45 protein-coding genes and 2 pseudogenes (2 of these 47 only partly in view) are annotated in these 57,671 nt (G+C 61.0%); 25 read left to right on the forward strand and 22 right to left on the reverse strand.

Annotated features, from left to right (window positions below; genetic code table 11):
- The 3 genes from trpE to ASD72_RS08295 all read left to right on the forward strand — a co-directional run.
- Window positions 1-506 carry the 3' end of an anthranilate synthase component I gene (gene trpE / locus ASD72_RS08285; protein WP_056879448.1) on the forward strand. It extends 982 nt beyond the left edge of the window, so the window shows 506 of its 1,488 coding nt (coding positions 983-1,488); its start codon lies off the left edge, out of view; it ends in the stop codon at window positions 504-506.
- The gene (locus tag ASD72_RS08290) at window positions 506-1,597 is read left to right on the forward strand and encodes a beta-eliminating lyase-related protein (RefSeq protein ID WP_056879449.1); all 1,092 of its coding nucleotides are present in this window, start codon (window positions 506-508) and stop codon (window positions 1,595-1,597) included. The genes trpE and ASD72_RS08290 overlap by 1 nt, the downstream gene beginning before the upstream one ends.
- Before the next feature lie 182 nt (window positions 1,598-1,779).
- Window positions 1,780-3,018 carry an integrase arm-type DNA-binding domain-containing protein gene (locus ASD72_RS08295; protein WP_056879450.1) on the forward strand — a complete coding sequence of 413 codons (1,239 nt, stop codon included), beginning with the start codon at window positions 1,780-1,782 and terminating at the stop codon, window positions 3,016-3,018.
- Between the two features lie 7 nt (window positions 3,019-3,025).
- On the opposite strand, the gene ASD72_RS21485 is transcribed toward ASD72_RS08295, so the two are convergent.
- Window positions 3,026-3,259 (reverse strand): hypothetical protein, encoded by a 234-nt coding sequence (locus tag ASD72_RS21485; protein ID WP_235577973.1) that lies wholly within the window; start codon window positions 3,257-3,259, stop codon window positions 3,026-3,028.
- 39 nt (window positions 3,260-3,298) lie between these two features.
- A complete protein-coding gene (locus tag ASD72_RS21310) occupies window positions 3,299-3,613 on the reverse strand; it encodes a hypothetical protein (protein WP_200948850.1) in 315 nt (104 codons plus the stop codon).
- A 431-nt stretch (window positions 3,614-4,044) separates the two neighbouring features.
- On the opposite strand from ASD72_RS21310, the gene ASD72_RS08305 reads away from it, so the two are divergent.
- The 4 genes from ASD72_RS08305 (at window position 4,045) to ASD72_RS08320 (ending at window position 9,303) form a co-directional block, all read left to right on the forward strand.
- Entirely contained in the window at window positions 4,045-4,443 is a 399-nt protein-coding gene (locus tag ASD72_RS08305; RefSeq protein ID WP_056879451.1) for a hypothetical protein, read from the forward strand.
- Window positions 4,444-4,821: 378 nt separating this feature from the next.
- Window positions 4,822-6,966, forward strand: coding sequence for a PcfJ domain-containing protein (locus ASD72_RS08310; protein ID WP_162250367.1), 2,145 nt, complete (start codon window positions 4,822-4,824; stop codon window positions 6,964-6,966).
- Window positions 6,967-7,607: 641 nt separating this feature from the next.
- Window positions 7,608-8,471, forward strand: coding sequence for a hypothetical protein (locus tag ASD72_RS08315; protein ID WP_155944544.1), 864 nt, complete (start codon window positions 7,608-7,610; stop codon window positions 8,469-8,471).
- Window position 8,472: 1 nt separating this feature from the next.
- Window positions 8,473-9,303 carry a hypothetical protein gene (locus ASD72_RS08320; RefSeq protein ID WP_056879454.1) on the forward strand — a complete coding sequence of 277 codons (831 nt, stop codon included), beginning with the start codon at window positions 8,473-8,475 and terminating at the stop codon, window positions 9,301-9,303.
- A 64-nt stretch (window positions 9,304-9,367) separates the two neighbouring features.
- Here the strand turns inward: ASD72_RS08320 and ASD72_RS08325 are convergent, their stop codons facing one another.
- Both ASD72_RS08325 and ASD72_RS08330 read right to left on the reverse strand, forming a co-directional pair.
- Window positions 9,368-10,012: a HEPN domain-containing protein gene (locus ASD72_RS08325; protein WP_056879455.1), complete on the reverse strand. Its 645-nt coding sequence runs from the start codon at window positions 10,010-10,012 to the stop codon at window positions 9,368-9,370.
- 71 nt (window positions 10,013-10,083) lie between these two features.
- Entirely contained in the window at window positions 10,084-10,776 is a 693-nt protein-coding gene (locus ASD72_RS08330) for a hypothetical protein (RefSeq protein WP_235577974.1), read from the reverse strand.
- 31 nt (window positions 10,777-10,807) lie between these two features.
- On the opposite strand from ASD72_RS08330, the gene ASD72_RS08335 reads away from it, so the two are divergent.
- The 6 genes from ASD72_RS08335 (at window position 10,808) to ASD72_RS08360 (ending at window position 21,741) form a co-directional block, all read left to right on the forward strand.
- Window positions 10,808-12,925 carry an ATP-binding protein gene (locus ASD72_RS08335; RefSeq protein WP_056879830.1) on the forward strand — a complete coding sequence of 706 codons (2,118 nt, stop codon included), beginning with the start codon at window positions 10,808-10,810 and terminating at the stop codon, window positions 12,923-12,925.
- Between the two features lie 35 nt (window positions 12,926-12,960).
- On the forward strand, window positions 12,961-14,466 hold the full coding sequence (locus ASD72_RS08340; protein ID WP_056879457.1) for a DUF2779 domain-containing protein: 1,506 nt from the start codon (window positions 12,961-12,963) through the stop codon (window positions 14,464-14,466).
- Window positions 14,467-14,469: 3 nt separating this feature from the next.
- Entirely contained in the window at window positions 14,470-15,438 is a 969-nt protein-coding gene (locus ASD72_RS08345; RefSeq protein WP_056879458.1) for a WYL domain-containing protein, read from the forward strand.
- Window positions 15,439-15,522: 84 nt separating this feature from the next.
- Window positions 15,523-16,830, forward strand: coding sequence for a hypothetical protein (locus tag ASD72_RS08350; protein WP_056879459.1), 1,308 nt, complete (start codon window positions 15,523-15,525; stop codon window positions 16,828-16,830).
- A complete protein-coding gene (locus tag ASD72_RS08355; protein WP_056879460.1) occupies window positions 16,830-18,929 on the forward strand; it encodes a phospholipase D family protein in 2,100 nt (699 codons plus the stop codon). The genes ASD72_RS08350 and ASD72_RS08355 overlap by 1 nt, the downstream gene beginning before the upstream one ends.
- Window positions 18,916-21,741 carry a DEAD/DEAH box helicase gene (locus ASD72_RS08360; RefSeq protein ID WP_056879461.1) on the forward strand — a complete coding sequence of 942 codons (2,826 nt, stop codon included), beginning with the start codon at window positions 18,916-18,918 and terminating at the stop codon, window positions 21,739-21,741. The genes ASD72_RS08355 and ASD72_RS08360 overlap by 14 nt, the downstream gene beginning before the upstream one ends.
- Before the next feature lie 113 nt (window positions 21,742-21,854).
- On the opposite strand, the pseudogene ASD72_RS08365 reads toward ASD72_RS08360, so the two are convergent.
- Together ASD72_RS08365 and ASD72_RS08370 are read right to left on the reverse strand one after the other, a co-directional pair.
- A pseudogene (locus tag ASD72_RS08365) lies at window positions 21,855-21,986 on the reverse strand (IS3 family transposase); the annotation flags it as partial.
- Between the two features lie 243 nt (window positions 21,987-22,229).
- Window positions 22,230-25,064: a UvrD-helicase domain-containing protein gene (locus tag ASD72_RS08370; protein ID WP_081420228.1), complete on the reverse strand. Its 2,835-nt coding sequence runs from the start codon at window positions 25,062-25,064 to the stop codon at window positions 22,230-22,232.
- Between the two features lie 707 nt (window positions 25,065-25,771).
- Between ASD72_RS08370 and ASD72_RS08375 the strand changes: the two genes are divergently transcribed.
- Both ASD72_RS08375 and ASD72_RS08380 read left to right on the forward strand, forming a co-directional pair.
- Window positions 25,772-26,728 carry a DUF932 domain-containing protein gene (locus ASD72_RS08375; RefSeq protein WP_056879462.1) on the forward strand — a complete coding sequence of 319 codons (957 nt, stop codon included), beginning with the start codon at window positions 25,772-25,774 and terminating at the stop codon, window positions 26,726-26,728.
- A complete protein-coding gene (locus tag ASD72_RS08380; protein WP_056879463.1) occupies window positions 26,728-27,237 on the forward strand; it encodes a JAB domain-containing protein in 510 nt (169 codons plus the stop codon). The genes ASD72_RS08375 and ASD72_RS08380 overlap by 1 nt, the downstream gene beginning before the upstream one ends.
- An 83-nt stretch (window positions 27,238-27,320) precedes the next feature.
- On the opposite strand, the gene ASD72_RS08385 is transcribed toward ASD72_RS08380, so the two are convergent.
- Window positions 27,321-27,707: a helix-turn-helix transcriptional regulator gene (locus ASD72_RS08385; RefSeq protein ID WP_081420229.1), complete on the reverse strand. Its 387-nt coding sequence runs from the start codon at window positions 27,705-27,707 to the stop codon at window positions 27,321-27,323.
- 147 nt (window positions 27,708-27,854) lie between these two features.
- Here ASD72_RS08385 and ASD72_RS20520 point away from each other — a divergent pair, with 147 nt between their 5' ends.
- The 5 genes from ASD72_RS20520 (at window position 27,855) to ASD72_RS08410 (ending at window position 32,689) form a co-directional block, all read left to right on the forward strand.
- Window positions 27,855-29,276 (forward strand): DnaJ domain-containing protein, encoded by a 1,422-nt coding sequence (locus ASD72_RS20520; RefSeq protein WP_081420230.1) that lies wholly within the window; start codon window positions 27,855-27,857, stop codon window positions 29,274-29,276.
- Window positions 29,277-29,415: 139 nt separating this feature from the next.
- Window positions 29,416-29,631 (forward strand): hypothetical protein, encoded by a 216-nt coding sequence (locus tag ASD72_RS08395; RefSeq protein WP_056879464.1) that lies wholly within the window; start codon window positions 29,416-29,418, stop codon window positions 29,629-29,631.
- Window positions 29,632-30,561: a hypothetical protein gene (locus ASD72_RS21315; protein WP_056879465.1), complete on the forward strand. Its 930-nt coding sequence runs from the start codon at window positions 29,632-29,634 to the stop codon at window positions 30,559-30,561.
- A gap of 243 nt (window positions 30,562-30,804) precedes the next feature.
- Window positions 30,805-31,767 (forward strand): lambda-exonuclease family protein, encoded by a 963-nt coding sequence (locus ASD72_RS08405; RefSeq protein ID WP_056879466.1) that lies wholly within the window; start codon window positions 30,805-30,807, stop codon window positions 31,765-31,767.
- A gap of 25 nt (window positions 31,768-31,792) precedes the next feature.
- The gene (locus ASD72_RS08410; protein WP_056879467.1) at window positions 31,793-32,689 is read left to right on the forward strand and encodes a hypothetical protein; all 897 of its coding nucleotides are present in this window, start codon (window positions 31,793-31,795) and stop codon (window positions 32,687-32,689) included.
- A 514-nt stretch (window positions 32,690-33,203) separates the two neighbouring features.
- On the opposite strand, the gene ASD72_RS08415 is transcribed toward ASD72_RS08410, so the two are convergent.
- Window positions 33,204-33,917 carry a MobA/MobL family protein gene (locus ASD72_RS08415; RefSeq protein WP_056879468.1) on the reverse strand — a complete coding sequence of 238 codons (714 nt, stop codon included), beginning with the start codon at window positions 33,915-33,917 and terminating at the stop codon, window positions 33,204-33,206.
- Window positions 33,918-34,221: 304 nt separating this feature from the next.
- On the opposite strand from ASD72_RS08415, the pseudogene ASD72_RS08420 reads away from it, so the two are divergent.
- Window positions 34,222-34,986, forward strand: a pseudogene (locus tag ASD72_RS08420) (IS3 family transposase); the annotation flags it as partial.
- Window positions 34,987-35,326: 340 nt separating this feature from the next.
- Here the strand turns inward: ASD72_RS08420 and ASD72_RS08425 are convergent.
- The 10 genes from ASD72_RS08425 to ASD72_RS08460 all read right to left on the reverse strand — a co-directional run bounded on the left by ASD72_RS08425 (window position 35,327) and on the right by ASD72_RS08460 (window position 51,869).
- Window positions 35,327-36,820 (reverse strand): DUF3987 domain-containing protein, encoded by a 1,494-nt coding sequence (locus ASD72_RS08425; protein WP_056879469.1) that lies wholly within the window; start codon window positions 36,818-36,820, stop codon window positions 35,327-35,329.
- A 69-nt stretch (window positions 36,821-36,889) separates the two neighbouring features.
- Window positions 36,890-37,294 (reverse strand): hypothetical protein, encoded by a 405-nt coding sequence (locus ASD72_RS08430; protein ID WP_056879470.1) that lies wholly within the window; start codon window positions 37,292-37,294, stop codon window positions 36,890-36,892.
- A 12-nt stretch (window positions 37,295-37,306) separates the two neighbouring features.
- Window positions 37,307-37,522 (reverse strand): hypothetical protein, encoded by a 216-nt coding sequence (locus ASD72_RS21490; protein WP_056879471.1) that lies wholly within the window; start codon window positions 37,520-37,522, stop codon window positions 37,307-37,309.
- 73 nt (window positions 37,523-37,595) lie between these two features.
- Entirely contained in the window at window positions 37,596-37,742 is a 147-nt protein-coding gene (locus ASD72_RS21495; RefSeq protein ID WP_235577975.1) for a hypothetical protein, read from the reverse strand.
- A gap of 3 nt (window positions 37,743-37,745) precedes the next feature.
- Entirely contained in the window at window positions 37,746-38,837 is a 1,092-nt protein-coding gene (locus ASD72_RS20900; RefSeq protein ID WP_155944547.1) for a hypothetical protein, read from the reverse strand.
- 52 nt (window positions 38,838-38,889) lie between these two features.
- On the reverse strand, window positions 38,890-41,952 hold the full coding sequence (locus ASD72_RS08445) for a DEAD/DEAH box helicase family protein (protein WP_056879473.1): 3,063 nt from the start codon (window positions 41,950-41,952) through the stop codon (window positions 38,890-38,892).
- Between the two features lie 133 nt (window positions 41,953-42,085).
- Window positions 42,086-43,672 (reverse strand): site-specific DNA-methyltransferase, encoded by a 1,587-nt coding sequence (locus ASD72_RS20525; protein ID WP_081420231.1) that lies wholly within the window; start codon window positions 43,670-43,672, stop codon window positions 42,086-42,088.
- A gap of 213 nt (window positions 43,673-43,885) precedes the next feature.
- Window positions 43,886-44,347, reverse strand: coding sequence for a hypothetical protein (locus tag ASD72_RS20905; protein ID WP_155944548.1), 462 nt, complete (start codon window positions 44,345-44,347; stop codon window positions 43,886-43,888).
- Between the two features lies 1 nt (window position 44,348).
- Window positions 44,349-47,300, reverse strand: a complete 2,952-nt coding sequence (locus tag ASD72_RS08455; protein ID WP_056879475.1) for an RHS repeat-associated core domain-containing protein — start codon at window positions 47,298-47,300, stop codon at window positions 44,349-44,351.
- An 18-nt stretch (window positions 47,301-47,318) separates the two neighbouring features.
- Window positions 47,319-51,869: a toxin TcdB middle/N-terminal domain-containing protein gene (locus tag ASD72_RS08460; protein ID WP_081420232.1), complete on the reverse strand. Its 4,551-nt coding sequence runs from the start codon at window positions 51,867-51,869 to the stop codon at window positions 47,319-47,321.
- Between the two features lie 311 nt (window positions 51,870-52,180).
- On the opposite strand from ASD72_RS08460, the gene ASD72_RS08465 reads away from it, so the two are divergent.
- Window positions 52,181-52,783, forward strand: coding sequence for a hypothetical protein (locus ASD72_RS08465; protein WP_056879477.1), 603 nt, complete (start codon window positions 52,181-52,183; stop codon window positions 52,781-52,783).
- 27 nt (window positions 52,784-52,810) lie between these two features.
- Here the strand turns inward: ASD72_RS08465 and ASD72_RS08470 are convergent, their stop codons facing one another.
- Together ASD72_RS08470 and ASD72_RS08475 are read right to left on the reverse strand one after the other, a co-directional pair.
- Window positions 52,811-53,395 carry a hypothetical protein gene (locus ASD72_RS08470; RefSeq protein ID WP_162250368.1) on the reverse strand — a complete coding sequence of 195 codons (585 nt, stop codon included), beginning with the start codon at window positions 53,393-53,395 and terminating at the stop codon, window positions 52,811-52,813.
- The gene (locus ASD72_RS08475; protein WP_056879479.1) at window positions 53,385-53,801 is read right to left on the reverse strand and encodes a helix-turn-helix transcriptional regulator; all 417 of its coding nucleotides are present in this window, start codon (window positions 53,799-53,801) and stop codon (window positions 53,385-53,387) included. Before ASD72_RS08475 ends, ASD72_RS08470 begins: the two co-directional genes overlap by 11 nt.
- A 75-nt stretch (window positions 53,802-53,876) precedes the next feature.
- On the opposite strand from ASD72_RS08475, the gene ASD72_RS08480 reads away from it, so the two are divergent.
- The 3 genes from ASD72_RS08480 to istB all read left to right on the forward strand — a co-directional run bounded on the left by ASD72_RS08480 (window position 53,877) and on the right by istB (window position 56,631).
- The gene (locus ASD72_RS08480) at window positions 53,877-54,116 is read left to right on the forward strand and encodes a helix-turn-helix domain-containing protein (RefSeq protein WP_056879480.1); all 240 of its coding nucleotides are present in this window, start codon (window positions 53,877-53,879) and stop codon (window positions 54,114-54,116) included.
- A 224-nt stretch (window positions 54,117-54,340) separates the two neighbouring features.
- Window positions 54,341-55,879, forward strand: a complete 1,539-nt coding sequence (gene istA / locus ASD72_RS08485) for an IS21 family transposase (RefSeq protein ID WP_056879481.1) — start codon at window positions 54,341-54,343, stop codon at window positions 55,877-55,879.
- A gap of 11 nt (window positions 55,880-55,890) precedes the next feature.
- Window positions 55,891-56,631 (forward strand): IS21-like element helper ATPase IstB, encoded by a 741-nt coding sequence (istB, locus tag ASD72_RS08490; RefSeq protein ID WP_056879482.1) that lies wholly within the window; start codon window positions 55,891-55,893, stop codon window positions 56,629-56,631.
- A 92-nt stretch (window positions 56,632-56,723) separates the two neighbouring features.
- Here istB and ASD72_RS08495 read toward each other — a convergent pair whose 3' ends face one another.
- Window positions 56,724-57,089 (reverse strand): hypothetical protein, encoded by a 366-nt coding sequence (locus ASD72_RS08495; RefSeq protein ID WP_200948852.1) that lies wholly within the window; start codon window positions 57,087-57,089, stop codon window positions 56,724-56,726.
- A gap of 43 nt (window positions 57,090-57,132) precedes the next feature.
- On the reverse strand, window positions 57,133-57,671 hold the 3' end of the coding sequence (locus ASD72_RS08500; RefSeq protein ID WP_155944549.1) for a hypothetical protein. Its footprint extends 2,311 nt past the window's final position; only the last 539 of its 2,850 coding nucleotides appear in the window; its start codon lies off the right edge, out of view — the gene reads right to left on this strand; the stop codon is at window positions 57,133-57,135.

Raw genomic sequence — 57,671 nt, forward strand, 5'->3', positions numbered from 1 at the left:
CCGAGCTGCTCGCCGACCCGAAGGAGCGCGCCGAGCACCTGATGCTGATCGACCTGGGCCGCAACGACACCGGCCGCGTGTCGGAAGCCGGTACGGTGCAGGTGGGTGAGCAGTTCGTCATCGAGCGCTACAGCCACGTGATGCACATCGTCAGCGAAGTCACCGGCAAGCTGCTGCCCGGCCTGAGCTACGCCGACGTCCTGCGCGCGACGTTCCCCGCCGGCACGGTCAGCGGTGCGCCGAAGATCCGCGCGCTGGAAGTGATCCGCGAACTGGAACCGATCAAGCGCAACGTCTACGCCGGCAGCATCGGCTACATCGGTTGGCATGGCGATGCCGATACCGCCATCGCCATCCGCACCGCCGTCATCAAGGACGGCCGCCTGCACGTGCAGGCGGGCGCGGGCATCGTCTACGACTCCGACCCCGAGAAGGAATGGGACGAGACGATGAACAAGGGCCGCGCGCTGTTCCGCGCCGTCGCGGAAGCGGCGAAAGGGTTGTGATGGAGATCGCGACCGACAACGCCAGGATCAGCCTGCGCAACGACTACAGCGAGGGCGCGCACCCGCGCCTGCTGCAGGCGCTGGCGGTGGCGAGCGCGGAGATCAATCGCGGTTACGGGCTGGATGTTCACAGTGCCCGTGCTGCCGCGCTGATCCGTGAGCGCCTCGGCCGCGACGCCGACATCCACTTCCTCGCCGGTGGCACCCAGACGAATCTCGTTGCGCTGGCGGCCTTCCTGCGCCCGCACGAAGCAGTGATCGCGCCGGCCAGCGGCCATATCGCCACGCACGAAACCGGTGCGATCGAGGCCGGTGGCCACAAGGTGCTGACGGTCGCCACACTGGACGGCAAACTGAGTCCCGGACTGATCCAGCCCTGCCTGGACGGTCACGGCAGCGAACACATGGTGAAGCCGCGGCTGGTCTACATCTCCAACACCACCGAGTGGGGCACGCTCTACAGTGCGGCCGAACTGCAGGCACTCGGCGTGTTCTGCCGCGATCGCGACCTCCTGCTCTACATCGACGGTGCGCGCCTCGCCTCCGCACTCACGACGCCCGGCAACGATGTCGACCTGGCGCTGCTGTCGACGGAGGCCGATGCCTTCTACATCGGCGGCACCAAGAACGGTGCCCTGCTCGGCGAGGCGCTGGTCATCGTGAATCCCGCGCTGCGCACCGACTTCCGTCACGTCATCAAGCAGCGCGGCGCGATGCTGGCCAAGGGCATGGTGGTCGGCGCGCAGTTCGAAGCCTTGTTCGAAGACGGCCTGTATTTCGTGCTGGCGACGCATGCGAATGCCATGGCGGCGCGCTTGCGGGACATCCTGCAGCAGGCCGGTGTGCCGCTGGCCGTCGACTCGCCCAGCAATCAGCTGTTCCCGGTGCTGCCGGGCGCGCTGGTCGAGCGCCTCCAACAGTACGTGGAGTTCGAAACCTGGGAACGTCGCGGCGACGGCACCACGGTGATCCGGCTGATGACGTCGTGGGCGACGCCGGAATCCGACATCGAGGCGTTCGCCGCGACCTTTTCCGCGCTTTATCCCGAGGGCCCGGCCGCGACGGCCGCCTCGCAGGCACAAGGAGCCTGAGCGATGCTGTTGATGATCGACAACTAGCATCGCCATCCAAGGGCGTCCAGAATAGTCCAGCGACAGGCTATAAATATTTCAAAAACAGCAATTTAGCGTACAAGTTTGTCCGTAGTTGTCCATGGCAAGCCAGAAGAAATGCGGGTATCGTTGCGGGTATCGAGAGCCCGATACCCGCACACATGCCCCTTACCGACGCGCGAATTCGAACAACCAAGCCAGGGGGCAAGCCCCTCAAGCTCGCAGACGGTGGGGGCCTCTTTCTGGAGGTCCGTCCCAGTGGCAAGAAGCTTTGGCGGTACCGGTACCGCATCGCCGACAAGGAGAATCTCTTCGCGATCGGCGAGTACCCAGAGGTGTCGTTGGCAGCGGCCCGGGTCGAGCACGACAAAGCCCGCAGCCTGGTCAAGCAAGGGATTCATCCGTCCCACAACAGGCAGGTTGAACGGTTGTCCACCCAGTTGGCCAACGCCAATACGTTCGAGGCGGTCGCAAACGAGTGGATCTCGAAGAAGGCTAGTCGTTGGACGCCCTACTACCAGCGTCAGGTGGAGAGCTTCCTGGGGGCGGATGTCTACCCCTACATCGGCAAGCTGCCGATTCGCAGCGTTACGGCAGCACACCTTCTGGAAATCATCCGACGAATCGAAGAGCGAGGAGCTGCAACCGTCGCGTTGTTAGTGCGTCAGTGGTCCTCGGCAATCTTTCGTTATGCAGTTGCTACCTTGCGTGCTGACAGTGACCCTGCGGCGGCGCTGCGGGGTGCCATCCACCGCCCGAAGGTTGAACACCGCAAGCCCCTGACCAAAGGTCAGATCAAGGACTTCATTGGGGCGCTGGACAAGTACGGTGGATACCGGACCACGGTGATCGCGCTGCATCTGCTCCTGCTGACATTCGTCCGTACGGTCGAACTCCGGAAAGCACTCTGGTCAGAGTTTGACTTGGACAACGCGGAATGGCGCATACCCGCCGAGCGCATGAAGATGCGTGAGCCGCACATCGTGCCGTTGTCAAAGCAGGCGGTTGAACTGTTGCGGGAGTTACACACGCATACGGGAGGGAGGGGGATGCTCTTCCCGAACTACCGTCGCCCGAAGGACTGCATGACCGCGACCACCTTGAACCGAGCGCTTGAGCGAATGGGCTTCAATGGCAAAGACAGCATTGGATTTTCAGCGCACGGGTTCAGAGCCACCGCATCTACCTTGTTAAATGAGATGGGCTATCGTTCCGATGTCATCGAGCGGCAATTGGCACATGCTGAGCGCGACAAGGTGCGCGCCAGCTACAACCATGCGGAGTATATGGCTGAACGTAAGGCAATGATGCAGGCTTGGGCGGACTACCTTGACGCGTTGGTGCGGGATGAACATTTGGGTTCACCCCCGTTTTCGCGAACAACCTCGGACCGGACCTAGCGGTGGGCTAGAAGTCCTCCAAATGCACGATGCCTTCTTCGTCTACCCACCAACCGCGCGAGGGCTTGCTTTGCCCATCGTGGGCACGAGGACTTTGGTCCTTCGCCGCCGCGCCTCCCACCCGGCGCCAGGCACGTTCGATGTAATCGCCGTCGCGCGCAGGTTCGGTGCATAAACGGCGCGGGTCCGGCTTGATCCCCACGCGCCCAAGATCCAGCCGGTCGGCATCCCAGCAGGTCATCACCGTGGGGTCGGCTTCCAGATGCCCGTCACTATGCCCTTAGCACGCCGCGACCAGCAGTGCCAGCGCAGATCGATCGAGCTCGAATCGATGCCTTGCGTGCAGCCAACAGGCGTAGTCTGCGGCGCGGTGGCCGTGCTCAGGGTCGGTGTATTCATTCTGCCGCTGCGAGTCGTGTAGAAATGCGAACAGTTCGACCACCCGCAGGTCCGCGCCAACAGCTCGGCCGACGTACAGGCCATGACGGTACACCCTCGCCCAATGCGGGAAGCCGTGGTGCCCAGCCCAGTCTAGGCGGAACTGACGACGAATTTCGGTCAACAAGTCGGGCTTCATGACACGGGGGTGCTTCATGTCGGGACTCAGCATCAATGGGGCCACCATTGGACAGTGCCACGCTTGCCGGCCGGTGACCAATAACCCTCTGTACCTGTTTGGCCCGTCGGCGTGGACTCAACGCCGACGAGCGCCACCATATCAACGCTGCTGGGTGCTCTCTGATTGCGGAAGGGTTCGTCTGATGACGCGTGCACCGCGCGGCTCCACGGGGAGCTGGCAGCGCCGAACCACACCCTGCTATCCGCCTTCGCTGTTGCGGGAATGGATTATGGTGTGCCGCCCGTGGTCGCCGTTGGCGGATAGTTGTCTGGGCGTGCGTAGCGCAAAGCGCGAGCGCGGGTAATTTGGAATAGTGGGAAGTTGCCATGAACGTTCCCAGTCGGAACCTGATTGAGGGTGGGACTGTCCGCAGTCCCGGCCTGCGGATTTCACTCGGGGAAGATCCCTTGGACGACATTCGCGCACTTAACGATACCCTCATAGGCTCGATTGAGGGTTCCGGGATTATTTCAGTTGACCAGGCCGACATCGACATGGCCCTGGCGTTTGGTGGTGAGCTGCAAGTTGTCTATGCCACCGGGTTGACCCCGGACGTTGCTGCAAGGGCAGTCATCGCCATGCTCCACGCGCGGCGGCCATTACATTCAGCCCCTGCGCTTGCGGCCTGCTGCGTCCATATCAGGATGCCTTTAGCGGCAGGCATCGATCACGTTGACCAGGTTGTGGCGACCCTCGAGTCAAGCCACCCGGTGGTTGTAAGCGACCAGACCCTGGTTGTACTTTCGGCCCAGCAGGAGGCTAGGAGCGACGTACTCGTGCGATTGGTGACGATTCAAGGCGAGTGATTGGAGACGCCGTCTCTGCGCTGTCGTTTGTGAATCTGCGGCGTGCCACGGGTGTTGAAGGTTGACGTGTGGTTGCAACCGGGGCGCAGGCAACTCGCCTAGGGCCAACGCGATCGAGTGCCTGCGACAATTGATGTCGCAGGGCTTGGGCAAGCTACAGCCGCCATGAAACCCTGTAACCCGAGAATGCATTCCTGGGCACTTGTCGAGCTTCGACCCACGGGCACCGGCTCGTGGGCTTTATGCCCGCTCATTTCCGGGCTAACCGAGGGAGCCGCCCACGCGAGGGCGGCAGAAGTTGATGTACCTGGCGGCCAACTGGTTGTCGTAGTCAGCCCCTTCCATAGGACGATTCGGTTCTACGGGAGGCTTGGTGGGATGTCGTTGAACCTGGCTGGCGCACTCCGGCGCCGTCTGGAGCACTGGCTGGACTGGCTTCGAGCGCTGGGCGTGGTCAGCTTTGCCCAGATGTCGGCATGCAACCGAACGCAGGTGGTCGAACCGCCATGGAACCTGGGTTTGAGGACTTTGTTGGATCCGACTCCATGGTTTAACGATGGGGGTGAAGCACGGATTTCCGCAGGATGGGATCTTCAGGCGGCGTCGCCCGACATGTCACTCGACGGAGTGTTGCGGAGCCTCGGTTGCCAGGAAGAGTTCTGGGACGTGGCCCAGGAACAGAGCGAGCGACTGGCCGGCAGGTGCCGGGTTCCGCTATTCGACGAAGTGCCGGGGCTGCTCATGCCGCGAGGCGAGCGCATCTGCTCCTTGCTGGTTGATTCGAGCCTCGGTACTTGGCCGGTGATTGGGACTGTCCGCGTCGTCCGTGTGGATGCCAGGGGTGTGCCTCACGTGCGGGATCTTCCCGTTGATCGGTTCCGCTTGGGCTGGGCACGGCACCAGCAACTGCACGACGCGAACTTCGATCCCGCGTATCCAGCGGCCGAGCGATATCCGCTCAACAAGGGTGTTTCCGCTGTCTGTTCGGGGCTGCAACGACTGCTGGAGGACGCGGTGGGCCTGCCGGAGGAGTATTGCCCGCACCGCACGCCCGCGGCTCGCCAGTTGGCCCAGTCCTGGGCATCAAGGCTCATGCCCGTTCTGGAAGAAAGGCTTTCGGACCTGGAAGTCTCCCTAACGCGCAGCCTGTTTCCCTTTGACGGAAGGCTGCGCCCGCCGGCGGCGGTCATTTACATGGCAGGACCGGCGTGTGAGGTCGTCCAGCGCCGGCGGATGCAGGCGTTGGAGGCGGCGCCTGGCCTCCTCACGGAGCTGAGTGAAGGACGGTTGCCGCAGACTGCCGACGCGATCGATGCCGGCCAACCGCTTTGGCGGGTTCTCGCGCGGGAATTGGACATTCCAGTGTGGGTGGCCAGACGGGCGGCCGCGTATGGCGACCTGGGATCGCCAAAACGGCTCTCGACTTCCGAGACTGCAGAGATCCTCGGTGCGCTGGGCCCACACACCCCGACACCGGGCGGAACGCAGCTGGCCCGGCTGCATGTGCTCAGCCGATACCAGTTCCCGTCGGATAGCGCAAATCAGTTCATTTCGGTACGGGGGCGTCGCTTTCTACGCAGTGTCGGGCGAACGGCCACGGTCTCAGACTGGGTGGTGGCTCTCGAGGAGGCGGAGCGCCTGCTCGATGACGAGTTCCGGTATTGCGTTGATGACTACTGGGATCTGGCGGAGCGAACGGTGGCGGAAACGCTGCGGGCGTTGGCTCCGGCGCAGCGTTGTGGGCTCGACGCGGAGGCGGTGGCCTCGGCGTGGCTCGCCGGGCAGACCAGTACGCAGCTGGTCCACGCTGCGTCGCGTTGGCTGGATCTGAAGTGGAACCGCGAGCCTGAGCTATGGAACGCCCACCTGGCGCCACCTTTGGCGGATCAGGACGTCACGCCGCTGTTTGCGCCCCTGGGTTGCATCGACACTCGGGTCGATATCGAAGTGCTCCATTCCGCTGAGCGTCTTCGGCAGGAGTCAGAGCAGATGCAACACTGTGTGCGTTCCTACTGGATGGCGGTCGCCAGCTACGCGACGTTGGTGGTGTCCCTGCACGGCGGGGATGATGGCGTACAGGGCGCCACGGCGTCGCTGACACTGTCCAATGCGGGACACTGGATCGTGAAAGAGGTCGGGGGACCCAAGAACCTGAAGCTGCCAACCACCAGCCCCTTGCACAGGACGGCGGAGTGGTTGTGCGACTGGCTCGTGCAACAACGGTCGGAACTGAATGTTGAAGCTTTGCAGAGCTTTGCCGAGGCTGCCCGCGCTTCCTCTCGGTTGACGATGCTGACGATCGGCCATGACGCCCCGGTGCAGCGGATGCCCGAGGCCATTCAGCGCGTGCTTCTGACCTGCTTTCCCGGAAGCGGTCCGCTGGATGACCGGATCCTCAAGACGGTGGCAAAAATGCAGAGGGAGTTGAAGCAGTCCAGTGTGGGATGCTCGGGGCCGACTGCCACTGATCACGTGCCGAGCCCCAAAGCCGAAGCAGCGTGGGCTCAATCCGGTGCTTCTTGAGGTTGGGAGCGAACAGGTGCAGGTGTGCGGTCGCAAAGGACGCAAACTCGGCCGGGTTGCCGCGCGTCAGCATGGCCTCCCACGCGCGCAAACGACGGAGTAGGGTCGTCAGGCCGCGTGGGCCATAGAGCAGTACAGCTACGCGGGCTGCCGTGATGCGATCGTCCAGTGCCAGGGGCAAGGCGATGGATTGCCCGGCTCGCGAGGCAATGGCCACCAGCAACCACTCCCAGTACCGGCACAGGGTGCGGCGCGTCTGCGTCTTAACGATGCGACAAAGCGCACTTCCCGGGGGCTCCCAGCCCTGCCGTGCGAGTTGCTCCCCGCACAGTGCCAGCACCCAAGACTCGAGCAGCGAATCCTGTAATGCCATTCGGGTCAGGAAATGCAGCACGGCGGGCAAGCGTTGCGTCGGGGGTGCTGGAATGCCGCGGCCTGCGGACATCCATGCCCGGGCCAGTGTGTGCCGCTGGTAAGTCGACAGATGGCCGCCGGTGTCTCCGCCCAGGGCCATCACCCGCGTCTGAAGCTGTTGTCCCTTGGGGCCGCGGCACGCCGACGCGTACTTAACTTCCAGTTCAAGCAGGGCGGTTCGTACCCAGACTGGATATCCCGGATTGGACGGGTGTGGAGGCAGCGGCATGGCCACTATCGTCCAGCGCGTTGCGACACGTTATGTCGCGTTGTCTACTATTCTGGGATCGTCAGAATCCAGCGATGGTCCAGGAGGGGAGGGACGCATGGGCGACGGTGATCAGGACTTCGACCGTTTCATCGGTTCCTTCGCGGGGGTCGATGGCGGCAACCCCGACGCCGATCTGTGGATATGCGGCATCGAGCATGGCGGCGCGTTGGAAGATCTAGGGACCAAACTCCAGCCCGAACCGCACCCAGGGGCTTGGACGCCGGAGTTCAGGGCGGACCATCCGGACTTCTATCGCTGGCAGTACCACCAGAAGGTGGCCAAACTTTTGATAGCGCTGGAGGCGCTCTTGTCCGGTGATGACGCTAACCCTGATCTCTCCCCTCACGCGTACCGTCCGTACATGGCGGAGAAGCTGTACGTAGAGGGTGGGCGGAACTTCAAGCTCAACCTGTTCCCCTTGGCGTCGCCGTATGTCCGGTCCGATGCGTGGGCGCAAGCCTATCGATCGCACCCTTACCTTGAGGACAAGTCGACGTACTACCAGCGCTGCCGGGAGAAGCGATTCCCATTCTTTCGCCAGATTCGCGCACAGCACGCTCCGAAGGTGATCATTGGCACCGGGGTCACATTCAAGAACGATTTTGCAAGCGCGTTCGGCTTCGATGGACAGCCTGATGAGTTCGTTCTGAGTACCAGTGACCCAGTTGCCAGAAGGTGTTTTCGCTATCAGGAAGAGAGGGCGGCGCTGTACGTCACGCCGTTCCTGGGCGGACCCCACGGACTCAACAGCAACGCACTGATCACCGAGCTTGCCAGAGTGATTGCGATGTCCCATCCGCACCTCAGACTCGGTAGCTAACATGCGCGTTGTCTACAGCGACCGAGTCAATGCGCCTGTACAAGGCTATTCCCCCAGTGCGGCCAAGCCGGCGCTGGTGATGGCGGCATGGCAATCGCGCTGGCCAGAGCTCATCGTGCGCCCCCCGGTTCCCGTGAACCGGTCGGATCTGATCCGAGCGCATGATGCAGACTTCGTGGACGGTATCCTCGACCTACGCATTGCCAATGGTTTCGGCACAAAGAACCGGGACGTCGTCGACAGCCTGATCTACACCAGTGGAGCGTTGCTGACGGCGGCGACGTGGGCCCTTATTGCCAAGGCTGCGGTGGCGGCCCCCGTCTCCGGGTTCCATCACGCGAGCTGGGATGAGGCGGCAGACTTTTGCACCTTCAACGGATTGATGGTGACCGCCTTGGCGCTGCAGGCGAAGCATCCCGGCATGCGGGTCGGCATCTTGGATTACGACTACCACTACGGAAACGGCACGGTGGATATTTTGGAGCAGCTCAAATGTGCAGATGTCGTCCACCTAACCGCCGGCGAGCAGTGGCACCTGGAAGCGCAGGCACAGGACTTCCTGGCCAACATCGACGAAGATCTCAAGCGCCTTTCCGCTTGCGACATCGTGCTGTACCAAGCCGGCGCCGACCCACATCTGGACGATCCGCTGGGCGGCTTCCTTACCACGGACCAACTCGCGTATCGGGACGAGTGCGTGTTCGACGGTCTCCGCACACTGGGTGTTGCGGTGGCCTGGGTGCTCGCAGGCGGCTACCAACAACCCATCGACAAGGTGGTGGATATCCACGTCAACACGATGGCAGCGGCCATCCGTAGCAGTCGCCGATAGCATCGGTGATCCAAGGCGGCGATTTCTGGTAACGCAGGCCGCCCGACCGGCGGTGTCACAACGTTCAACCGACGACGGGGTAAAGCACCTCGCCGTAGTCTTGGTCGGACTGCTCGATCATGATCGACAGCACCAGCGGTACCAACGTGCCCAGGATGGCCGCGCCATCGGCGATCTGGGACCGGTTGAGCTGGCTGTCCCAAGTCGCACCGCCGTGGACCAGCTGGTTGCGCAACACATACAGGCGATCAAAGACGATCCCGAGCACCTTGGCGGTGTCACCCAGCATCACGGCAGCAAAGGCCGCCTTCTTGCCATTGGCAAAGCTATCCTCCCAGCGGCCGCTGGAGTCGTGCGTGCGCATGGCGGTCCAGAATGGCTCGAAGGTGAACTTGTTGTCGATCAGGGTCCGGACCGGGCCGCTGAACTGCTGGAACAACGCCTGGTGCAGGCGCCGTTCGCTGTCCCGTTTCACCAAGGTCTCAAAGAAGCCACGAACCCGATCCCGCTCCGTTTCCTCGCGCCCGAACTCACGCGCGTAGGCTGCGTTCAACGCGATCCATTGAAGGATGAAGCGCGTGTCCAGATCCTCCGACTCCTGCTCGGAGCGGATCAGCCAACTCAGGGCGCGGTGGATGCGAAGGCGCAGCGCCTCCGGCTGCCCATCGCGAATCTCCCGATGGCGTTCCTTCAAGGCCTGCGCAGTCATCGCCACGAATTAAGCTCCCCCAGCTACACGGCGAGTATGCCACGCCCCGCCAGGCCCCCTCTTTTCTCGCGCTAACCGAGAACTCTTCCCAGCCTGGCTAGGAGCTTCCGGGCCGCCGCATCGCGCGCGGCGCCATCCAGTTGGGCCAAAGCCCGGACTACGTGCTGCACCGCAAAGCGTTCCGCCTGCTTGTATTCGGATTGCCGGATGCGGTCGAAATCGCGCTGCGATGCATGCGCGTCACCGTAGAAGTGGAGGTGCCCGAAGATGGGCGTTGGGGCACGATTTTCCCAGTCCAGGTTGTTGACCTTGGACTCGACCTTCAGCAGCAGGTGGTAGTAATCGATCTGGAAGTAGTGGGTGAAGCATGTGGCAAATTCCCCGTAGTCAGTGAAGCTCGCTGCCCGCCCCATGCAGACGGGCCTACCGTGAAGCATCGCCGTTCTAAGGCGGGACCGGATCTGACGCCGATCGCACGCCAAGTCGATTGGCAGATCTTCGATGTAATAGTCCCCGCCGGCAAAGCCCTCCGCCTGGTCGATCTGGTCGAGCACAAATGCTCCCCGCAACGCGCCGTCGGCAGCCAGCGCCGCGAGGATGGTGTGGGACACGTACAGGCGCTCGTCGTTCCGTTTCAGGGCAGTGCGGGCTATGTAGGACATGGGAACTTCGCGGCGGTGGCCTAGTGTCCCCATGGTGGCATGCTCGGTCGATCGTGCGACGAAAGCTGCGTTGTCCAGCGACACGTTATGTCGCAGCCACATGGACACTGGTCTCCCTGAGATGGAGGGCTGCATGTACGACGACGACATCGATGAACTGACCGAGGACGGCGGACTGCCCGAGGTGAGTCAGAAGCTCTATCCGTTGTTGCGCCTCTGGATTTTGCGCCTTCTGATGCGTATGAGGGGGCATCGCAAGTTCGTGCGTTTTCGCGGCCTTGCCGATGACGACATTGCGGTGGCGCTGGGACTTAGGAAGCACGTATCCCTGGTTTCGGATCGCTTCGACCGAACGGGCGTCATGGATGAGCTGAACGCCAAGCATCAGGCCGCGGAGGCGCGGCGGGATCGAACCCGAGCCCCCGCCGTCCTGGCCCGGAACGTCACGCGGTTGGGCACGATGCTCGAGCTCACCCCAACCGACTGCCGCATCCTGGAGTTTGCGGTGCTGGTCAACCAGGAGGAGATGCTGGACAATGCCTGTGATTGGCTGGGACATTCGCTTTCGACGACGCAAGTGGTGCGTGCGCTTTCGCGCCTGCTGGAGCTGTCCGAACACCGGGTGGCGCAGTCCCTGAGTCCCCAGGGGCTACTTTCGCGTTCCGGGATTCTCTCGATCAACCGGCAGGGTAGTAGCAGCGTTCGGGGCAAGCTCGATCTGCTGTCGCCAACCTTCGCGGATCGGATGACCAGCGCCGATGCGGATCCCATTGATCTGCTCCGAGGGACCGTCGCACTGGCCGCAGCTCCGGAGTTGGCCCTGTCGGACTTTGGTCATATCCAGGAATCGCTCGCCATCCTGCAGCCGTACATGCGCCTTGCGCTGTCAAAGAGCCGGCGTGGCGTGAACATCTTCCTGCACGGCCCGCCCGGCACCGGCAAGACGCAGTTGGCACGGCGTCTGGCCAGCGAGATGAACTGCGACCTGTTCGAGGTTTCGAGCGAGAATGAGGATGGCGACCCGGTCGAAGGCGAGCGGCGGCTCCGGGCCTACCGGGCGGCCCAGGCGTTGTTGTCCAAGCGTCGCTCTTTGATCCTGTTCGATGAAGTGGAAGACGTCTTCAATGACGGCAGCGAGTTCTTCGGGCGCAAGAGTACCGCCCAGACACGGAAGGCGTGGATGAACCGGATGCTCGAGGATGCGCCCGTGCCGACATTCTGGCTGTCCAACTCGATCACCAGTGTCGATCCGGCCTTTATCCGCCGGTTCGACATGGTCGTCGAGCTGCCGATTCCGCCGCGGACCCAACGGCAGCGCATCATCGAGCGCGCCTGCGCGGACCTGGTCGGGGTCGACTGCGTGGCACGGATTGCTGAATCGGACCGCCTGTCCCCTGCGGTGGTGGCACGTGCCACATCCGTCGTGCGCGCCATGGACAAGGCCCTGGATCGTGCAGGTGCGGAACGCGCCCTGGAGCATCTGATCGGCAACACGCTGGAGGCGCAGGGACATGCTCGCTTGATCCGCCACGATCCCAACCGTCTGCCCAGTACCTACGACCTCGCGTTCCTCAATCCCGATGCCGACCTCCAGGCCATTGCCGATGGACTCAAGGCGGTTCGCGCGGGACGCCTGTGCCTGTATGGACCGCCAGGCACGGGCAAGACCGCATTCGGGCGCTGGCTGGCCCAGCAGCTCGACGTGCCGTTGCAGGTGCGGCGTGCCTCGGACCTGCTGTCCCCCTACATCGGCATGACCGAGAAGAACCTTGCCCGGGCGTTCCGGGAAGCGGAGCTGGACGGCGCGCTGCTGATGATCGACGAGATCGACAGCTTCCTTCGCGACCGCAAGGAGGCGCAGCGCCCGTGGGAGGTCACGCAAGTCAACGAGATGCTGACCCAGATGGAGGCCTTTCCCGGCGTCTTCATTGCCTCGACCAACCTGATCGAGGGGTTGGACCCCGCGGCCCTGCGGCGCTTCGATGCCAAGGTCCGATTGGATTTTTTGCAGCCGGATCAGGCCGTGGGCCTGTTTCGAACCCATTGTCAGGCGCTGGGCTTGGGGGTGCCGGATCCGTCCGACGAGGCGGCGGTCGCCCGGCTTGGGCACCTTGCCCCCGGGGATTTCGCCGCGATGATGCGGCAGAATCGATTCCGTCCCATCGGAAGTGTCGGCCAACTGCTGGCTATGCTGGGAGCGGAAATCGCGCTCAAGGGTGGAAGCAGGCGGCCGATGGGCTTCGTACACTGAGTGGGGCTTGTGGGAGTCGAAACGATGGGGGCGTCGTGGGGCGAGTGCTGTCGAAGTCGAAGTTGATTGCGTACCGGCAATGTCCGAAACGCGTCTGGCTGGAAGTCCATCGCCCCGAACTGCGGGAAGACTCCGCGCAGGCCCAGGCACGCTTCGAAAGCGGTTACCAGGTCGGGGACATCGCGCAACAGCTGTACGACCCTAAGGGCAAGGGTGTCCTGCTCGATCCACAACAGGCGGGCTTCGAAAGCGTTTTTGCGAGAACCCAGGAACTGCTGGGTTCGCCGCAGCCGATTTTCGAAGCCGGCTTCCGAACGGATGAAGCGCTGGCCCTTGCCGACGTGATGCTGCCTGTCAGGAAGGGCGGCAAGCTGGCATGGAAGATGGTGGAGGTGAAGTCGTCGACCTCGGTCAAGGACTACCACCTTGATGATGCGGCCATCCAGGTATTCATTGCGCGTGAGACCGGCGTGGCGTTGGCCGGCGCCTCGGTGGCGTGTATCGACAGCGCCTGGGTTTATCCCGGAGGCGGCGACTACGCAGGCCTGCTGCAGGAGACCGACGTCATCGGTCAGGCGCTCGACCGGGAAGCCGAGGTTCGCACTTGGATTGCCGATGCCCAGCGTGTCGTGGCGAGTCGGGCGGAACCGGTCGTCAAGATGGGCAAGCAATGTAGCGCGCCCTTCGACTGTGGATTCAGCGCCTATTGCCAAGGGCTTGTGCCAGCGACCGAGCATCCGATCAGCCAGCTGCCCGGAAGGCTGGGAAACGCGCTCCAGGAACTGATCGATGCGGAGGATCTGACGGACCTGCGGGATGTACCCGACGCACTTCTGAACGCCAAGCAGTTGCGCGTGAAGGAGGCGGCGTTGTCAGGCAAGGCGTTCTTCGACAGGAAGTCGGCAGCCCTGGCGCTGCAGCCACACAAGTTGCCCGCCTACTTCATGGACTTCGAGACCATCCAGTTCGCGGTCCCGGTCTGGAAAGGCACGCGTCCCTACCAGCAGATCCCGTTCCAGTTCAGTGTGCATCGCCTGTCCAGGACAGGGAAGCTGGAGCACCAGTCCTTCCTGGACCTGTCGGGCGAGGATCCCTCGTTGGGTTTTGCCAAAACGCTGGTTGCGGCATGTGGCGACAAGGGGCCGATTTTTGCCTACAACGCCGGCTTCGAGAAGTCGCGGATCCTCGAGCTCGCGACGCGCTTCCCACGCATGGCCACGGCATTGAAGGCCCTGGCCGAGCGTGTCGTGGATCTGCTCCCGGTGGCACGAGAGCATTACTACCACCCCGATCAGGAAGGGAGCTGGAGCATCAAGGCGGTGCTGCCCTCCCTATGTCCGGATCTGGATTATGCACGGCTGGAAGGCGTCCAGGACGGTGGCATGGCCATGCAAGCGTATGCCGAGGCCATTGCGCCCACCACCACGCGGGAGCGAAGGGCGGAGATCGAACGGCAGTTGATCGCGTACTGCGCGCTGGACACGTTGGCCTTGGTGCGCCTTTGGTCGACCTTTAGCGGCTCCAACCTGATGATTGAATGAGCGATGGCGAAACGACCCGATACGCTTGAAACGGCCTTGCTGGCAATCGAATTGCTGCGCCGCGTGCCGCGCAACCACAAGGTGACGGCATCGGAGTTGCATCGGCAGCTCCAAGAGGCGGGGATCAAGCGCGACCTGCGCACGATCCAACGCCAGTTGGACATGCTCAGCGAGCACTTCCACCTGATCCGCGATGATCGGAGCAAGCCGTACGGCTACCAGTGGCCCAAGCAGGCCGCCGGCTTGTCGATTCCCAACCTCAATCTGCAAGAGTCCCTGCTGCTGCGGCTGGCAGAGGAGCACCTGCGCAACCTCCTGCCCGTCCATCTGATGAAGTCCATGGAAGGGTTCTTTTCGCAGGCGCGGCAGAATCTCGGCCCCTGGGGTCCAGAGTCACTTGAGCGGGAGTGGCCGGGAAAGGTACGCGTGGTCGCGACGTCGCAGCCCCTGATGGCCCCCAAGATCGATCCTGCTGTCTTTGAAGTGGTCTGCGACGCGCTTTACAGGAACTTATGGTTGCGCCTGGACTACAAGAACGCCGCTGGAAACCTGTCGACGATCAAGGTCATGCCGTTGGGCCTAGCGCAACAGGGACCGCGGATCTACCTGGTCTGTCGCTATGAGGGCTACGAAAACGAACGTTCGCTGGCGATACACCGTATCCAGAAGGCAGGGGCCTCGACGCTGACCTTCAAGCGCCCCAAGGAGTTCGATCTGAAGCGCTTCGACGATGACGGGCGATTTGGGTTCGGCGACGGGAAGCAGATTCGTCTGACCTTCCGGATCACGAAGGATATCGGGCTGTTCCTACTGGAGTCCCCGCTTTCCGCCGACCAGTCGGTCAAGGAAGTTGGCGGAGACTACGAGATCAGTGCGACAGTCGTGGAAACCGACATGTTGGAGTGGTGGCTAAGGGGCTTTGGGGATGCTGTGTCGAAGGTACGCCGGTCGCCGATTGCCGTTCAGCGGTGAGCCGCTGTTGCGAAAGGCCATGACATCCAGTGACAATTCTTGGATCGTGGAATCGAGATTGGAGTGGGACCAGGGGGCTGGAAGTTGAACGACGCTACGTTGCTGCCGTTCCAAACGGCGTTTGACCCGCCCCAGCTGGCGGAGGGAAGTTTGGACCCCTTGGGGCTGTATTCGGTTGCCGATGCGCTGGGTGTCAGGTTGGCGCCAGGCGTGCGAGAGCGGCAGAGAACCCCCCGGTTCCTGACACTTGCGTTGGTCGGTCACTGGATCTGTCAGGGTATGGACGAGGACCAGAACCCCGACGTGCCTCCGGCTTGGCTTGTGTTTGAGTGGTTGGTGGTCGCGTCACTCGTGCACCAGCTGGAAGGAAGCGACGACATCAAGGGGACTCCTGGACGCGAAAAGGTGAAGGAAGCCTTGCGCCGTGACAGTCGAGTCTGCACCACCAACTACCTCAATACGCCTTCCGTCTTCGGGTTCCATGGCGTTTATCGGGTCCTTGGGGTTAAAGCCGGACTCTTTGATGACAGCGGCCGAATCCTCAGCGCTGGGCGCGATGTGCTCCAGGCATGGCGACGAGACCAGCACCTCGGGGGCGATGAGACAGGCTACGTTGCGAAAGTCCGGGGGCTGGTGGAGCAGGGTCAACGGCAGAAGGCCGTCGGCGCTCCCCCCAAGGCCGTCAAAGAGTGGATCGGCACGCACCTCAACCCGTACCGCCCGGGCCGGCGAGAGAAGGACGCGCTGTGGAACGTGCTGGTAGAGACAGATCAGCTGCGTGGCCAGTACGCCACAATGCTGGTGTCGGATGAAGGTCAACACGAGTGGCTGGCCGCAGGCGGCTCGGAGGCCAGGTACCACGCCAGTCTGTCGGACCGAGCCTACTCTGAGATGCGAAACCTTTTAAACGGCATACAGCGCTTCGAGTCCCTCGCGCGGACCTTGGTAGACGCCTTCGACGAGGCACGGGCGCGTATGACGAGCGAAGCCGGTGCGGTTGATTCAGCCTGGCTCGCGCGCGGGGAATGCATGCGGGCGTTGGCCAAGGATGGGGGCGCATTGTTCAAGGACGCATTTCGGGCACTGGAGGATGAGCAGGGAGCGCGCGACCGGCTTGAGCGACAATTTGGTTGGCTGGCAGAGCCGACTTCTGCCAGTGAGTGTGCTGCCAGGCTAGTTCGTCACCATGAACGCATTCAGCGCAACAAGCCGCCTGGCGGCAAGCGTCCCTGGATCGACTTGATGGGCAACGGCCGGATGGCCGTGCGCCCACAGTTCCAGGTGGAGGACTTTTCTTCACGCACCGACCAGTATGTGCATACCTACCGGACGGTGCCGATCTGGCAGTTCGCAACCGATCTCGGTCGCGTGCCCAAGGCGAGGAATCCCTAATGGCCAAGGACAAAGCCCAGGATCATGCGCGTCGCTTGCTCTCGCTTTGGGAGCCGCCGGCAGATGCCGGGAAGCCGGTCGGTGTGTTGGCTACCACGTTCACCCTCGATACCGGGGTATTCGAAGAGGAATGCCTGGCCCGATTCGTGGGCGTCCAAAGTGACCCCTATCGCGATGGTGCGATCTACCGCATCGAGCGCGAGGAGAAACTCTCCTCGCTGATCTGTGCGGCGGTCGTGACCGACATTCATCACTGCAGTGGCCAGCGCAGCTTGCGTTGGGACCTGATTCCGTCCAGGCCCGCCTCTGGGGTTATGCACGCCAAGATCAGCTTGCTGGCCTGGGAAAAGCACCTGCGCGTCCTGATTGGGTCCGCAAACCTGACCGGTGCCGGCTACCGACGCAATCAGGAATGCGCCGCGTTGCTGGACTTTGAGGGGCTCTCGGCAGAGGAGGAGTTGCTCGCCCCGATCCTGGCGTTCCTGCGCGAAATTCTGGATACCACCTCAGGCGTTGGGCTGGACCGAGCTCTGAAATTGTTGGACTGGGTTTCGGAGAAGGCCACGCGACTCCCGAGCCCAAAGCGCGGGCTACGGCGCCGTTTTATTCCCATTGGGCCCGGGAAGCCGAATGCGTTCGATCAGATGGACGTGTACCTGCCCCCGACACGTCCCACAGAGGCGCACGTCGTCTCACCCTTCTTTGACCAAACTGCGCGCGATTTCGGCCCAGTAGGTCGCTTATGGGAGATGCTGCGACAACGCGGAGGAGCACGGCTGCATCTGCACGTTGGCGGAACCTTTGCCAGCGAGATCGGAAAGTGGCGATTGCAGGTGCCGGGCCATCTGTTGGAATCTGCTGTCCCTGAAAGTCCTACTCGATCGTGGCACGTGCACCCCATCGCGGTGACCCAAGTGCAAACCGAGGCAGGGGCAGAGAACCGGCCCCTTCACGCCAAGAGCCTGACCCTGTCGCACCCGGCGTGGGTCGCCTGGATGGTTGGCTCGAGCAATTTCACATCTGCAGGCCTAGGCATCAAAAACAAAAAGGGTCCGCACGTCGTCAACTATGAGGCCAACGTCCTTTACTACTTCATCGGTGATGCGGCCAATCCGCTCCATGGAAAGATTGCATCCGGGGGACACCGCGGAACTGACCATATCAACTGGAAGACCGACGCCGAACTGAGTCCGGAAACCGGAGAAGAGGATGGTGAGGGCGAGCTTCCGCCTCCATTACCCGCGTTCTTTAAAGGGGCGACTTTGATGGGCGGCGACGAGCAGGGTTACGTCGTGGAACTGCACGTAACACCGTCGCCCAAGGCCCTTCCGACAGTCTGGCAGGTGCGATCCGGCACGACATGCGTATTCGATAGCGTCGAATGGACACGCACCGAGCAGCCGTCGTCCTGGCAGATAACCCTTGAACGTCACGGGCCACCGCCGTCTTCGTTGGTTGTGGACTGGCAGTCGTGCGATAAGACACATACAGCTGACTGGCCAGTCAATGTGGACGTATCGGCGGTGCTGCCGGCCCCTGCCGAGCTCCGTGACCTGAGCCTTGCCGCGCTGCTGGATCTCCTGAGCTCCGCGCGGCCGCTGTACGAGATTATTCGCGGATGGCAACGGCGCCAGGTCAATGACGATGACCCTGACGGTTTTAGTGCTGCGGATATCGTCGATCCCCATCAGAAGGTGGATACCAGTGGCTTTTTGGTAAAGCGTGTCCAGCGCGCGTGTGCCGCCATCAGTTACCTGCGTAAGCGTCTGGAGGATCCATTGCTCTCCGAAGCAGCGCTCGCTTGGCGCTTGGAGGGGCCCGTCGGCGCACGGGCGGTGATGGCCGCTATTCGGCGAGAGTGCCGCGAGGACCTGCCCGATGAGTGGACCTTTCTTCTGTCGGAGATGCTGCGCGAACTGCGGTCGGTCGTGTTGACGGTTCCTGGGGGGGCTAGGGCCCCTGCGGCGCTTCAAGCCCGCCTAAGGGATTTCGTTGACGAGCTGAGCGAGGAGCTTGTAACCGTCGCCAGTGGCGCTTCGCCGCAGGTGCAGCAGTTGGCACGATCGATCATCGAGGAACCCGTGCATGCAACTGCCTGAGACACTGAGACTCCACGTCGAGACCAAGGGGATATCACCGGAGGACGCCGCGCGGCAAACCCGATCGGCAAATGCAATCTTGGATCGGCTTTCGGCGCAACCGGGCGTGGTCCTGGGAGACGAGGTCGGCATGGGCAAGACATTTGTCGCCCTGGCGGTGGCGTCGACCTACATCCTGGAGAATCCGAGTCGCCCTGTCATCGTCATGGCGCCCAAGGGTGTCGTCGACAAATGGGTGCGCGATGCGAGGACCTTCATGGAGTCCTGCCTGCTAGCGGAGGAGGATCGCAAGCGGTTTCGCGTCGCCAAGGCCGAAACCGCGCTTGAGTTTCTCAAGTTGCTGGACGATCCGATCAAGGTCAGGGCTACCTTGATCATTCTGGCCCATGGCGCTCTGAACCGGGGCCTGGCGGATAGCTGGAACAAGCTTGCGGTGTTGCAGGCGGCGATCAGGGGGCGCCGCGGGGCCGACGACGTTCGCAGAAGACTGGCGAAGTTCGGTCCGGCTATCCTGCAAACCAGAAGCAAAACCAGCGCCGACCTCATGCGGACACTGTTGGAGAGCTCAACGAGCGAATGGAAGGCTGTCCTTGTTGCCAATGGCTTGTTGACGGACGCGGACGACGATCCGGTGCCGACGCTGGTCGCCAAGACGCTACCTGCCCTTGACCTGGATGTCGTCTATCAGCGCGTGCTGGAGGTCCTTCCAACCCGTAAATCGGGGCAAAAGGACAGCATGCACAGACGCCTCCAGCATGCACGTGAGGCGTTGAACAATGCCAGCACCGGCGTGTTGCCCGCCATCTGGCGGCAGGTGCTGGCCAGAATGCGGCTCCGGCTGCCGTTGCTGGTACTGGATGAGGCGCATCACGTGCGCAATGGAGCGGTGCGGCTCGCGCAGCTGCTCAAGCAGCAAGAAGAAGGCATGGAAGAGGCCGCAGGGCCATTGGCCCACCGGTTTGACCGCATGCTCTTCTTGACCGCGACGCCATTCCAACTCGGACACCACGAGCTGTGCAATGTGCTCTCGCGGTTCGAGTCCATCGCGTGGGGAGGGCGGGATGCGCCGACCATGACCCGGCCCGAGTTCGTCCGGTCGATCGAAGCGCTCAAACAGAAGCTCGATGCCATGCAGTTGGCATCGGACCGCTTGGAACGGGCCTGGAAGCGACTGAACCCGATGGATCTTGAAGAAGTCGCTGCCCATGGTGAGCGGTGGTGGGATGTCGCCGCCTGCGTTCGGGGAATCGAGAACGAGCGTCTGAGCCGGGTCAGGAGCACTTACTCAGAAGCGCGGGACGCCATTCGTAGTGCAGAGGCGGACCTTCGGCCATGGGTCATTCGCAGCGCCAGGACCGTGCAGCTCCCAGGTCACCCGGGCATCGCCCGGCGTGAACGCCTTGAGGGTGCCGGTGTACTGGCCGAGCTAGAGGGCCGAGCCGCCCCCGGTGGTCTGCGCGTAACGCCGGACAATGCACTCCCGTTCTTGTTGGCGGCCCGGTTGGCCTCCGTGTCTGGGTCTCGTCGCGTGCTGGGCGAAGGTTTGGCGTCCAGTTACCAAGCATTCTTGAATGCGGAGCTGGAAAAGGACGCCAGGTCCGCAGATCGGCCTGTAGAGGATCAGCGCACCCTTGAGGCTCGCTTCCACGAGGATCGTTTGCTGGCGGCGGTTGGCGGCTTGGAGCCCGCCACCCGGCGCATGCATCCCAAGATCCGTGCGACCGTTCAGTTGGCCATGGATCTGTGGCAGCGGGGCGAGAAAGTGTTGATCTTTTGCCACTACCGAAGGACCGGGCAAGCGCTTCAGGCGTACCTGTCCGACGCCATGCTCGACGCCATCCAGCGTCGCGCCGCCGAGAAGCTCAGTTGTTCGCCCGAAGAGGTCGACGACAGGCTCAAGAAATTCGTGGATCGGCTGGACAAGGACCGTGTCGGGGATATCCGCAACGAGATCGATCAATTGCTTGCACCGTACCCGGCGCTGGCCGACCCGACGTGGCGGGAGAAGATTCACGATGTCGTGCTTCGATTCATGCGAACGCCAACATTCCTGGTTCGCTACGCGGACCTTTATGAGGAAAAGCTCACGCCCGAATGGATGCGTTCGATGCTGGACCGCGCGGATGGCTCCAGCCTGACGCTACGCGCTGTCTTGACCCAGTTCGTGCGGTTCTTGGGTGTTCGGTGCAACGAGACAGAGAGGGCTGCCTACCTGGAGGCGCTGCATAAAGTGCAAACAGGTGCCCACGTTGGCACGGACGCCGACAGTGCCTTTGAGGACGACACCCCCGCAGACGGCGAGCGAATCCGCTTGGTGGCCAATGTGCGCCGCGTCTACGGGGACACCAAGGACGAGACACGGCGCCGTATCATGCTGACGTTCAACACCCCGTTCTATCCGGAAATCCTGATTGCCAGCAGCGTGCTGGGAGAGGGCGTGGATCTCCATCTCAACTGTAGGCACGTGATCCATCACGATCTGGATTGGAATCCAAGTTCGCTTGAGCAACGGACCGGGCGCATCGACCGGCTGGGATCCAAGGCGGAATCGGCGGGACGCCCGATTCGCGTCTACCTGCCGTACGTGGAGGGCTGTCAGGACGAGAAGCTTTTCCGGGTCGTCATGGACCGCGAGCGCTGGTTTGGGGTTGTGATGGGCGCGGAGGAGTCCATGAACCGGGTGCTGGGCGCTTCGGCTTGGGAACTGGAAAAGCTGGCCGAGCAGCCCATGGTCCCAGAGTCGCTGGTCGATTCATTGAGATTGCGATTGGAGCCGGCAGCCGGCGACACTGTCGCCGAAGAGGCGCGCTGAGCCGAGAGGAGTGTTGGCGCGCGTCAGCGTTCGATGGATCACAACAACGGGTCAGGTTCATGTACCACATCGAGTAAATGAACCTGCTGGACCGGCCAGATTTCCGTAGACACTCAGTCGCCGCTCTGCGCGTAGCGCCTTTCAAACTCTACCGGTGATACGCCACCGGCGGAACCATGCCGGCGGATGGGGTTGTAGAACATCTCGATGTAGTCGAACACATCCGAGGTGGCCATGGCGCGCGTCGCGGGCATTTCCACCACGCCTGCCGGGTATGGCACATTCTCCTTGAAGCCGAACAGGATATAGGCAGTGCCATCCCGATGAGCATTCGCGAAGGTAAGAACATCTTTGAGCAACTCGGACCTGTCTTCGTCACGCGCCTTAATGAAGGCTGTGCGCTCTGACTTGCAGTCCAGATCAGATCCTTCCCCTTTCTAGCGCAACTGCTCGATAAGTTCATCTGTCCGCATTGGATCTGGCCCTGGTCAATTGCGGCTTGGCACGTTACCAGTAGCCCGACACCCATCCCGATATCGCGAGCACCCCAAGAACGGCCCGTTGCGCCCGTTCTTCTCTTGGATGACACCCTCTTCGCACACGGGGCAGACCTGTCCCGACACAACCCCCCTGTCCAGACGTTGAGCCCGTCTGGTCGTGACCTCATCAGGGCTCAGTGAGCGCGTACAGTCGCACGCCGGAAAGCGAGAGCAACCTAGGAATGCTCCACCCGATCGCGGGACCATGACGCCACCACAATCCGGGCGGGAGCATGGCTCAACGCCCTCTCCATCCACCGGCTCAATCCTGAGATGGTCGTTCTTGACCAGTTCCACCAGGAACTGCGAGGGCTTGGCCAGCGTGGTGTAGAACCGCAGCTGCTTCCTGGCTCGCGTCATCGCGACATAGAACAGGCGCCGCTCCTCGGCAAAGGGGAACGGATCGGGAGCCGGCATGGCCAACTGGAGCGCCGGGTCGTCCTGGATCTGACTGGGGAAGCCGTGCGTGCCCTGCAAGACGTTGAGGACAAACACGTACTCGGCTTCCAACCCCTTGGAGCCATGAGCGGTCTTGAAGTCGATCAGCAACCGATCACCGAACTGCTTCTGCCAGTCCTCAAGCGTGTGAGGCCGGTCTCGCCGATAGCGACCCAAAAACAGGATCGTGACCTGCGAGCCCTTGGTCGGCCTGATTTTTCCCTCGCCGACATAGAGGTGCATGATCGACAGCTGCTGCTCGATGTATCCAAGGATGGCGCTTTCGTCCCGAAACCCATACGCCTGCATGGGCGCCTTGACCAGGGGATTGGTCGTAGCAACCTCCTTCTTGATCTGCGCGGGGTTGGCCTGAACAAACTGGCTGGAAACGTCGCACAGATGCTGCGGGCAGCGGAACGTAGTGTTCAACGTCAGCCGAGTGGCGTGGTCAAAAGTCTTCTCAAACTCAGTCATGACCGAGATATCGGAGCCCGCGAACCGATTGATGCCCTGCCAGTCATCTCCGACCACACACAAGTGCGTGGGAGTTCCTGGGTTGACTGCCAACGCCTTCAGCAGTCGAATGCGTGCGCGCGAGCTGTCCTGGAACTCGTCCGCCAGGATGATCAAGTACGGGCTCTTGTAAGCGCCCGATTCCACATGCTCGGCGGCTTGGATCAGCATGTCTTCAAAGTCGATGAACTTCCCAGCTCGTAGGCGCCGCTCCCACTCCTGGGCAATCCGCTCATACAGGGCCAGATACATGCGCAGACGTGCGCCGTAGCCATCCTTGGATTGTTCTTTCAGTGCACTTTGCAGCTGCGCATGAGTCAATCCGTTGTTCTTGACGTGCTGCTGGAATACGCGGAAAGAGCGCGCCAAGTCCGCCTCGTCCACGGGCGGCTGACCCATGCTTGCCCTAGTCGGATCGAACGTCGGACTAACGCCGCGCTCAACCAGCGCCTGCTCCAAGGCAGAGATAGCCTCACCGGTCATCAGCCCGTGCGAAGTCGTCTCGAACAGGGCTGTGCCCTTCTCGGCGTGGATTTTCCGCTTCCACGCCACGCCTTCTAGATAGTCCTTGAAGTCCTTGGGCGCCTCCCCCTTGGCATTCAGCGCGAAGTGCTCGTGGTATAGCAGCGCATCGGGGTAGTAGAAGTCGGGATAGTACTGGCGGAAGTGCTCGTCTGCGGTTTCATGTTCGTAGCCCCGTTCGTACGCATACGAGACACCGTTGTAGAACAGCCAATTGGCGATGACACGCTCTTCCTTGCTCTTGACCACCTCTCCCTGCGCTGTCAGATAGCCGCGCTTGCCGTCGATGTAAGCGTCCGGCTCCTGCTTCTGTCCCCACTTGCCCACATCTCGGGCGTAGATGGTTCGGAACTGATCCCAGTCGCGCTTGAACGCCGCATCCTGGCCTGACAGGGTCTTGATGATGTCCGATACCTCCCGGATGTCAGTGCCTGGACTGTCGGGGCTGACCCAAGGCGCGAGCGACGGCTTCTTGCCTGTCGCTTTGGCGATGACCTCGATGCCGAAAGCGTGGAAGGTATTGGAGCGAACGCGGTCCACGTTCGGCACGTCTTTTAGCTGCTCTGCAATGCGCGACCCGACTTCGTCCGCGGTCGCACGGTTGAAGGCCAGCAGCAGGATCTGTTCGGGTGTCGCCAGTCCTTCGTGAAGGGCGTAGCCGGTCTTGGCCACCATCGTGGACGTCTTGCCAGAGCCCGCAGCGGCCACGACCATGACGGCGTCGTCCATGCAGATGCAGGCATGGATCTGTTCTGCGGTCAGGGGGTTTTTCTCGACCGTGTCGAAGAACGCCTTGCGCAGCATGCGCTGACTGGCCAGGTGATGCTTGTTCTGCTTGTCAAACGCGATGTGAAGCGTTTCCGCCGGGGAGCTGTCACCCACCGCCTGCTTCCATGTCTTGGTTCGATGCTCTGGCGCCGGGTGCTGGGCCAGAAATCGCTTGACCGTGCCCTTGGGAACCCAACGTCCACCATTGACAACCTCGTCGAGGTGCCCTCGCCAGATTTTGAAGGCGCTGTCGAACGTCACTTGCGCAAGACGCTCTTGCTCCCGTCTTGGATCGGCAGGCTTGGGAAGCGGCGGGATGCGTTGGGCTGGTGGGATCGGAGGTGGGGATGCGGGTTTTTTTCTCTCCGCGAACAATGACCACGCCAGCCAGATCGTGCCGAACTGGATGACGCTCAACCACAGCGCGAACACCTGGAGGATGGTCCAGAGTATCCAGAAGGCGACCACCCACCCTCTGGCTTTACCCGCCAGCGCGATTGAAAAGAAGATGATGGCCTGCCAGACCAGGACCGCGATCGTCATCTCTACCCCGTTTCTTTTTTCCCCAAGATTCAATCTTGCCACGGGATCGGGGGTGACAGCACTGAGTCCCCCACAACCTCTTCCTGGCGTGCTGAGGTGAACCGCTGGGCCAACGCAGTCGCCGAGTCATTTTTCTTAAACGTAAAGAAGGGGAACATCAAGAAGCGCATCTTTGCGGACCGCAAAAAAGGCGGCTTTTGACGTATCCGAGTACATCGAAGGTTCTACAATCCTATCCGTCGGCACAGCCACCTCGTTGGCGTTAGCTCTATCGAGTTCGAAACGGCATATCGGCTTCGCCACTCAGGTGTCCCCTCAATCCTGGTAACCCCACACCATGAGCGATTCACCAGACCTACAGCTGTTGGCCTGTGTGGGCAGCGGGTGTGCGATTGAACGAAATCTCGAACCCATACTACCTCTCTGAAGCTGGTGGAGTGCTGGCTTCGCGCATGGCGCAGCGCTGGTCGCGTCTTGACTGGAGTAGGGAAGGATGAAGAACAGGGTCGAGCTTATCTATTGCGTGATGGTCGTGGCGACGGCAGTTCTGGCTGGCGTCATGAAGTGCACGGCAAGCGCGGCCTGCAGCAGATGTGGTGACTTGGTCGATCCGTTCGACTGATCCACAAAACCCTTTGGTACCTCGCACAAGGCCCGGCTTCGTCCGGGCCTTGTGCGTTTGTGCCGCAAACAACGAGGAAGGAACTATGCATTTGGTCGAAACGATGGCTTATGCCGGCGAGAAGCCGTGGCATGGCTTGGGCAACCGGCTTGCGCCGCATCAGCCCATTGAGGCCTGGAAGCGTCAGGCAGGGATGGATTGGAAGATCGAGGAAGCAGAAGTGCGATACGTCGCTGGGGGCCACAGCCTGGGCGTCATTCATGCCTTCCCGGAACAGAAAGTGCTTTACCGTTCTGACACGCGCCTGCCGCTATCGGTGGTCTCCAAGCGATTCCAGGTCGTGCAGCCGGGTCAGATCCTGGAGTTCTACCGGGACCTTACCGCCAACAGTGGCTTCGAGCTTGAGACCGCCGGCGTGTTGCGGGAAGGCCGCAAGTTCTGGGCGTTGGCCCGGACTGGCCAGAGCACGACGTTGAAGGGTCGTGACAGAGTGGATGGTTACCTGCTGCTGGCCACCGCCTGCGATGGAACATTGGCGACCACCGCCCAGTTCACCTCGGTCCGCGTAGTCTGCAACAACACCTTGTCCATTGCGTTGGGTAACGCCAGTGGAGCGATCAAGGTGCCGCACCGCAGTCAGTTCGATCCGGACGCGGTTAAACGCCAGCTTGGCATCACGGTCTCGTCCTGGGATGGCTTCGTGGTCCGGATGAAGGCGCTGGTGGAACGTCCGGTGGATCCGGACTCGGTGGAAGGGGTGCTGCGTAGGGTGCTGACCTACAACGGGCCAGATGGCAAGGCTACGGTCGTCAATGAGCAGGCCATGGCCAACGTGCGGTCGTTGTATGAAGGTGGTGGACGTGGTGCGCTGATGGCTTCCAGTCGCGGAACGGCATGGGGTTTGCTGAACAGCGTGACCGAGTTTGTCGATCACCATCGGCGGGCGCGTAGCGAGGACCATCGCCGGGACGCGGCGTGGTTTGGGCCCGGTGCCCAGATCAAGCAGCGGGCGTGGGATGAAGTAATGAAGCTGGTGGCTTGATGCGAGCCCGGTCACGCGTGCGTGAATCAACTGTAGTCCGGACGGCTCCCCCCGAGGGAGCTGTCCGGACGCGGGAGGACCGGACCATCAGCCAAGCATTGCGGATCCTTGAGCAGAGACTGGTCGGAGCGGGAGTATTGCTGAACGAGGTGGCGACGTGCGGAGCGTTCTTCCAGCTGCGGTTGGGCAGCGAGGAGCGTGAGCACTTTGAAGTGGCCTTCCTCAATGCCCAGCACCAGCTCATTGCGGTGGAGCGATTGTTCTCCGGTACAGTGGATGGGGCGGAAGTCCACCCGCGCATCGTGGCCCAGCGTGCCTTGGCACTGAATGCGTCGGCCGTGTTGGTGGCTCACAACCATCCGAGTGGTCGCTCCGAGCCGTCAGCGCTTGACCGTGCATTGACGACCAGGCTGAAGAGCGCGTTGGGGCTGGTAGCAGTTCGGTTGCTGGATCATTTCGTCGTCACGACGCGTGAAGCCACTTCGATGGCCGCCAGAGGGTGGGTCTGACGCCGTGCATGTTCGGTGTTTAGTGCCATAACGCCCGGCCCCGAGGGCCGGGCGCTTCTTTTGGTCTGCTGCACTCAGTGCCTTCAGCGCGCTGAGCAGCTGCGCGTGGGCAACTGCAGAAGCTCTACAAGCTTTGGCAGGAGCGTCGGGTCTTCGATCAGCGCCGGAATCAATGTTGCCAGCGTCTCTCGCTGGGAATCATCGGCATGCGAAAGGGCAAGTATGGCGTCGGCCATGGCTGCATCGTCGGCGAGCAGATAGGCCGCCGGCACTTCGAGCAGTTGCGCCAGAAGAGCGAGATTGTCGAATCCAATGGCGGTGACCTGGTGCTCGTAGCGATTGATCCGCGAAGAGCCCTTGTCCTTACCCAGTCCCATGCGATCGCCCAGTGCGCGTTGGTTCAACCCACGCAGCTGCAGCGCCTGTAGCAGGCGTGCAGCGAACAGCGCACGTGGCGAGGGATGGGGCACCGGCGTCCGGAAAAACGGGGTCGGCCGGAACAATGACGAAGCCTCTATCGGTGTGGCAGACTCTATCTGGGGAATTAGGGGTGTATGTCAAGCCGACGATCGACCACCGAGGCAGACATTGCAGGGTAACCAGGGGAACAAGGCAGCATGGATCCGTACGAGATTCTGGGTATTCGTCCGAATGCGGGGCGCGATGAGATTGAGCTGGCCTACAAGGGGCGACGCAGTCAGTACCACCCTGACCGTTATGCACAAGCGGATGCGGAAACGCAGGCTTGGGCGACAGGCAAGATGAAAGAGATCAACCAGGCCTACGCGGTGGTAACGAACGAGGCCGAGCGCGACAGGTTTGACCAAGAGCAGTTTCGTCGAGCGACACCGAAGGAGTCGCCACCGCCACCGCCACCGCCACCACCGATGACGCTGAGGCAGGTGCTGCATGGCTACACGTGCGCGACCGAGCCGTTTCAGAGAATCTTTATTGCACCCCACATACCGGCCAACAAGATGGCTGGAGCCATCAAGAGTTACGGCGAAGGCGTGCGCCCGCAAGACGTCGTTGCGCTGGTCGACGACACCGTTTTCGGTGGGGCCAAGGAGGGCATGCTCATTACCGAGTCTGAGATCTACTTCAAGGCCATCTTCGAACCCGTGTCCAGGCTCCGTCTGGATGTGGTCAAGGAAATCAGCGCGCACGGGAATGTGGTTCACGCCAACGACTTCCAGTTCGCCAAGTTGAACATCCCGGAAAAGCGGGACGTGAAGGCACTTTTCAAGAGGATTGACTCGTATATCAAGAGTCGTAGCGTGGAGTCGCCGCACCGGGACGGCAAAGGCCCAGATCACCACAGCAGCGCTGAAGGTCTCGGGCGGGCTGAAGAAGATAAGTTGTATGCCAGGCTGAAACAAGGCTTCTTCAGTCGCTTGGAGGCAGACGTCCGGCGGGAGGCTGCCGTGGCCGATTCGCCGGAGGAGTGGGTGGTGGCTGAGCTAATAAAGCAGCTCATGCACGTGTCCGGCGTGCTGGATCGGTTCGTGCAGCAAAGGGGAATACCGCTATCCAGGATGGAGAAGTCGTTCCTGGCAAGTGATCCGATGCGCTGGGAGGTGTTGACGTTCGTGATGGCTGTTGTCGATAGATTGTTGAGCGATGAAGCCGGGATGGACGAGGAACAGGTCCAGGCGTTCACCGGGCCGGCAATGCTGAGGGTGTTGATGGCCTATGTCGCGGAAGTGGAAGACGTGGGAAGGCGCCGCACCCTGCGGAGCGTCGCCCGTCCGTTTGAAGAGCTTGAGGAATCGAGGTTCTTCATGGATTTCCGTCGACGCTGTCGTAGATATGGCGTGGTACTGGGCGATTCTCCGGGCAATGTGGTCGAGGCATTCAGCCACTCCATGAGCAATCCAGCCGCCTTTTATGCGTTGGACGAGCCGCAGCGGAGGAAGTGGGGCGAGTTCGCGCAAGGGTTCATGGGGCGTGTGCTGGATCCAGACGGCACACCTGTGCTCCTGGGAAGGATCTTTGAGGAAACCGAAGCTGCACTGGTCAACGTCCTCGACAGGAATTGACGAAGGAATGACTTTCACGGCTCTCCAAAGGGAAGTGGTGTCGACATCGCGATGTCCGGCGCGCGTGATCGTGTCTGACTTCCCGCGTTCGAGAGTGCATGCGGGAAGAAGTAAAAATCACCGAAAACAGGGGGTATGAATGAGGTATCTCATTGGGCTGTACGGAGCAACGGTGTTGATCGCGGCGATCTACTTCGACATATGGGGGGAGTACGCCTATAGGGGATTCTTCTCCAACCTGGGGAGAGCCGTGGTCTGGCCAGCCATCGCATTTCCTTCCTTCGGTAGGATTTTGACGGGCCTTATCTGGGTGGTGGTGATTGGTGGCGTCTTGTTGTTCGCACGGAGCAAGTGAATGAACGGGCTTAATGCGAAGTTGATCATGGGGGCTTGCCTTCTGACGCTTATGACAGGGTGCAAAAGCGAGCTTGACAAGGTGCGCGAAGAGTTCATCGACAGCTGCAAAACCGGTAATGCGTCGACGGAGATTTGCGAATGCGCTATCGACAGGCTGCAGGACCACTACGGCGAGAAGGGCCTGGTGGCAATCAAGGAGCAGGGTGTCATGCCGCCGGACTTTATGGCCCAGTTGGCGCGGGCTGGTGAGGGCTGCAGGAATGAAGCACTAGGACTGACTCAGGAAGGCGACATCAATGTGTCAGGATGCAAAGTGCCGGCAGGATTGACGCCAGGAGAAGCTGAGCAGATTCGATGCAGCAGTGTCGATCTGACGGCGGATGCCGCACCTGGGCTGTTGGAGCCAGCCGCTGGCGTGTCGAGTGATCTGGATATGGCCGCTGCTGCCGCTGCTGCCGCGGCGCAAGCGGCGAGCACAGCGGAAGCGACCTACGCCGCCAACGCCACTGCGAATCAGGGTGCGACACTCGGTCAGGCGGGCGACGATACCAGGGTGATAAGCGCGGCAATCGCTGTGCAGGCCGGTCAAGGCGGAGGCAGTGAGTACAAAGAGGGGCGTCGGTTGGTTGAAGGTGATCTCAATGGCGACGGCGTGCTGGATGTTGCAGTGCTGTACACGCTGGAGGGGGCCGGAGGCAGCATGACGTCGATTAGCTACTTGGCTGCATTCGTGCGTGAAGGAAGCCAACTACGGGAGTCTGACACCGAGACCCTGTCGGGGGCTGCTGAAGCACTGACGCTGAAAGATGGCATGGCGCACGTCAGGTTGCTGTCTCACGGACCTGATGACCCCAGATGCTGCCCATCCATTCGGGAGGATGCAGCATTTGTCATCCACGGCGACAAGTGGTTGCAAGTCCGGCTCTGAACCTTGCCTTTGTAGGAAAAGAAGGGCCGCCTCGTGCGGCCCTTCTTCATGGAAACGAGCAATGGCAAGGGTTGGCGGGGGGAGGCTGGTCGGAAATGTTACGGGCCATAGGCGAAACGCGTGACTCTACGTCACCTATGCGGATGTGCTGCGTCGTCAGAGCTTCCGTCAGAAAGCCGGTTTGATATCAGTAGTCACGTATGGCCGCCCCAACGAGGGCGGCCTTTCTTTTTGGAGAACGCGATGGAGAAGAAGACGGCCTTGCGCCTGGTGGAAACCCGCACGTTGGATCGTGGGAAATGGCTGGAAGTACGACGGGGAGGCGTTGGAAGTTCCGATGCGGCGGCGGCAGTGGGCATGAATCCCTACAAGAGCCAACTGGAGCTGTGGATGGAGAAGACGGGGCGGGGAACTGAGGGCGAAGACAGAGTCGACATGGAGTCGCCGATGTACTGGGGCACGCTGCTGGAGCCTTACGTGGCACAGGCCTACCAGAAGAAGACGAATTGTCGGGTACGCAAGGTCAATGCGGTCCTGCAACACCCAACCTTTCCGTTCATGCGGGCCAACATCGACAGGGAGATCGTCGGCAACTGCGAGGTCCAGATTCTGGAATGCAAGACGGCGGGCGAGTTCGGCTCGCGGCTGTGGCGCGATGGCGTACCCGAGTACGTCCAGCTCCAGGTCCAGCACCAGCTAGCCGTTACCGGCAAGGCCGCTGCGGATGTGGCCGTGCTGCTGTGTGGTCAGCATCTGGAAATCCACCGCATCAACCGGGATGAGGATGTCATTGCTCGCTTGATCGTGCTGGAAGCCCGCTTCTGGGAGTACGTGGAATCGGACACGCCGCCACCCGCCGATGGCAGTGAATCGGCGGACAAGGCCTTGCGCCAGCTCTACCCGGGCGGCGGGGACACGCTGGATTTCAGCGAGGACCGACGCCTGTCAGAAGCGTTCGCCGAGCTGGTGACGTTACGGCGCGAGCTGGAGGCCAAGGAAAGCCAAGCAGAGTTGCTCAAGCAGACCTTGCAGCAGGCCATGGGCGATGCGGCACGCGCCGTGTTCGCCAGCGGTGAGGTCACCTACAGGCGGGCCAAGGATGGCTCCCGCTTGGACACCCAGCGTCTGACCACCGATCACGCCGCACTTGTGGCCGCATACACCCTGCCCAAGCCAGGAGCGCGGCGGTTCGTGATCATGGACTGATCCCTTCAAACATAGGAGTTTCGACATGCTAAAAGGTTTGGCAATCACACCGCCCGTGATCGGGCGGATATCCATCGGTCGAGTGGTGGAGCGTAATGGCAAGCGGCTGCCGGAGAAGGACGACCAGTTCACCCTGACCAGCCAAGTGCAGAACCGCGATGGGTGGGTCCTGCATCCGCTGGATGAAACCCTCAAACGGGAAGCTGGCGGCAAGCTGCGATCCATCCCGGTTCGGTTGCTGTTCAACGATCCGGCCCTGAACCTGCGAGCCGACTACTCGCTGTTCGACCGCAATTCTGGCAGGCCCGTGTGTGTTGGCAATGGCGAAACCTGCCGGCGCGTGGGGAACGAGGGCATGGAGGGTTTGCCGTGCCCCGGCCCGGACGCGTGCCGGTTCGCCGACGGTCAGTGCAAGGCCTACGCTCGCTTCAACGTGGTGATCGGCGATAACCAGGACGACGCGCTGGGCAGCTTCGTCTTGCGCACGACCTCGTTCAACACCATCCGCACGCTGGCCGCACGGTTGCAGTACTTCAGTGCGGTCTCCGGCGGGCGGTTGGCGTGCATGCCGTTGGAACTAAGGCTGCGAGGCAAGTCCACGACCATGAGCTTCCGGACGGCGATCTACTACGTCGACCTAGTGGTCCGGTCCGGGCTGAGCCTGGAGCAGGCGATCGAAGAGACCCGAGGGCTGGACCAGCGCCGGCAAGCCAGCGGATTCGACCAGGTGGCGTTGGATGACGCTGCGCGGCAGGGGTTTGCTGCAGGGGCGTTCGAAGAGCCGGAAGAGGACGTGCCGGCATTGGTGGAAGAGTTCTACCCTGAGGAGGGCGCGGCAGCCGCTGATATCCCAATGAGCCGTGCGCCAGTCAGCCTGGGTAGCAAATTGGCGGCGAAGGTTACCCGTGCCTCGAATGGATGAAGGTGGAGCGGCAAGATCTGGTTGTGGAAGAGAATAGGCGAGGGGAGCTTAGGCTCCCCTCCGCATCAGCAGCCACGTCGTTCTTTTTTTTGGGTCATTGGCCTCATTGCGCTTGTCGGATCCCGAGTGCTGCCAGCCCATGCGCTGGACGGAGACCTCGCTCACCAAGCTCCACCTACTGCCGGGAGCGGCCATCGCGGCCGCGCAGGCGATGGCTAACCTTCGGTCCGACGGCACGATGCTGTGCGTCAGCCACCTGGCCCGGGTTTTGGAGGGCAAGACGGTGGAGTAGCGGCTGGCCGAAAAGTCCGAGGCCGAATGGGAAGAAGTCTGACGGCACGTCCCGCTGCTGCCTGATGGCCGCAGGACCACCGCGGGTGAACCATGGGCTTGCCGTCCTGGCCACTTCACCCGGCAACGGGGGACGGGGGCGAGAATCCCCGCTCAAGCGCCGACGACCGAAGCCCCGCAAGGGGGCTTTATTGTCAGTTCCGGTTGTGACCCTGCCATGGTCCTAGTCTTCCCCGTCCTTGCTCGCTGCGTGCTCCTGATGTTTCTCGCCCATCATCCTCTTGACTCTCGCCGGGCCTAGATGAATTCCCGGAATTCGATCGATGCCCTGATCTCGGAGGCTTCGATGATCGACGCGGACCTGCAACCCAGCTTCGGCCAGTGCCTCGTTCGCCAGATCGGCGATGGCTTCCCGGGTCGTTAGCAGTTCTTGGCTCACCTGCTGATGGGTCATGCCCCCGCTGAGCTTCTTGCAACCCCCTCGCTCGGGGTGCCTAGCGTTGTATCGGCGGAAATACTGCTGGGGCGGTCGCGGGATGCCATCGGTTGCCCTGTCTGAGGTCATCACGTGGATGTGCGGGTTCGGGTTGCCCGAGAGCCTTCCTTCCGGACCGTGGAAGGCCATCTGCCAGGGCCGCGGTCCGGCCACTCGCAATGCGATCCTCCTGCCCAGGCGCATGTTCTGCTCGTGATCGAGTTCGCTCGGCAGCGAAATGATCCATTCGCGATAAGCCGCCGCGTTCTTGCGCTCATGCTTGTCGGCGTGCTTCCAGAAAAGGAGGGGTTTGTCTTGGCTCCACTCCGGGAAGTTGCCGAACTCAAGTCCGATCAGGTCATCCCTGTCCTCCCACTTGTCTCCGATGCGGGCGTCGTAGCGACTGTGCTCTGCGCAAGTTCCTTTCTTGCCGCTCTTTACCTCAACGCGATAGTTAGCCATGCTTGTTTCCTCTTCTTTTTGCAAAAGAAAAGCCGGCGAGGAAAGTCCTAGCCGGCAGCTGTGTTCCATGGATTTGATGGGCTGTGGAGGAAAACGGTAACTGCGCTTCCTCATTTCCCCTATTGGATTGCCGGATCAACTACCGTCACTACCCTGTGACAATCATCGATCAATGAAGCGAACCACCGTAGCCTGTCCCTATCTACATAGGGTTACCTTCGCGTACGTAAAGAAATACATGAGGTTCCACTTCCGTGTGGAAGCTACATGGGTTTAGGCACCCGGGTAGTGACAGCCACGCTTGTACGTGCCACGCCCGGATTGCAATGTCGAACGGCGTGCACGGATCCTGGCGCTGGCGCAGCGGCACAAGCGCTATGGCGTCGGGATGATCCATTTGAAGCTCCGGCAGGAGCAATGGCCGGTGAACTACAAGCGGGTGGAACGCCTGAATAAGGAAGCGAAGCTGCAGGTACGGCGGCGCAAGCGGGAGAAGGTACCGCTCGGTGATCGCCAACCCCTGTTGCGGCCGGATGTGGCCAATCAGGTCTGGTCGATTGATTTCGTGTTTGACCGCACGGCGGAAGGCCGGGTGATCAAGGCGCTGACCATCGTCGACGATGCGACTCACGAGGCGACGCGCGAGGCAACGCACGAGGCGATAGCGATCGAGGTGGAGCGTGCGATCTCGGGTCTTGGCGTCACGCGAGTACTGGACAGGCTGATGATAACCCGCGGACTGCCGCGCATCATCTGAGCCGACAATGGCAACGAGTTCTGCGGCAAAGCGATGGTGGCGTGGGCTCACGCACGCGGCGTGCAGCTGCGCCTGATCCAACCCAGAAATCCGAACCAGAACGCGTACGTCGAGAGCTTCAATGGTTGCCTAAGGGACGAGGGCCTTAACGAGCATTGGTTCCTGACGTTGCTGCATACACGCACCGAGATCGAGACCTGGCGACGGGAATACTACGAGGAGAGACCCTAGAAGATCTTGGGCGGACTAACCCCGGCTGCCTACCCCAAACAGTTGGCAGCCAAAGCCGCTACGATGAACCCTAGACTCTAAACTGCCACGCTACTGAAAGCGGGGGGGCGTCGGAAACTCGGATAAGAATCGCGTGGAATGTGCGAGCAAGATGCTGCCGAGCGGCGATGAAGGCTGGAGCGTCAGAGGAAGTGCCTTAGGTCGTATCTGTGGTGCCCAAGCGGTGTTCCGCGTCTGGTGCCTGATTGGGCTAAGCCGCGCCGGTCCCCCTTTCTATCCTTGGAAGCGCGAGAGTGGCGGTGGAGACCGGAGGGTAACCGCCGGCAAGGGGGGGGTGGCAACCATCCCCCCCTTGGCCGTGCTAAATGCGCAAAGGGTTTGCACGATTAGCACGGTTAACACCCTCTATCTGGTCGCCAAGCTACTGCTGGGGACGATCAATCAGACGAATCCTTTCGGCCGTCTGGCCACGGCCGACAGGCACGAACTTCTTCTCAATCAGCTTCTTCTGCGCGAGAATGGCAAGCAGGCGATGGATATTCTTGCCACGCCAGCGTCGGGAGGGAAAGTACTGGGACACGGTACTGACGTATGTGAAATCCAGTTCGCGGCGAAGTCGTGTGCCGTCCTGGGCTGGCTGGTTGCGGAGCTTCTCGATCAGCCAGTCATACAGGCGCATGGCATCCTCTTCTTCCGGGTCCTCCGGAACGAAAGTGTCCACATAGTCTTTCGAGGATTCGTCGCAGATTGCAACGGCGCTCAACAGACATTCCACACCGACTTCATTGCCGTCGAAGCGCTCGGTCACGTGGAGGCCGCCGGCCATACGCGCTACGTTCTCGGCCAACCTGGCAGCACATTCCATCGCCTTTTCGTAGCGCCCTCCGGGCTGGCGCTGCTCTTCCACGAAGTTGAAATAGCGAACCCAAAGCTCGGCCGCCTCCTTGTTGAAGCGCAGCTCCCGGCGGGCGTATCCCGGTGTTGCCATGGCGTTGGCACCTTCGAGAAGGAGTTCCGTCAAGTTGCGAGCGAACTCGTCGCGGCAGCTGGTTCGGATGGGATCGCTGATGATGTCGATGTCCAAAAAGCGGCCACCGCCGACGCGTTCGGCGTTGCAGTAGACCATGCGGGCAAAGAGGCCTGAATCGAGTCCTTCTCTTCCGAGCGCTGAGTTAAGCGCGGTGTTCAACTTGCTCGGTTGAATCATCAGCAGCATGGACAGCCGAGGATCTTCGCGGTAATAGCTCGCCACGCTCACGCGCGGATCGTCGATCACTTCGTAGCTCCACGTATCGCAGAACGTGGTGTCGAACGGGAGGATAGTCGAACGCAGGTATTTGGCACAGTCGCCAGAGATGATCGTGGTGCAGGGGAAGTTGGTCAGTGCGCGCAACAGCGACGCATAGTTCGGCTCCTTCATCGACAGATGAAGCTCACAGGGGCAGGTGGGTTTACGACCGCTGTGCTCGTCAATGCGCAGCCTGACTGCTTCAGCGCTCAACCCCATTTGAGGCGCGGCTGCGAGCTCGGCCGAGAGTACCTGCCCTTCGCACTTCCAGGCGTACATGTCCTCTTGATAACGGGCTATGGCTTGATTGAACAGGCGCTTCAGTTCGGAGTTGGCCTCGTCGAAGGAACGAAAAAAGTCCCGTCGGACGTTGGTTTTGCCCTCACCCGAGATTGCGTTCACCAGAACGAAGATGTTCGTTCCGAGCTTGCCGCCGGTGGGCGTGATCATGTCAGCGAGCGATTGGGCGGCCGCACAGCAGGCTGCCACTGCCGTGAAGTAGGGCATCTTGAGCGGAACCTTTCGCTCGTTGAGACATTCCTGGACCGCAGCCTGAAACCGGGGCAGCGGGAATTGGCCAGCCTTGGGGAGCAAGTTGAACGGAAAGGGGTGCTTGAGTTTGCTCATTTTTGTTTCTCTAGAATGTAGACAGACACCCTCGGTCCGCAGACCGAGGGATGCGAGGGGTGTTCGGATTCAGGCGTTCGATGCCAGAGCTTCTTCAACGAGCCTGGCTGGGGACTCTGAGGTGTGGTCACCTTCGCCTCGGTCGGACTTGCTGGCCTTCGTCGCGGTGGGTTCGGTTCGCAAGGTGTGGCCGCAATGTTGGCAGGCGGGTGCGCCTTCAGCCTGCTCCATGGCATCAATCAGGTTCTCCAACAAGCTCGGATAAAGCTTCAGCCCGCCGTCGGCCAAGTGCCTGAGAATCTGCTTGTTCGGCATCTTGTTGTGCCGGGCCATGGCAACGGCCGGGTAGAAGACCTTGAACTCCTGCAGCTTCTGCTGCAGGGGGTCAGTGATCGTCATCAACAGACGGATGGTTCGTTCTGTACGCGTTTCGCGCGCGTCGGCGTTCTTTGCTGCCGTGCTTTCGGTCTTCATGGCCGCATCTCCCTAAACGCCAGCGGCGTTGGATTCGCAAAGCAGAAGCCACGCGACCAACGCGCCCAACTTCCAGCGACGCGGACCGCGGCCGGTGGTCGACGACGGAATCGGACGGGGAAAATGCTTGTCGAAGTTGGGGTCGCTCGGGTTCATGAGGCCGTAGAACGAGCTACGGCAGAGTCCCACGAACTCCCACGCCTGGCGGGCGCTCAGGCGCTGCTCCATGTCCGGATGGGACAGGTCCACTGCGGTCGTGCGAGAGCCGTGATTCTCCAACGGCGTGAGGAGAGTACGGTGGCTAATGGATGCACGGCGTGTGCATCGGGCTTGTACGATCGGTGTAGCGGTATTGCTCTTCGATTTCATGTCTTGCTCCAAGATTGATCGGCCGTTGCAAGTGCTCTGCAACGGCGGTGATTTTTTCTTCAGGAGCTTTTTCAGTCATGCGTTAGCGCGGTAACGCTTGACGTTGTTTGAGTAATGCGGTAGGTCGCCGCTCCGACAGGGTCGAGATGACTTCTTTTTCCGGGCGGATGATCGTGGTGGCGGAGCTGGCTGCGTTTGTCTTGCGCACGCCCATGGATCGCAGGACGTGCTCGACAGACTCTCGGCTGGGTTGGGTGGCGTCGCCGGCTTTGTAGATCCAATGCGGCTGCCAGAAGAGCTTGGCGACTGTCAGCATGGCTCGCAGATCAGGTGTGATCGTCGCTGTGTCCAGCCTCTGGCTCTCGGGCACGATGGTCGGATCACAGGTATCGGCTGCAAAGTCCAGAAGGGATGCTGGTTTGGATTTCCTGTCGCAGAGCTTCCAAAAGTCTTCTTGCAGGTACTTGCGCGCTTCGGTACGGCGTCGCTCCTTCTCAGAAGGATCGATGTTCTTGTAGCCGCGCCAGTACAGACGGTTGGCATCGAGCATTTCCCCGAGCTTGCCCGAGACGTACTCCGGCAGTTCCTCCGTCACTATGCCCTTGATAATCAGGTCATTCACAAACTGGCCCGAGAGCAGGCACTTGGTGAACGTGGTTACATCCATGTTTCGCGCATAGAGACTCGCTGGCGAAACTCTCAATGAAACTGGTATAGGGGTGTTTCGGTGCGCGGTTTCTTTAACTGGCGAACGCCTGAAAGCGACGACGCGCCAGCCAGGCTCTTGTTCGGAGGTGCCTGAGCGGTCTGGAATTGGTGGCACGATTTCAGTCCAGCCGGCATTCTTCCTGATCAGTGCGTAAAAGCGCGATGTCTCCACGAGTTTGCCAGCAGCAATTTGGAAGAGGTCGTCCTCCTCGAGGACCAAGCCTAACGATCCCCGTGCTGACAACAACAGCATGGCGCCAGCTGGTGCCGCTGCGGGGTTGGCGGCAAACTCTTCGTGGATTGCGTAGAAGTCCACCTCGTGCGGAGCCAGGGCGAAAACTTGCAGGTAGCCGCATGCAGCGTGGTGGAGCAGAGATCGGGCTGGAATCTTTAGCTCATTGGCCCAGTGCCTCAGTGATGCGAATGCGAAGGGATTGTCGCCATCGCGGATATCTTTGAACGTCATCAGCTCAACCCAATGCCGAACAGGGCACAAGGTGCCATAGCAAAAGTGGACCTCACTTGACCACTTCCATCAGTTTTCCGAAGCTGTCCACGACGCCGTACTTGACGTTGTCCGGAGAGAATCGCTTGTTCATTTCATCGAAGAACCTGTGGGCGCACGTGATCTTTGTCCTCTCGATCTCTCGCAGCTCCATCGAGGACATGGATCCCTTGGTCTCGGCGACGAAGTAGATGTGCTTGACTTGGCCCTCCTTGAAGCTGATCGCCCAGTCTGGGTTGTAGTTGCCAACAGGCGTAGGGATGAAGAATCCTTTCGGCAACTTTGCATAGACAACCACGTCGGTGCTGGAGTCCAGCTCCTTGACGAACTCGCGCTCGATGTTCGATTCGGTCAGGACGAAGTCGTAGATGTGGTGCTTGAGCTTGTCGCCGGCCTTGCTCAAGTCTTGCTTGGTCTGCCCGGCAGTGAAAATGTCCAAGTCGTAGCTATCGTCCACCGGGTCATAGGCGAGGTGCTCGACAAAAACTGTGGCCTTCTGCTCGTTGATGAGACGAACGGCTTCGGCGATGAAGCTCTCTGGATTGGTTCTGAACTGGGCGAACACCGCCACGTTCATGCCCCTCATAATCTCCGCCACGGTATGCCGGGTGAGCTGGGTACCTTCGACAATTTTTCCGATCAGGTCGTAGGGAACGGCAGATTGGATCGAGCTGCGATGGGCTTCCGTTTTGCTTTCAGAGATGCGGAAGCTATTCCCATCCTCCAGCTTGTCGTAGGTGATTTCGTCTTCCTGTTCGCCCGCTTGGATGACGTATTGCAAAGGCCTGACCCGCAGGCCTTCGTCCTTGTGATTGATCTTGTCCACAGCTTTGCGAACTAGCTCGTCGCCGTTGAAGTGCACGCTGTAGGCCGCTTTGCGATTGATGCGCTGCCAGAGCGCCTTAAACTCCTGCTTCTCGAAGTTCTGGTTGGGCAATAGCTGCTTCATGTTGCGCCCGTTCTCCGGCGCCGGGATCTGCCCTTCCGTAAACACACTGTCGATCAGCTGGAATATTAGTTCGGCATGCGGCAGAAGCTCTTCCGGTAAATCGACAAGAGCGCCTTCCTTCTTCGCCTGGTGGTACTTCTCAGTGATGTGGCGCTTCTTGTCCACGTAGCCGTTCTGGATCAGGTAGAACTCAATGTCGGTCGCCATGTCGGCAGTGACCGTCACGTCGCCGCTAGCTGCCTTCAGCACCTTGCCCGTGAAATAGGCCTTGTCGGCGATCCTGGGGCGGGCGGACAGTGAGGCGCTGATGTCTGCCTGCAATGCAGTTACGAAGTCCTTGTAGCTTTCGCTGGCGACCACGGTTAGTACGTTGACGTCGTGGACGTTGCCGCCATCCATGCGCTCGCCTTGCTGATTGACGGACAGGCGTAGGCCTCGACCTACCTCTTGGCGGCGTGAGATGGTGTTGTCACTGTGCTTGAGGGTACAGATGACAAATACATTGGGATTGTCCCAGCCCTCGCGCAGGGCCGAGTGGGAGAAAATGAAGCGCACCGGCTCGCTGAGAGACAGCAGGCGCTCCTTGTCCTTTAGAATCAGGTCGTAGGCGTCGGCATCATTCGACATGCCCGCGTTCTCACCGCGCTTTTCCTCATCCGGGTTGATCAGGCGCTTGCTTTTCTTGTCGATGGAGAAGTAGCCGCTATGGGTCTTTTCCACGGAAATGGATTTAAGGTACTTCGTCCATGAGGTCTCTTCTAGCCCCAGCACCTCATTGAGGTAGAGGGTGTACTCTTCCTCGAAAATGTGGGCGTATTCGCCCTTCTCGTCCTGCTGGCTGTAGTCGCGGTACTTCACCACTTCGTCGATGAAGAACAGCGATAGCACCTTAATGCCTTGCTGGAACAGAGCCTGCTCCTTGTCGAAGTGCGCCTTGATGGTTTCCCGAATCTGAATGCGACGAAGGGCAGCTTCGTTAACGTCACCAATTGCATCACCCGTATTCAGCTCCACGCCATTGGTGAAACTGAGGGTGTCGGTGACGGCGTTGATGTCCGAGACGATATAGCCCTCGCGGTACTGGTCGAGGCCTTCGGACAGGTCGAATAGGTTGTCGCCCTTCTTCAGCTTGCGCACGATGCGCTTGATGCCGCCGCCCTTGAACTTCTGCTCGAATTCCACCCGTGCTTCCGGCGGCTTTCTTGGCGAGATGTCGATCGATTGCAGGTACAGGTAGGCGTTGGTGCCGGCCAGCCCTTTCATGGTGATGCCGCGTACGGCGATCTTCTTTACCAGCTTCTGGTTGTAGGCATCCAGCGCATCCAGGCGGTGGATCTTGTTGTGCGTTGTTTTGTGCGTGGCCGAGTAGCGCAGCACCGCCAGTGGCTTGAAGTTCACCAGCGAGTCCAGCGTCTTTCCACCTTCCATCTTCTGCGGTTCGTCCAGGATGAGGATCGGGCGATTGGCGCTGATGACGTCAATCGGCTTGCGCGACTGGAAGTCGTCAAGCGCTTCGTAGATGCGCCGATTGTCCTTGCCGGTGGCATTGAAGGCCTGCACGTTGATGACCATCACGTTGATGCCGGCGTCGGATGAAAAGCTCTCCAGCTGGTGAAGCTTCTTGGAGTTGTAGATGAAGAACCTTGCTTTCTTCTGGTATGACTCCAGCAGATGGTCGGCCGTGATTTGCAGCGATTTGGCTACGCCTTCGCGGATGGCAATCGACGGCACCACGATGATGAACTTGCTCCAGCCGTACTGCTTGTTCAACTCGAAGATGGTTTTGATGTAGCAATAGGTCTTGCCGGTGCCTGTTTCCATCTCGATATCGAGATTGATGTCGGCCACCTTGGTCTTGACCAGCTTTTCGGACACCGGCAGGTTCTGCCTTCGCTGCACGATCTGGATGTTGTCCAGAAGCTGCTTCTCGCCGAGAAACAGATCGGCATTGCGGAAGCCGGCATCGCTGGCGACGGTGCTGCCTATGGTCTGGCCCTTCGTTTGCTTGCCGGGATCGATTCGGTAGCTGATCGCCTCCGGGCTGGCCAGCGGCTGGCCCTTGAAGCAATCCACCACCGCCTGCACGGCGGCGGTCTGATAGGCCTGGGTCTTGAATTTGAGCTTCATGCGGTACGGGGCCTTTCTCTTTGCAGCCTCTTTGGAAATTCGGGCCCCGGGTTCGGGTAAGTGCCGGAATTTTATTGATTTTCCGGGCGTCTCTTTGCCGGGCCTCTATTTGCTCTCTACAAGCCGTGTCACCTTACAGGCACTTCACTTCGGTGCCCGGCGACAGCAGCTTGAAGATCTGTTCGATGTTGATCTTCACGTCGTCGCCCTTGAAGCCGGCGTCGCGGAATACGGCGCGCAACGGTTTGTACGTGGCAAGCTCCTTGGCGAAGGCATCATCGATGCTGCCGGTTTTGTCGAAGCAAGCGGCCAGCGCGTCGGTATCGACGAAATACACGGCCTTGCCTTGGATGACCTTCTTTTCAATAGGCAGGGCGAGGTCAACGCCCCAGTACAGCATCACCTGGAACAACAGATCTTCCGGAGTACGGTCTGGCTTGATGTTGTCCACGGAGTCGAGCAGGTCACCTTGGGTGATCTGGTCAGGAGTGTAGTAAACGTCGCTCATATTGGAGGTATCGATCTTCAACACGCGGAAGCCGATGTCCTTCCGCCAAGAGTCCGATGTGCCCGACAGCAAAGACGCCTTGCCGCAAGCACGCAAACGCCGCTTAGCGATGTCTGCAATGCTTTCTACCCCTTCGGGATTGCCTGAGTTCTTAGAAATGGATTCGGGAATTTGAACCAAAACAAAGCGTCTATTGATCCCATCTAGCGCGTTCTGGCGCAGAGTGGCATCTCCTGTAGTGCCGGATCCTGCAAAGAAGTCTAGGATGATGTGCTCCTCTGGCTCGCTTGCGAAGATTGACACAAGGTACTGGATAAGGAAGACAGGTTTAGGGTAAGAGAACTTCAAGCCCCACTTCGAAAGCATTCCGCTATTCTGTTTCGTGGTGCCTACATTCCTAATGACCGACAAGACGTGACCTTGATCTTCTGATCTCCTTTTGTACCCGTAAATTGCACCGGACTCGGTTAGGTCGAACCAAGTATCTTTTCCTTCTGAGTCGCGTATCGGGACGCAGCCATTCTTAATGAAGAGGTCCACTAGGTTCCTAGAGCTCCAGCCGCTCGCCACTCGAGCGGGGGCGCTCAACTTCCCATCTTTAACTTGGATGCGGTCAAGGATCCGTGGGAATCGATCATCTCTCGGCTCGAGCGTCCCCTCCTCAAATTTTGCGGGGAACCCTTCCGGCAGAACGAGAATCGACTCCGGGTTAGCGGGACCATTCTTGGTAATGGAGTTTTCGATCGTGTCATTAAAAAGCTTGCTTGACTCCTCAATGTTGGGATCAATCACGATCGGGCGTGAGAACTTCTCTATGTCCCTACAGTAGGCAAGAATGTACTCATGCACGCCCTTGATCTTGCTTTGTTGGTCAACGTTTCCTTCGTTGTTCCAAACGAATTGTGCGACAAGAGCGTCTTCTCCGAACACCTCGTCGCATATCTTCTTGAGATTTGCTTGCTCGGCGTCGTTGATGGAAACAAGAAGAATTCCGTCTTCTTGGAGAAGGGCGCGCGAGAGTTTGATCCGCGCGTACATCATGCTGAGCCAGTCGGAATGAAATCGTCCGTTTGATGTGGAGTTAGAGACTAGGCGACTTCCATCTTTGTCTCGTTCTCCGCTCGCCAGATCGAAATCCGATTTCGTTTCGGCAAAGTTGTCTCTATAAATAAAATCGCCCCCGGTGTTATACGGCGGATCGATATAGATCATCTTGACCTTGCCAAGATATGTCTCCTGAAGCAGCTACATACAGCCAGCCAGTTGGACACGGCCGCCAAATGAACTGGGCAGTGTCACCAAATGAACTGGGCACCTCCGCCAAGCAGCTGGGCAGTCATTGCTTCGTTCGCCGGATAACGTAACGAGTTCGCAACTCAGAGCGACTCAACCCGCCGATGAGTACCCAACAACGAGCTATCTCAGTTAATCGCGTACTGGACAGACGACCGCCACGCGACTGCTCACGGATCGAAGGTTGTGGACGTTCCAGCCGTACCAGCGATCTGGATCTGCGGAGATGATGATGCTCTTAGCGTCTGAATCTACAAGCTGGACAGTCGCAATCGCATCTTTGCTGACAAGAACTTGAGCTTCTGAGTTGGGCCCAATACCCAGATCCGACATGAAGGATGGTGGAGCCACAGTAAAATGTCCTTTCCCAAGCGGAATTCGGGGTAAAGGTCTATCTTCGGACACCTCCCACGTGGATTTGTGCTCATCGAACCAAGCCTCAAGGGATACGTCGAGACGCTTTTCCTTGAGCTGGTCAACAACACGCTGGCAACTGGCAGCGTTACTGTTATGCCCAGAAAAAATCGTAACTGCCGCGTACGCGATGCCGCCAAGTAAGACACCTGCGACGGCAACAAGCGCTATCATTCGCATCTTATTTTCCAGCCCTTGAGTGATAGTACGAGTATCCGTAATCAGCCCAGTACTTGGCATGTGATATTTGTAGCAGGTTTCGGGCAGTGAAGTTTCCGCCACCGACATCTTGCACAAAGCTGGCGGTATTCCATGCCTCGATGGCTCTGTGCATCGTACTACGCGTGTATCCACCGGCCGCCCAAGACATGCCTTGCATCATGTAGTTTATGTCGGTACCCAAGTGTGTACCCGAGTACCCACCCGGCATTCCATAGATTGAGAAAACTTCTCTGTTGTAACCATTGAAGATTTGGGAATCACCTCTGCTTCCCTGCATAAGGTTCCCAAATTCACGATTGCTCATCCCGTCATAGTTACCTTCCACAGACTGATTGAACATCAGTTCTCCGTAGGTGTACTCGGTCAGTACACCTAGTTCAGCTGCAGAAAGGGGTATTTTTCTGCCTGGGTACTGCTCAATGAAGTCGTCGATTCGCTGGGTGATTGCATTCTTGCGTCGCAGGTTCTCTGCATTGAAGGCATGCATTTCCTGATTGAAAAGACGGCTAAACGCAGCTTGTGACGCTCCGTTGCCAAACTTTCCGCCAGTAGCAACCGAAACAGTACCGCCTACGAGAGCTGCCGCTGCAACGCGTGCTGGAGCCGCTCTAACAGCACCGCCACCGATTCCATCAATCATCGGCGCGCTCAACTCTGCCACGCCTGCACTCAGGAATCCATGCCCGAACTTCCCACCCTGCAGGCGCGACATGACACCACCGGCAACACCGTGGCTGAGCACCTTGTTGGCGAACTGCTCGCCGGTCAGGCCAGTGCCGAACACACCCTTGAATTCCGCGCCGTTGGCGGCCTGTAGCTGCTGGAACTTGGTGCCTATCCCGTAGAAGACCGCCGCCGAGAACGCGCCGAACAAACCGCCCTGTAGCGTCCCCGTGCTTACATAGCCACTGACGAAGCCCACCAGCATCGCCGCCCCCAGCTTGGTGAACACCGGTGCCAGGTACGGCATGAAGATCGTGCCCACGATGGCGATGATCAGCCCCAGCGCCTGCCGCAGGCTGAAATTGCCGGTCGGGTCGGTGTACACCAGTGGGTTGTTGAACACGTAGGTGTAGGCGTTCCAACTCTGGCCGTTGGTCGGCGCCTGGATCAGCGGATCGGCCTGCAGGAACCTCCCCAGCTTCGCATCGTAGATGCGGCCGTTCATGTGGATGACGTCCGTGCCGTCCACGTACTCGTGTCCGGTAAAGCCGCGCGGCGTGTTCGTTGACGAAGTGCCGCTTCCGGCTGGATTTCCGACGGCGCGACGCGCCCCGAAGGTGGCGTAGTCGAGCGCCTCGGCCACGCTGCCATCGATGTTGGCGATGCGGATCAAGCTGCCCAGGTGATCGTGGAACAGGAACTTCGTCGCCTGGACCACGCCATCGACGACCGTCTGCAGGGCTACCCCGGCCACATACCGGCGGGCGGTCTGCAAGCCGTTCTGAATCACGACCTCGACACCGCCGATGTACAGCGTGGTGGTGGTGCCGTCCTGACGCTTGTAGCGCTGCCCGTCCGGGCCGTACCAGAATCGCGTGGTCTGCCCGTTGCCCATCTGAATCTCGTGGGCCTTGCCATCGGCGGTGTACAGAATGGTGCGATCGTTGCTGCTGCCGGGTGCATCGCGCAGCGTCTGGTTGCCGCGATCGTCGTAGTAGTAGAACGTGGCGGCGGCGCCGTCACCGGTCCTGTTGACTGCGTGGGGGCTGTTGGCCACGGACGTGACCGCAGCTGAGGTCGTGGCTGTGCGCGTCAGCGTCGCCAACTGAGCGCCCGCGGTGGGCAGTGCGATCTCCTGCGAAGCCGGTCGCGCCGGTTTGGTCCTGCGGTGCCAACCGCCGCCCTGCGGCTGCTCGAAGCCTAGCGACCAGCCATCGGCTTCATCGTCCCAACTTGGACGATCATCGCCTGCGCTGTAGCGGCGGTTGCGATACTCGGGCGCAAACAGCTGGCCGCGGTTCAGCGCCGAAAAACTGGGTCGTGCTGCGGCGCCGGTGAGGCCAGTGAGCGTCTGCGGCGCCTGGCTGGCCAGCGAAGGGATGGCCCCGGCTTGAGGCATCGGCAGCGCACCCACGCAGCCATCGGCGCCGGGATAGCCGTATCCCAGTCCGTCCTTGCTACAGATGTTGCCGAGCTGGTCGTATGCATTCGCCAGCAGCACCTGGTTGACGGTGATGCCATTAGCCATGGTCAACCGCCCCTCGATAACCCGGTTCAGGCTGTCATAGGTGAACTGCTCCAGGTAGCGTCCTTCCTTCTGGTGCGAGGCCAGATTGCCGGCGGCATCCCACACATAGCCTTCCTGCACCAAGTTGCAGTTGGTATTGCCTGCGCAGATCTCCGTCAGGCGCCCGGTAAGGGCGTGGTACTGCCGACGCACTTCCATGCTGGACTGGCCGGCGCGGATCTCCCGACTGACGTTGCCCCAAGCATCGGTGGCCAGCGTGCGGTTGTAGGTGTCGATCGCCCTGCTACAGATCGGATTACTGTCCAACTCATCGCTGGCACAGGTGGCCCGCGCACCACGCGCCCCGAACTCGGTCTTGCTCCAGGCGCCGCTGGCATCACGCGCCTTCCACGGTCGGCCCAGCACGTCGTACTGCACCTCGGTGCCGAACATGCCCTCCTCGACAATGACGCCCATGCCCGCCGGGCGCCCCATCGCATCGTAAAGAAACTGCCGAAGGTAATCGGTCGCGTTGTCGGGTTGTCCCGCCCAAGCCTCGTACTGCCCGGTGGTGGTCTCCATCACCGGTTGGCCGCTGGCGGCGGTGTAGCTGTCGTACTCGGTGGTGGTCTGACTTTCGATAACACCGCCGGGCAGCTTCGCAGTGATCCGCCAGGCCCGCCCGCGCGCGTCAATCTCACGCTCGGTACGATAGCCACCATTGTCGACCTGGGCGATCACTTCACCCAGCGCGTTGTACTACAGCGTCGAGGTGCCCGTGTCCGGGTCAACCTGCTGGATCTTGCGGCCTAGCACGTCATAACTGAAGATGTTGGTGATTGCTCCCGCGCCTGCGTTGCGGGTGACGCTGGCCACGTTGCCGTCGGCCTGGTAGGTGAACTGCGTGGTGAAACCACTGGCGTCCTGCATGGACAGCACTTCGCCCTTGCCGTTGACCACCTGCACCGTCGGGTTGCTGCGCTGATCCCACGCCGTGGTGGTCCGTCCCGCGTACTGAGTACTCTGCTGCGATCCATCCGGCGCTTGGATCAGCGTCGGCCGCCCCAGCAGGTCGTAAGTGGTAACGGCCCACGCGCGCGAGGGCGCACTACACACACTGCCGACGTCGCTCGGCCCGGTCGTGCCCGCGGTTCCGGACAGGAAGAACGGCGTGGAGGTCCGCACCACGCGTCCGGCGCCGTCGTACTCGGTGCACGTGGCCGAGACGTCCTGATCGATGACGCCGACGTTGAAGGTCTCGCTGGCCTTCATGATCGGGCGGCCCAGCACGTCGAACCACGTCCATTGGCGGGCGGCCGCGGTGGCGGCAACCTGCTGCCGGAACACCGCCCCGGCCGGACAAGCCACTGCGCCCGTGCCACTGCACCAGCGGTACGTGGTAATGCCTGTGATGCCGCCATTGCCAGGCGACGCCCCGGGCAGGGTCTGCCTCCAGGTGAAGTAGTCACGGCCCAGCGCGCCCTTGATGGCCAGCGAGCGCACGCCGTTGACGTCCAGCACATCGGTGGCTTCGCCGAAGATGTTGCGGGAGACCACGTAGGTGGTACGACGTTCCTCGCCAGTGAACCCGTTCCAGAACGGCTCGTAGGTGGCGACCGGGAAGCGGCCATGCGTGTCGTACTCCACGCGCGAGTAGCGGCGGATCGCATCGATGCCTGAGGGTTGGAAAACGAAGCCTGATAGCGAGCAGCCTGCGGCGGGGGCTGCACAAGTCACCGATTGCAGGCGATTGCCGAACTCATCCAATGCATAGGCCTTGGCCGAGGCCAGGTTCGCGGCGGCGCTTGGCTGTGTCTGCTCCAGCGTCAGCAGACCGGTCTTGGCCCCGCCCATCGCATAGCCGAAACCGGCCGTGCGCACCGCATCTGGATAGCCCGACCGGCGGTGGGTGATGGTGCTCGCGGTCAGGCGTCCGAGCCGCCAGGCGCCAACGTCATCGCTGTATGTGTTCTGGGTGATTTGCGTGGCGGTCAGGTTCGACGCCCCTGTATAGGTATCCACCACCGTTTGCGTCACGTTGCCATGACTGCCGTAGCTGAAAGCGGTGGCGACCTTGCTCGTGACCTCGCCGGTGAACGGGTCGCGCAGAGACTCTTCGCTGCCCTGGGTGCGCACGTGGATCGGCACCTGCGTCGCCAGCGAGGTTGGCGCCATCTCCCAACTCTGCACGCTATTGGAGAACCACTGGCCACCCAGGTCGGGGTGGGCCGCGCCCGGGCCGCTAAAGCACGCGTTGGCGGGAATCGCGTTTAGGCAGGTGGGGGCGACATACGCCCCGCTGACGGCCTTCTTGATGGTCTGCACCGGCATACCGGTGAAGGGATAGTTCTGGGCATAGGTGCTCACCGTGACCACATACCCGCCGGTCTGGTTGGGATCGATCGTCTCGATGCTGCCAAAGCCCAGGAAGCCGCGACCGCCGGCCTGTACCCTGGCGTTGGCATAGCGGTAGTACAGGCTGGCCATGGCGGCGGGATTGCCCGCCCGCGGCGCGCTGCTGCTGGCCTTGGCCACCACATACGTCGGCGCCAGCAGATCGACCACAGGCGAGCCCCGACCCCAGTTCAGGCTATTGCGCGAGCCCGTGCTGCGGCGATAGATCGCCGTGTTGGTCAGCGGGACGTACTGCAGTTGGGTGGTGGCGCCCAGGCCGTTGGTGATGCTGGTGATCAGATCGCGCGGCTGGAAAGTCTGGGCGCTGCGCGAGAAGGCTGTGCCGACGGTGCTGCCAGCAAAGCTCAGCGCCTGGAAATCCATGTTGCCGTCGCCATCGACGTCCCCAAAGATTGGAACGTGCTTGTTCTGATCGCAACCGCTGCCTTGGCAGAGCCGTGCGTTGCCGCCAGGCAGAGTGGAGCCAGTCGAGAAACCGCCCTCGGGCAGTGCCCGACGCACGGCGTAGCCTTTGTGGGTGCCATAGTTGATCAGATACAGCATGTCCGCCCGGCCATCGCCTGTGACGTCGAGAAAGCGGACCTGATCGCGATAGTCGGTCAACGTCAGTGCACCGCCGCCGACAAAGTACCGACCATTGTTCAGGGCGTAGGTCCACTCCGAGTTCGACGTGCTACGCACGGCGCGATCACTCAGGCCATCTCCATTGAAATCCGCGAACACCACCGCATGCGGATTTCCGACAGAGACGACATCGAAGCCTGCCAGTGACACGGCGCTGGCGGTTTGCGCCTGCACGGTCAGCGCGTAGAGGGAGTCGGAGGTGACGTGTTCCCAGCAAGGATCATTCGGCACAGAAAAGGCCACAGCCGTGCCTGCGTCTTCTTCATCATTGTGGAAGCGCGAAATGAAGCCGGGCGTGCCGCCATCATTGACACGACGTTCCAGCGGTCCAATCTCACATCCAGGAAAGCCAGTGAACACGTCGGCACGGGTGGTGATGCGAATCAGCAGGTCTGACGCCGCATCGCCATTGAAATCCACCATCTGCATGAAGCCGGTCTTGGTGGTCAGCGTGCCGGAGATGGTGCGATCGCAGTTGCGCACCAGATTGTTGAAAGGATCATCACAACCCAGGGCAGGCTCAGGCAGCGTGCTCTCATCCACGATCACCGACCGCTCGCCACCCCAAGCAAAGCCGCCGGCCTGGCGCTCCATCATGCGCGCCCGTAGGGTGCCGCTGGTGGGATATACGATGTCGGTCAGGCCATCGCCGTTGATATCGGCCAGATGGACCTGTGAGGATTCGGCCGTGGCCGAGGGCACGATCGGGGACAGGCTCGCGATCAGGTTGGTGGCCATGTCGAAGTGCACGCCATTGGAGGGGTGCACACGCCAGCCTTGACCCGAGGCACTGGAGACGAACAAGTCATCCTGCCCATCGCCGTTGTAGTCGAATAGGTGCCAGGCACCGTCGCCGCGGTCGGTAATGTTGGCCGGCACGCAGTTCCAGGTGGTGTTGGCGTATGCCGGCTGCCCACTGGCATTGACCGTGCCCAACATCGAGATCACCCAACTGCCGCCGGAGCAGCCGGCACCGGCCAGGTACAGCACCGCCAGGTCCTGGCGGCCATCCCCGTTGATATCACCCAGCTTGAAGTTCTTGAAGTGATCGGTGGCCAATGTCAGGTTGGGCGGTGCCTCGTAGGTCGCGAACGCATGGGTGGCCGTGCTCCAGCCGAACATCGTGGCCGCCGAGCAGACGGCCGCTGTACTGTCCCGACATTCCTGCAGGCCGATCAGCGTGTCCTGGCCGCTGCCGGAGGGTGACGGCGCATAGGTGAGCACGACATGGCGCGCCTGCTGGTCCGCAGGGCACCCGGCGCCAGCGCTGGCGCAGCTGGTGATACTGTCCAGCCTCTGGGTCGCGGTGACCAAGCCGCCGGCCAGATACCCGCGACTCCATTGCGCGGCAGGCAGCGTGGTGTAATTGAACTGCACCTTGGCATAGGGCGCACTGCTGGATGACTGTCCAGCCAGCGCCACCTTGCCGGTGTAGCGGATCTCTCGGACATGGTGTTCACCGGTGCCGGCCCCGGCCGGATTCTCGTTGTAGAGATAGTCGATGTAGTTGCCGGTCGAATCCTGGAAGCGGGTCTGCGCCCAGCTGATCGCAGCGCCAGGATTGAGGGGGGACGTGGTCTCCACGTACCCGTCCGGCCGCGTGGCCCCGCCGCTGTTGCTGTCCCGATCGCCGTACCAGCTGATCGAGCCGTCCTTGCGCTCGACGGAGAAGAACGCCGGGCCGGTCGTGCCGCCGGCAGGGGTATAGGCGCACACGCGCGTGAAGCTCTCCAACTCGGTGGTCAGCGCCACGCCGCTCATGCCGCCGGCCGCGGGGCACGAGATGCTGGCGGCGATCAGCCGCTGGCCATCCAGGCAGAAGCGATCGGCGTCCGTGAACCCGATCGGACGCGGGTTGCCATCGGGCGTGGCTGCGCCGAGGAAATGACCGGCTTCGCGGGTGGCGCGGCAGCGCGTGATCGAGGACAGCCCTGACAGGGCCCAGCCCTTGCCCAAAGCGCCGTAGGCACCCTGGCTGGAATATGTGAGGGCGAGCTGGGGCGCCACTCCCGTCGTACCGGGAACGGCGTAGATGGGGACGCTGTACGTGGCAGCGCCGGACTCGTCTACCCGAAACTCGCCTGCCGTTGCCGAAACACTGTCGGACAGCGGATCCGGACTCACCAGCACCTGTGGCGGCAGGTTGCCGCCAGTGACGCGGGCAACCACCTCGAACGCAAAGAAGCCCAATGGCGTCAGGACGAGACTGGAGACCAGCAACAGTAGCGTGGCAGCACTGACGGAAATGCGCGAGGAAGCTTGATCGGGCATGGCGGAACTCCGTTTCCGCAGCGGCCAGCGCCCGCGCGGTTACTCACGGTGGCGACGACAATCCTTGTTGAAGCCCTACTGCGACCGGCCCCCACCGGGATTGCAGATTGCGACCAAGATCACGTCTTGATCGCTTGTCGAGTATCTGCCGCAACCGCTACCCGCGCAATCGCCCAGCGCTGGTAAATGCATGTACATCAGCAGATTTAGTTGTTGAGGCTTGAAGCCGTCGATACATTGAGTCATCAAGTCGCGACGGCCTTTGTGATAGGGCCAAGGGCGATGCAGCCAGTTCTAACGGGGAAGTTTGAATGATCGATATTTTGCGACCGGCTATCGGCCTGTCCGTACTTCTGATGGCTGGCTGTGCGAGCATGCAGGTGGATCGCGACCTCAAGCACGCCGAGCTCTCACAGCAATACCGCACTGCGGTTGCCCAAACCAGCTCAGCCGATCCTGGCGCCTCGTGCATCACCCCTAACGGCGGTACCGCGTGGACGCACATCGAGTTCAACCCGACCACACCGATAGCGAAGCTGCCAACGGGGACGAATGCGGCAGCGTTCTGCGTACGCATCCCAGACGGAGCGCGCGCCATGGAGATGCATGCTGACGCGAAGGGAGGGATGACCTACTTCGAGTTGATAGTGTTGCATCCTTCCCAGCAGTTCCTTGATGGTGACAAGCAATTGATCAAGGACTTGCCCGAGCCCAAGCTCTCGCCCCAAGACACGCTCAACGGTTTCGGCTTGTACGGGGTCACGGTGCTGACGACCGAGCTGAGCACAGCGCGCTATGTGCTTGTCTATGTCCACCCTGCAAGCCTAGATGGCGCTGTCGACGTTTATACCGGTTATCACACGATACCGGTGCCCTACGGCCCCTACGGACAAGTGAAAGTCCGCTTCAAGTAAGCCAGTGGTTTCGGGACTCGGCACCCTTCATCGCCGATCGTGTCGCTGGCGCTCTTGCGCGCGCTTGCGAATACGCTGAGGCCAGATGAAGACGTCATTGCTCACGTTCATACCAAACAGCAGGATCACGTTCAGCATCACGATGCCAGCTACGCTCGTCCAACTCATTTCGTGGGCTGAAACCGCAGCCAGAATGCTAAGCACCATCATCAGCAAGAGCATCACAATCTGGATGTAGCCCCAAACAGCGATAAGCGTGGGCGCCATGACACTAAGCTTGCCGTTCTGGAAAACCAAGCTGCCGCTGCTCCTCAGTATCTTGATCTCCTTGTCAGTCAGGTCGGCCTCATGCTTGAGCGCGATGATCTGCTCGCGCTGCAGTCGATTGACCGCGAAACCAAAGCGCCTGCGAAACGCCTGCTCATCACATATCGCCAGTTGATCCTGATGATCCGGTGACCACTCCGCTTCCTTGATCGCGGTATCAATCGCCACCAGCACCTCTTGCATGGCATCGATGTGGCTCGATTGCGCCTCGACGCGATCGGATTTCGCGATGGCAGGAAACGCGACGATTTTGGCGCCAGCCGAGTGTGACGACCTATCGTCCACGGGCCACCGCCACAGCCACCACATCGGCCACGATCTCCGGGCTGATGCGCCCCTGTTCCACGCCCAGTTGATAGAGCGCCTTCATGACACGGGCGCGGTGCTCTGGGCGCATCTTGCGTCCCACCTTGCCCAACTCGCGGTCTAGGGCCGCCACGACCTTGTCCACCAACTGAAAATCGATGCCCGCCTGGCGCGCTTTCTGCGGGGCTTCGTCGGTCCCCGACATCAGCCAGACCGGATCGATGCCGTGCAGGTCATACAGCGCTTTGACCAACCCTGTAGGCACTTCGCGCTCGCCGCGTTCGTAGTGGATGTAGGACCGTTTCGACAACCCGACCTGTTCGGCTAGCGCGGCTTGGCTCAGGCCCAGTTCGGCGCGCACAGCGGCCAGACGGCGGGCGATCATGTCCTTGTCGAGGGGGCTAGTAGAGGATCCCATTTGTGCACTATATTGGCGCAATAATGCGCCAAGACTACCGTGATGACGGGCACAAGGGAACAACACGAGGTCATCAAGATGCGCCTGCGATTGGTGGGCTCGTCGTTGGCTTGTATCGCCCGCGAACTGGGCATCCAGCCCACGACCGTCACCGCGACCTCGCAGGGCAAGCGCCGCTCGCGTCGGATCGAGCAGGCCATCGCTCGGAAGCTCGGATGTACCCCGCAATCCCTATGGCCGGGGCGCTACGTCGAGGCATCTGCGGAGGGGGACCCGCCATGAGCTAGGCCCCGTTTCCACCTGCCACCGTGGTGCGGAAATGCAAAAGCCCCCGGACGCGCTAACGTCCGAGGGCTTGGAATGCAGAGAAGCAAGCTCTTGCGCTGCATTCTGCGTAACCGCCTCCCCATCGTCAAGCCTCCCGGCCCGCCATTTGGCTCGGCCGCAGGGGAGGTGTTTGCCCCAATCCCTTCCACCGGAGGGCGGGCACGATCGCGAGCGCCTTCATGCAGAGATTGAAAGACATCTGTCGCTGGATCCTGCGAACAGATAAATCAGACCGTGCCATCGGCCGGTCGCTGGGCGTGTCCTACAGCACCGTTGGACGCTACCGAAAGATTGCCACCGAACAGAGGCTGGACTGGGGTGCTGTCGAGCCGCTGGATGAGCTGGAACTGGATCGTCGGCTCAATCCGGGCCGGCATGCGGCCAAGAAGCCTTTCGCAGAACCCGATTGGTCGCACATCCACGCCGAGTACGAGCGCCCCGGCGTGACCTTGGCCTTGCTGCATGAGGAGTATGCGCTGGAGTTCGGCGAGAGCGGCATGTCCCTCACGGAATTCCGCCGGCGCTATCAGCGCTACGCGCGCACACGCGGGCTGGTCATGCGCCAGATCCACTATCCCGGGCAGGAACTGTTCCTGGACTTCTCTGGCATGCGCCCCTGGATCACCGACCCCAAGACGGGGATCAGGCGGCAGGTGGAGCTTTTCGTGGCGGTCCTGGGAGCCAGCCGCAAGACCTTCGCTTATGCGGTAGAGAGCCAGAAGATCCCGGACTGGATCGAGTGCAACACCCGAGCCATGGCCTTCTTCGGCGGGGTGACACGCTATCAGGTCCCTGACAACCTCAAGGCCGCGGTCATCCGGCGCACGCGCGAGGATGGGGCACTGATCAATGCCACTTACGCTGAGTTCGCCGCGCACTACGACACGGACGTGATGCCAGCCGGCCCGCGCAAGCCCAAGCACAAGGCGGCGGTGGAGATTGGGGTCAAGCTGGCTCAGCGGTGGATCTTGGCGGTGCTACGCAATCGTGTCTTCCACAGCCTCGACGAGCTCAATCAAGCCATGGCGCCCCTGCTGGAACGGCTCAATAACAAGCCGATGCGGGGTGTCGGCAATATGAGCCGCAACATCCTGTTCGCTGAACTGGATGCGCCGGCGCTGAAGCCGTTGCCCGATGCGCCCTACGAGTTTGCTGAGTGGAAGGTTGGTATCACCGTCGGGCAGGACTACCACGTAGTCTGGAATGACCACTACTACTCGGTCCATCACGGCATCGTAGGCAAGAAGGTCAACCTGCGAGCCTCGGCCGACCACGTGTCGGTCTTCTTGCATGGAAAACGTGTGGCGATCCACCCGCGCGATGACACGCCAGGGGGGCTCAGTACGCTGCCTGAGCACATGCCCCCGGCACACCGCGCGCATGGCCTGGACAGCTACGACACGGTGACGGCCTGGACGCTGCAGCAAGGTGGCGCGATTGCTGCGTTCTTCGAGCAACACCTCAAGCACCACGCCAATGCCGCCCAGTCCCTGCAGGCCGGCCGTGGCCTGCGCACGCTGGCACGCGACTATGGCACTGAACGCCTGCAGGCGGCCTGCGCCCGCGCCTTGTCCATGCATGCCCGCAGCATCAGCTCGGTGAAATCCATGCTTCAACGAGGTATCGAGGCCGCCCCAATCCAGGGCGGTGATGCCGCGAATGATGACCCTATCGCCCATGACAACGTGCGTGGCGCCGACTACTACCAGAACCCTTAAGGAGAAACAGGATGACCCTTCAAACCACCCAGGAGCGCATGCGCGAACTTCGCCTTCACGGCATGCTCGAAGCGCTGGCGCATCAGCAGTCGCAGGCTTCCTACAGCAGCCTCGGCTTCGAGCAACGCTTGGCTCACCTTGTTGATGCCGAGCAGAGCCACCGCGACACACAGCGGCTACAGCGACTACTCAAGAGCGCCAAGCTCAAGCACAGCGCCACCCCAGAAGCGATCGACTATCGACACTCCCGCGGGCTGGATCGTGGGTTGGTCGCGGATCTTCTCACCTGTGGCTGGATCGAACGTCAGCAGAACGCACTCATCACCGGGCCTACCGGAACCGGGAAGACCTGGCTGGCGTGCGCCTTGGGCACGCAGGCCGCTCGCCAAGGGCATAGCGTGTTGTACAGGCGCACCGGCCGCCTGCTGGAAGAGATGGACGTGGCGCACAAGGATGGCTCGCTGGCCAAGCTGCGAGCGCAACTGGTCAAAACCAAGCTCCTGATCCTGGATGACTTCGGCCTCACGGGGCTCAATGCCCGAGGTCGCAGCGACTTGCTTGAGATCCTGGATGATCGTGTGGGTACCGGCTCCACGATCATGCTGGGCCAGATGCCAGTCAAGGACTGGCACGCCTTCATTAACGATCCGGCACTGGCCGACGCCATCCTTGACCGTTTGATCCACAGCAGTCACAAACTGGAATTGAAGGGCGATTCCATGCGCAAGCGCAAGTCAACTTCCACCAAGTAGCCTCCAAGTGTCCAACTGGCTGGCGGCGGTGTCCAGATCATTTGGCGCCGCTGCCCAGAATGTTTGGCGGGAGCGTCCAGATTGTTTGGCGTTCAGTGCCCAGCTGGTTGGCGTTTAGCAAGCAGCTTCAAGGCATCCAAGTTGTCGCCCTCAATGAAGAGGTTCTTCGTTGAATCAAAGTCCACGCTCTCCTTGCGCTCAGGCCGCAAGGTCTTGGCAATCGGTGCATTGGCCGTCAGAAGTGCCTCGCGCTTGCCCGGCCAGTTCAGGTGATAACGCTCCTGCGGCCCCTCCACCAACGATGCCGACAGCTCCTGCCGCAACTGATCGAAGTCCACGGCAAGCTTCACGCTGCCATCCTTGCCCTTCGCCTCCGTCACACAACCCGGAAACAGCTCGCGCAGGCGCGCCAGGTTGACATCGGTCAGATTGGGGGAGTGCATTCTCAGTTTGTCCATGTGCGTCTCGATGTTTCAGGGCTTGATAGCAGAACTAGGCCGGTCAGGAAGTATGGGTAAGGCTGTTTGGAAGATGAGTGGTCAGATGGCCGACTATCACCTTTCCGCTGGCTTCGTCATAGTGGAAATATAGGCGGAAAAGCGTGGCTGGGTCGAAGCCTCCGCCCCATTTCAGATGGTCGTCCAGCCAAATGGTCTTGCCTTCGTATAGTCGACGGTACGACTGCTTGTAGCGGTGGTTGTTCAGGGCTTCGCCAACAGGCTCACGTTCCAGGCCAAGTTCTTTCAAAGCATCAACTTCTGCCTGGAAGAGCGCGTCATCGTCTGGTGCACGCTGTTTCATCGGAACGAAGTAGCGGACCAGGTACTCGAGAGCTTTGTAGGCAAAAGGAATGTCCTTGAAGGGCGACGACTTCACGGCCTTGAGCGCCTTTTCATGCAATACCAGTTTTCCTTCGCCGTACTCATCAACCCATAGTTCAAGCTCGTCCCAGTTGTCCGGGTAGTAGGGTTCATCCTGATCGGAGCCGTTGATGGTCTCCTCGACCCACTGGTTGTTGATCTGGTAACGGAGCTGACGGG

Source organism: Pseudoxanthomonas sp. Root630, assembly GCF_001427585.1.
Taxonomy (GTDB): domain Bacteria; phylum Pseudomonadota; class Gammaproteobacteria; order Xanthomonadales; family Xanthomonadaceae; genus Pseudoxanthomonas_A.

Coding starts and splice junctions, on each gene's coding strand:
- ASD72_RS08290 (WP_056879449.1), top strand. CDS start 506: ATGGAGATCGCGACCGACAACGCCAGGATCAGCCTGCGCAACGACTAC.
- ASD72_RS08295 (WP_056879450.1), top strand. CDS start 1,780: ATGCCCCTTACCGACGCGCGAATTCGAACAACCAAGCCAGGGGGCAAG.
- ASD72_RS21485 (WP_235577973.1), bottom strand. CDS start 3,259: ATGACCTGCTGGGATGCCGACCGGCTGGATCTTGGGCGCGTGGGGATC.
- ASD72_RS21310 (WP_200948850.1), bottom strand. CDS start 3,613: ATGAAGCACCCCCGTGTCATGAAGCCCGACTTGTTGACCGAAATTCGT.
- ASD72_RS08310 (WP_162250367.1), top strand. CDS start 4,822: ATGTCGTTGAACCTGGCTGGCGCACTCCGGCGCCGTCTGGAGCACTGG.
- ASD72_RS08315 (WP_155944544.1), top strand. CDS start 7,608: ATGGCCACTATCGTCCAGCGCGTTGCGACACGTTATGTCGCGTTGTCT.
- ASD72_RS08320 (WP_056879454.1), top strand. CDS start 8,473: ATGCGCGTTGTCTACAGCGACCGAGTCAATGCGCCTGTACAAGGCTAT.
- ASD72_RS08325 (WP_056879455.1), bottom strand. CDS start 10,012: ATGACTGCGCAGGCCTTGAAGGAACGCCATCGGGAGATTCGCGATGGG.
- ASD72_RS08330 (WP_235577974.1), bottom strand. CDS start 10,776: ATGTGGCTGCGACATAACGTGTCGCTGGACAACGCAGCTTTCGTCGCA.
- ASD72_RS08335 (WP_056879830.1), top strand. CDS start 10,808: ATGTACGACGACGACATCGATGAACTGACCGAGGACGGCGGACTGCCC.
- ASD72_RS08345 (WP_056879458.1), top strand. CDS start 14,470: ATGGCGAAACGACCCGATACGCTTGAAACGGCCTTGCTGGCAATCGAA.
- ASD72_RS08355 (WP_056879460.1), top strand. CDS start 16,830: ATGGCCAAGGACAAAGCCCAGGATCATGCGCGTCGCTTGCTCTCGCTT.
- ASD72_RS08360 (WP_056879461.1), top strand. CDS start 18,916: ATGCAACTGCCTGAGACACTGAGACTCCACGTCGAGACCAAGGGGATA.
- ASD72_RS08370 (WP_081420228.1), bottom strand. CDS start 25,064: ATGACGATCGCGGTCCTGGTCTGGCAGGCCATCATCTTCTTTTCAATC.
- ASD72_RS08375 (WP_056879462.1), top strand. CDS start 25,772: ATGCATTTGGTCGAAACGATGGCTTATGCCGGCGAGAAGCCGTGGCAT.
- ASD72_RS08380 (WP_056879463.1), top strand. CDS start 26,728: ATGCGAGCCCGGTCACGCGTGCGTGAATCAACTGTAGTCCGGACGGCT.
- ASD72_RS20520 (WP_081420230.1), top strand. CDS start 27,855: ATGGATCCGTACGAGATTCTGGGTATTCGTCCGAATGCGGGGCGCGAT.
- ASD72_RS08395 (WP_056879464.1), top strand. CDS start 29,416: ATGAGGTATCTCATTGGGCTGTACGGAGCAACGGTGTTGATCGCGGCG.
- ASD72_RS21315 (WP_056879465.1), top strand. CDS start 29,632: ATGAACGGGCTTAATGCGAAGTTGATCATGGGGGCTTGCCTTCTGACG.
- ASD72_RS08405 (WP_056879466.1), top strand. CDS start 30,805: ATGGAGAAGAAGACGGCCTTGCGCCTGGTGGAAACCCGCACGTTGGAT.
- ASD72_RS08410 (WP_056879467.1), top strand. CDS start 31,793: ATGCTAAAAGGTTTGGCAATCACACCGCCCGTGATCGGGCGGATATCC.
- ASD72_RS08415 (WP_056879468.1), bottom strand. CDS start 33,917: ATGGCTAACTATCGCGTTGAGGTAAAGAGCGGCAAGAAAGGAACTTGC.
- ASD72_RS08425 (WP_056879469.1), bottom strand. CDS start 36,820: ATGAGCAAACTCAAGCACCCCTTTCCGTTCAACTTGCTCCCCAAGGCT.
- ASD72_RS08430 (WP_056879470.1), bottom strand. CDS start 37,294: ATGAAGACCGAAAGCACGGCAGCAAAGAACGCCGACGCGCGCGAAACG.
- ASD72_RS21490 (WP_056879471.1), bottom strand. CDS start 37,522: ATGGAGCAGCGCCTGAGCGCCCGCCAGGCGTGGGAGTTCGTGGGACTC.
- ASD72_RS21495 (WP_235577975.1), bottom strand. CDS start 37,742: ATGACTGAAAAAGCTCCTGAAGAAAAAATCACCGCCGTTGCAGAGCAC.
- ASD72_RS20900 (WP_155944547.1), bottom strand. CDS start 38,837: ATGACGTTCAAAGATATCCGCGATGGCGACAATCCCTTCGCATTCGCA.
- ASD72_RS08445 (WP_056879473.1), bottom strand. CDS start 41,952: ATGAAGCTCAAATTCAAGACCCAGGCCTATCAGACCGCCGCCGTGCAG.
- ASD72_RS20525 (WP_081420231.1), bottom strand. CDS start 43,672: ATGATCTATATCGATCCGCCGTATAACACCGGGGGCGATTTTATTTAT.
- ASD72_RS20905 (WP_155944548.1), bottom strand. CDS start 44,347: ATGCGAATGATAGCGCTTGTTGCCGTCGCAGGTGTCTTACTTGGCGGC.
- ASD72_RS08460 (WP_081420232.1), bottom strand. CDS start 51,869: ATGCCCGATCAAGCTTCCTCGCGCATTTCCGTCAGTGCTGCCACGCTA.
- ASD72_RS08465 (WP_056879477.1), top strand. CDS start 52,181: ATGATCGATATTTTGCGACCGGCTATCGGCCTGTCCGTACTTCTGATG.
- ASD72_RS08475 (WP_056879479.1), bottom strand. CDS start 53,801: ATGATCGCCCGCCGTCTGGCCGCTGTGCGCGCCGAACTGGGCCTGAGC.
- ASD72_RS08480 (WP_056879480.1), top strand. CDS start 53,877: ATGACGGGCACAAGGGAACAACACGAGGTCATCAAGATGCGCCTGCGA.
- istA (WP_056879481.1), top strand. CDS start 54,341: ATGCAGAGATTGAAAGACATCTGTCGCTGGATCCTGCGAACAGATAAA.
- istB (WP_056879482.1), top strand. CDS start 55,891: ATGACCCTTCAAACCACCCAGGAGCGCATGCGCGAACTTCGCCTTCAC.
- ASD72_RS08495 (WP_200948852.1), bottom strand. CDS start 57,089: ATGGACAAACTGAGAATGCACTCCCCCAATCTGACCGATGTCAACCTG.